Below are 49,752 nucleotides of genomic sequence, written 5' to 3'. Positions count from 1 at the left end.
CGATACAACAGCGTAAGGCGCCACAGCTACAACGGTTATCACTCACCGATAGCGGCGGAAAAGCTAGCAGCGTGAGAACCGAAAAGAATGTCCGAAATTACTGGACCAGTTCAAGCCAGCTCCCACAGTCGACCGTGTTCCTTCAGGTTAAACGCGGTCGACTGTGGGAGCTGGCTTGCCTGCGATAGCGATAGTCCAGACAACACTGCTCACAAAGTGAACGCCCAAGCCAAAAGCGCCACCTTTTAGCGCGTCGCAAACAGATAAGTAGCTCCCAAACGATTTCCTGCCTAACCATCCGTCACCCGTGCCAGCGGTGACAGACTTGTCCCACGCCCGCAAAGCGCCTTCCCACAAGTGCTACCGATCTGCTCACACCCCTTGAGCGGGCACGTTCCTACGTCGTTTTCCGGTTATACCCGCACTTGCGACACGGGCTTATATAGACGCGTCAAAACGTCGTTTTTAGGAGTTATTGGACGGCCATTCAATTTTAGGCATGGCAATTGCTCTACCAATTCAAAGCCTCTCGCCTCGCCGGTTGAAGAGCGCAATAACAAGAGCCTCGCCTGAGGCCATCACCCGCTTTGTGTGAGGAGATACTGTGATGACGTCGTTCAACTCCGGGGCTCAACCCCAGAACCGTGCGCCTCAATCCATCGGCTTTTTGCTGCTGGACAATTTCACGCTGATTTCCCTGGCGTCCGCAGTCGAACCCCTGCGCATGGCCAACCAGCTGTCCGGCCGCGAGCTGTATCGCTGGACAACCTTGAGTGTCGATGGCAACCAGGTGTGGGCCAGCGACGGCCTGCAAATCACCCCCGATGCCTCCATGCACAAAGCCCCGGCCCTGGACACCGTGATCGTCTGCGGCGGCGTGGGGATCCAGCGCACCGTTACCCGGGAACACGTGTCGTGGCTGCAAAGCCAGGCCCGCCAATCGCGCCGCTTGGGCGCGGTGTGCACCGGCAGTTGGGCCCTGGCGTGCGCCGGTCTGCTCGACGGCTTTGATTGCAGCGTGCACTGGGAATGCCTGGCGTCGATGCAGGAAGCCTTCCCCCGCGTGGCCATGAGCACACGCCTGTTCACCCTCGACCGCAACCGTTTCACCAGTTCCGGCGGCACCGCGCCGCTGGACATGATGCTGCACCTGATCAGCCGCGATCACGGGCGTGAATTGTCCGCCGCGATCTCCGAGATGTTTGTGTACGAACGCATCCGCAACGAACAGGATCACCAGCGTGTGCCGCTCAAGCACATGCTCGGCACCAACCAGCCGAAGCTGCAGGAAATCGTCGCGCTGATGGAAGCCAACCTGGAAGAACCGATCGACCTCGACGAACTGGCGGTGTACGTCGCCGTGTCGCGGCGCCAGCTGGAGCGGCTGTTCCAGAAATACCTGCACTGCTCGCCGTCGCGTTATTACCTGAAGCTGCGCCTGATCCGTGCGCGGCAGTTGCTCAAGCAAACGCCGATGTCGATCATCGAAGTGGCGTCGGTGTGCGGGTTTGTCTCCACGCCGCACTTCTCCAAGTGCTACCGCGAATACTTCGGCATTCCGCCGCGGGATGAGCGCGTGGGCTCCAACACCACCCAGCAGGTGGCGATGATGCCGATTCCGCAGGCACTGGTGTTGTCACCGTTGTCGGGGCCGTTGTCGGCGTTGAGCCAGGCCAGGAACGAATCGACATTTGCCAGCGTTCGGCTCTAGACCGAGTTGCTTTCATCGCAGGCAAGCCAGCTCCCACAGGGGAATGCATTCCAAATATGAATACATTCCAACTGTGGGAGCTGGCTTGCCTGCGATAGCGGTGTATCAGGCCCCAGAGTTCTGCTTGAACTGCACAAGCGCCGGCAACAACTGCTTATCAATCGCCTGCCTCACCGCCGGCAAGATCGTCGCACTGCCGGTGTACATCTGCTCAACCATGCCCTTGAGCGCCTTGGCCCGCGCTTCGCTCAAACCGCGTACCGCACACTCGCAGGCCTGCTCGGCGGTAGAGCCGCTGGAAACCTCAAAACCCAGTGAGCGCAACTGGCCCAGCAGGTCATCCTGATCAATCAAATCCGCATGCATCATGACGTTTTATCCTGGTGAAGGGAGCGGGGTTTGACCTGGATTCTGGTAGCCGCTCAACCGGTCGGCAAGGGCAGATTGCGCGAATGCCTCAGATGGCTATGGGCATGTCGTTTTCGGGCCATTTACCGACACAAGTAATAGGCACACTGAGCTCAAGCAAGCAGCTTGAAGGTTTGGTCACCCTCGGGATGTACCGCTCACACAAAACATTCTGCCTCGATCTTGTCACGGCTTGATCGGGGCTTTTTTTATGCCGATGACCCGGCCGAGCAGCGCAGGGCGCGGCAGGTCGGCTTGCTCTTGGCTGAGCGTCGACAGGCGTTGCAATGACGCCTCGGTAAACGGCGCCGCATGTGGCCCGGCGAGGTCGACGTGGAGCAGCATTTGCTCGTTGCCGGCCAGCTCCTTTTCATCCCCCACCAGATGCAGGCTGTGATAGAGGTGCAGGCGCTTGGCGTCATGGTCGATCAGTTGGGTATGCACCTCGACCTCGGCACCGAGTTTCACTTCGTGCAGGTAGTTCAGGTGCAGTTCCAGGGTGAACAGCGAATGGCCGCTGGCTTCGCGGTTTTCGCTGTCGAGGCCGAGGGTGTCCATAAGGGCGTCGGTGGCGTAGCTGAAGATCAGCAGGTAGAACGCGTCGCGCAGATGGCCGTTGTAGTCGACCCAGTCGGGGTGGATGGCGGTGGTGTAAGTTGTCAGTGCAGGCATGGCATTAATCCTGGATCAGAAACGCGGTCAAAAATGTGGGAGCTGGCTTGCCTGCGATAGCGGTGGTGAATCTTGCACCGCTATCGCAGGCAAGCCAGCTCCCACATTAGTCATTCGGCGAAGCTCATGCCGTGTCTGGCCTTGGTGGTTTTTACTGCTTCCAGCACCGCCAACAGGCAATCATCACGATAGCGCTCCAGCGCGGAAATGCTGTGTTTGCCTAGCTGATCGCTGGTGCCGTCGACCACATCGTCAATCAACTTGTCGGTCAATTCCGGCGCTGGCAAATACGTCCACGGCAACTGCAACGCCGGGCCGAACTGCGCCATGAAGTGGCGCATGCCGGCATCGCCACCCGCGAGAGTGTAGGTGAGGAACGTGCCCATGAACGACCAGCGCAGCCCGGCGCCAAATCGGATCGCGTCGTCGATTTCGCCGGTGGTCGCCACGCCGTCGTTCACCAGGTGCAGCGCCTCGCGCCAGAGGGCTTCGAGCAGGCGGTCGGCGATAAACCCCGGGACTTCCTTGCGCACATGCAGCGGGCGCATGCCGAGGGATTCGTACACCTTGATCGCCGCTTGAACGGCTGCTGGCGCCGTGTTTTTACCGCCCACCACTTCCACCAGCGGCAGCAGGTAGACCGGGTTGAACGGGTGGCCGACCACGCAGCGTTCCGGGTGGGTCGAGCCCTCGTAGAATTCACTCGGCAGCAGGCCGGAGGTGCTGGAGCCGATCAACGCGTTCGGCTTGGCGGCGGCGCTGATCTTGCTGTGCAATTCCAGCTTCAACTCCAGGCGTTCCGGGGCGCTTTCCTGGATGAAGTCAGCGTCTTTTACGCACGCCTCGATGGTGGCGACGAAGCGCAGGCGGTCCTGCGATGCACCGGGTGCCAGGCCTTGTTTTTCCAGGGCGCCCCAGGCGTTGGCGACGCGTTTGCGCAGGGCGGCTTCGGCGCCGGGCGCGGGGTCCCAGGCGACCACATCCAGGCCGTGGGCGAGGGCGCGGGAGACCCAGCCGCTGCCGATGACACCGCTGCCGAGGGCGGCGAAGGTTTTGATTTCGGTGATAAAGCTCATGACGACATTCCTAAAGAGTTCGGTGATCCCTTGTGGGAGCGGGCTTGCTCGCGAATGCGGTGTGTCAGTTGATGCATTCGGTACTGACCCACCGCATTCGCGAGCAAGCCCGCTCCCACATTTTTAATCCGGTTTCTGCAAGGGGTTAGCCGCGTTGGGTCAGGCCCATCTTGATTCGGCCTTCGGCTGGGGTGAGGACTCGCGCACCCAGGCGGCTAAGGATTTCACTGGCGCGTTCCACCAGTTGCCCGTTGGTCGCCAGCACACCCTTGTCCAACCACAGGTTGTCTTCCAACCCGACCCGCACGTTGCCGCCCAGCAGCACCGCTTGCGCGGCCATCGGCATTTGCATGCGGCCGATGCCGAAGCCGGCCCACACGGCGTCGGCGGGCAGGTTGTCGACCATGGCTTTCATGGTGGTGGTGTCGGCCGGCGCGCCCCACGGGATGCCCAGGCACAGTTGGAACAGCGGGTTGTCGAGCAGGCCTTCCTTGATCAGCTGCTTGGCAAACCACAGGTGGCCGGTGTCGAAGATTTCCAGCTCGGGCTTCACGCCCAATTCCTGGATACGTTTGGCGCCGGCCCGCAGTTGGGCCGGGGTGGACACGTAGATGGTGTCGCCATCACCGAAGTTGAGGGTGCCGCAGTCCAGGGTGCAGATTTCCGGCAGCAGCTCCTCGACGTGGGCCAGGCGCGTCAACGGGCCGACCAGGTCGGTGTTGGGGCCGAACTCCATCGGGTTTTCACCGGCGCCGATCTCCAGGTCGCCGCCCATGCCCGCCGTGAGGTTGACGATGATGTCGATGTCGGCCTCGCGGATGCGCTCCATCACTTCGCGGTACAGGGCGACGTCGCGGCTGAACTTGCCGGTTTCGGGGTCGCGCACGTGGCAATGCACAACCGTGGCGCCGGCCTTGGCGGCTTCCACCGCAGCAGCGGCGATTTGTTTGGGAGTGACCGGCACGTGGGGGCTGCGGCTGGTCGTGTCGCCAGCACCGGTGAGTGCGCAGGTGATGATGACGTCGTGATTCATTTGGCGGTTCCTTACAGGCGTGGTGATGCCGTTCGCGGTCGACAGTGACCGCGAAACGGTGATTGAAATGGGTTTACTTGCTGGTCAGTTGCAGGTTGGCCGCAGCGGGCTTGCCGTCAAAGGTGGTCACGCCTTCCAGCCAGCGCTGCTGGTCTTGCGGGTGATCCTTGAGCCACTGCTTGGCGGACTCGATCGCGTCTTTGTGATCCAGCAACGGCTGCATCATCCGGCTCTCGTCGGCGGCGGTGAACGTCAGGTTGGTCAGCAATTTGTGCACGTTGGGGCACTGCTCGGCGTAGGTCGGCGACGTGACGCTCCATACGGTGGCCATGCCTTCGTTCGGGCCCAGGGCGTCGTCGCTGCCGCTGAGGTAGGTCATGGCGACGTTGACGTTCATCGGGTGCGGCGCCCAGCCGAAGAACACCACGGCTTCCTTGCGCCGCACCGCGCGGTCCACGGCGGCGAGCATGCCGGCCTCGCTGGACTCCACCAGTTGGAATTTGCCCAGGCCGAACTGGTTCTTGGCGATCATCGCCTTGATCTGCGTATTGGCGCCCGAGCCGGGCTCGATGCCGTAGATCTTGCCGCCCAGCTCTTTGTCGAATTTGGCGATATCGGCGAAGGTTTTCAGGCCCTTGTCCGCCAGATACGTCGGCACGGCGAGGGTGGCGCGCGCGTCTTCCAGGCTCGGTTTGTCGAGGACCTTGACCTGCTTGGCGTCGACGAACGGCGTGATGGTCTGGGTCATCAGCGGGTTCCAGTAGCCAAGGAACAGGTCCAGGCGCTGGTCGCGGATGCCGGCGAAGATGATTTGCTGGGAGGCGCTGGTCTGTTTGGTCTTGTAGCCGAGGCCGTCGAGCAGCACTTGGGTCATGGCGCTGGTGGCGATCACGTCGGTCCAGTTCACCACGCCCATGCGCACGTTCTGGCAGGATGCCGCGTCGGCCGCCATGACGTTGGTACTGAAAATGGCGCTGGCGCTGAGTGCGAGTAACAGTCGGTTCATGGTGGGTCCCTCGGCAGGTCGTTATTGTGGGGGCCGGTGTCTTTGTGCACCGTGACGCCACGTTACGCAGCTTGGCGGGCGGCAAAACGCACGGCGGCGACCGACTCTTGCACTGCAGCGACCTGTCCTCTTGAAACCCGCCGCGAACGGGAGTATCACAGTGCCACGCTGCCCGCCCGACGAGAGCGCCACCATGTCCCAGGACTTCTACTTTCTGCTGATGCCGGGCTTCTCGGCCATCGGCTTTATCTCCGCCCTTGAGCCGCTAAGGGTGGCCAATCGCTTTCGTGGCGAGCTGTACCGCTGGCACGTGCTGAGCGCCGATGGCGGCGCGGTATTGGCGAGCAATGGCATGTCGGTCAACGCCGAAGCGGCGCTGGAGCCGCTGAAAAAGGGCGCGACCTTACTCGTGGTCGCCGGTTTTGAACCGTTGAAGTTCGCCACGCCGGCACTGGAACACTGGCTGCGCCGCCTCGACCACGACGGCGTGACCCTCGGCGCCATCGACACCGGCGCCTGCGTCCTCGCCGAAGCGGGCCTGCTTGACGGCTACCGCCTGACCCTGCACTGGGAAGCCATCGACGCCTTCAAGGAATCCTACCCGCACCTCAGCGTGACCCAGGAACTGTTCGAGATCGACCGCCGCCGCATCACCTGCGCCGGCGGCACCGCGTCCATCGACCTGCTGCTCGACCTGATCGCCCAGGCCCACGGCCCGGAGCTGGCGATCCAGGTGTCGGAACAATTCGTACTCGGGCGCATCCGCCCACGCAAAGACCACCAGCGCATGCAGATCGCCACGCGCTACGGCATCAACAACAAGAAACTGGTGCAGGTGATCGGCGAGATGGAACAACACACCGAACCGCCGCTGACCACCCTGGCGTTGGCCGAAGCGATCAAGGTCACGCGGCGCCAGTTGGAGCGCCTGTTTCGCCTGCACCTGAACGACACCCCAAGCAACTTCTACCTCGGCCTGCGCCTGGAAAAAGCCCGGCAGCTGTTGCGCCAGAGCGACATGAGCGTGCTGGAGGTGAGCATTGCCTGCGGGTTTGAATCGCCGTCGTATTTCACCCGCAGTTATCGGGCGCGGTTTGCGAAATGTCCGAGGGAGGATCGGCGACGGGAGGTGGTTTGACGAGCAATTATAGTCAATTATACTCGCGACTATAATTTATAGTCCTTCCAATAATTGGGTATAAAAACATGTCCAAGAACAACGGCTTCGTGTTCCGCCGTCCCACCCTGGCCAGCAGCATTGCCGACGGCTTGGTGGGGGCTGGTATTCAGGATTTCACGTCTGGCCTGTTTCTCGCGGCGCCGCGTCGTACCGGTAAAAGCACCTTTTTGCGCGAAGACCTGATCCCGGAGTGCCAGCTCCGGGGCTGGATGACCGTGTATGTCGATCTGTGGGCTGATAAAGAAAAAGACCCTGCAGAGTTGATTGCCAGCGCGATTGCCGCAGCACTGGTTCCCTATGAAAAGGGTATTCGCAAGCTGGCGAAGAACATGGGAATCGAGAAGCTAAGCTTTCTGCGTACCTTGTCCTGGGACTTTACCAAGCCACAGTTGCCGGTCGGTGCAACGCTGACCCAGGCTTTGGAACTGCTTCACAGCGCGGCAGAAAAAACCGTCGTGCTGGTGATAGATGAAGCACAGCATGCACTCACCAGCGAGTCTGGTATCAACGCGATGTTTGCGCTGAAGGCTGCCCGGGACCAGCTCAACCAAGGCCGCGACGAGGAAGGCAGCGGCTTGTATCTGGTGTTCACCGGCTCCAATCGCGACAAGCTGGCCCATTTGGTATTAGGCAAAAGCCAGCCATTCTTTGGCTCCAGCATCACGCCGTTTCCGCTGTTGGGCAGAGAGTTTACTGAGGCGTACACGGTGTATATCAACGCGCTGTTGGCCGAGACCAACCAGTTCAACGCGGCTGACATTGATGAAGTCTTTGAGCTAGTGGGCCGTCGTCCGGAGATGTTGCGCACCATCCTGGGTGAAGTGGCACTTGAATTGGGTGAGGCGAGTAACCTGGGTCAATTGCTGCACAGTCGCGCCGAATCGCTGCGTGCTGGCGTGTGGACCGAATTCGAAAGTGCCTGGAATGCCCTGACCATCCCTCAGCGTGCGGTGCTGGAAGTGATGGTGGAGCGTTCGCAAAGCAACGAACCCTTCGCACCGTTTACCGACAGTACTGTCACGGCGGTGAGCAAGGCGCTGGAAGACATGGGCAGTGACGTGGTGCCGGGCACCCAGACTATTCAGGCTTGTATCGATGCCTTGCGCGACAAGGAGCTGGTCTGGAAGTCGAGTCGGGGAGGCTATGCCCTGGAAGACAAGTCGTTCGGCGAGTGGCTGCTGCACAAGCGCCAGACATCCCTCTAAAAGACAACGCAGGACAAATGTGGGAGCTGGCTTGCCTGCGATGGCGGTGGGTCAGCACCACAAATGCCATTTGATACATCGCTATCGCAGGCAAGCCAGCTCCCACATGGATACTCGGTGTGGCTTATTTCTTCAGCAGCGCCGAGCAGGCGGCTTTGTAGGCCTCATGCTGGTATTTGTTCAGGCTCGCTGGCAGCTCAAAGTTGTGCTTCTTGTTCTGCGCGTTGATGGTCTGCGGCGACAACAACGTCACCTCCACACCGTCCAGCAATTGAAATACACCCTCGATCTTGAACGTAGTCGGCCCACCGGCAAACTCACCCTTCTTGCTGCGCTTCTTGATCGCAATCCGCTCGATGCCGTTGGCCTGCACAAACGCCTTCACCTGGGCGGCAAAGGCTTTGACGTTGGCCGCTTCATCATCGTCTTCGAGGGCGATTTTCTTGGTGGCCAGGGCGACATGGGTCAGCGCCTGGTTGTCCAGGGAGGCGACGGCGATGATGGCTTCGCTGCCTTTGATTTCGATGCCGCAGATAGTCATGAGTAGCCTTGGTTCAGAAAGAAAGTGCCGGGGATTGTCGCTTATTCCTGCCCGATCGACTCCAAAAACTCCGACCGCTCATCACTCATCCGCGCCAGGCAATCATTTACCGCAATCGCGTAGGCCTTGGTGCCGTTGACTGCCGGGAAGGTGTCCACGGCGCAATCGGCATCCCGCAGTTTTTCCCACTTCTGCTGGGCATCCTTCAGACGAGCGGTAATGTCCGCCAGCTTGGTCTTGTCGCTGCCGTAGGTCGACGCCATGCGTTCCAACAGGCCCTGATAGTTATCCTTGAGCAGTTGTTCGGCGGTGGTTTTGTTGTAGGTGGCGCATTCCAGGGTTTGCTTGTCGTTTTCGATGCCGTCGCAGGGCGTGCTGTCGGTGTCTTCGGCCGCGTGGGCGGTGGTTGCGATGAGTGCCAAAGCCAGGAAAATCGATTTCATTGCGCCGTCTCATATCAGTTGATGCGGGAATTCTGGCCCAAGAGTAGGACAAAGAACAGCCGCCAGTCAGAGCTGTCATAGCAGCCTTTGTCGTGGATTGACGCTTTCGGCAATTCCCCTGTCGTTTTTGCACCCGGCTCGGGTTGCCCCTGGGCATATGCTGGCCCCAAAGCGCCGGCAGACGATTCGGCGCATGAATCGCCAATAAGGGGACGCCTGATGAGCCCAGCCGAATTGCACGCCGACAGCATCGTTATCGACGGGCTGATTATTGCCAAGTGGAACCGCGACCTGTTCGAGGACATGCGCAAAGGTGGCCTCACCGCCGCCAACTGCACCGTGTCGGTGTGGGAAGGGTTCCAGGCCACCATCAATAACATCGTGGCCAGCCAGACCCTGATCCGTGAAAACAGCGACCTGGTGATCCCGGTGAAAACCACCGCCGACATCCGCCGCGCCAAGGAACTGGGCAAGACCGGCATCATCTTCGGCTTCCAGAATGCCCATGCGTTCGAAGACCAACTCGGCTACGTCGAGATCTTCAAGCAGCTCGGCGTTGGCGTGGTGCAGATGTGCTACAACACCCAGAACCTGGTGGGCACCGGTTGCTACGAGCGCGATGGCGGCCTGTCGGGTTTTGGTCGTGAGATCGTCGCCGAGATGAACCGCGTTGGCATCATGTGCGACCTGTCCCACGTCGGCTCCAAAACCAGCGAAGAAGTCATCCTCGAATCGAAAAAACCGGTGTGCTACTCCCACTGCCTGCCGTCCGGGCTCAAGGAGCACCCGCGCAACAAGTCCGATGAAGAGCTTAAGTTTATTGCGGACCACGGCGGTTTTGTCGGCGTGACCATGTTCGCGCCGTTCCTGGCCAAGGGCATCGATTCGACCATCGACGACTACGCCGAAGCCATCGAATACACCATGAACATCGTCGGCGAAGACGCCATCGGCATCGGCACCGACTTTACCCAGGGCCATGGCCAGGATTTCTTTGAAATGCTGACCCATGACAAGGGCTATGCCCGCCGCCTGACCAGCTTCGGCAAGATCATCAACCCACTGGGCATCCGCACCGTGGGCGAGTTCCCCAACCTCACCGAGACCCTGCTCAAGCGCGGCCACAGCGAACGCGTGGTGCGCAAGATCATGGGCGAGAACTGGGTCAACGTCCTCAAGGACGTCTGGGGCGAATAAGCCAGCGCATCACTGCGCAACACCACACTAAAAAATTTTCTGGAGTTAAGTTTCCATGGCCAAGATCGCCCCGCAATTACCTATCGAAGTCGACAGCGAGACCGGTGTCTGGACCTCCGACGCACTGCCCATGCTGTACGTACCTCGCCACTTTTTCGTCAACAACCACATCGGTATTGAAGAAGTCCTGGGCGCCGATGCCTACGCCGAGATCCTCTACAAGGCCGGCTACAAATCCGCCTGGCACTGGTGTGAAAAAGAAGCCGAATGCCACGGCCTGGAAGGCGTCGCCGTATTCGAGCACTACATGAAACGCCTGTCGCAACGCGGCTGGGGCCTGTTCAAGATCCAGGACATCGACCTCGACAAGGGCACCTGCAGCGTCAAGCTGGAACACTCCGCCTTTGTCTACGTGTACGGCAAGGTCGGACGCAAGGTGGACTACATGTTCACCGGCTGGTTTGCCGGCGCCATGGACCAGATTCTGCAAGCGCGCGGCAGCCAGATCCGCACCGTCGCCGAACAAGTCTACGGAGGCTCCGAAGAGGGCCACGATGACGGCCTGTTCACCGTCAAGCCGTTGTAAGCCGAGGACCGTGCCATGGCTTTCGAAGCAATGTTTGCGCCGATCCAGATCGGCAAACTGACCATCCGCAACCGCGTGCTCAGTACCGCGCACGCCGAGGTGTATGCCACCGACGGCGGCATGACCACCGAGCGCTACATCCGTTATTACGAAGAGAAAGCCAAGGGCGGCATCGGCCTGGCGATCTGTGGCGGTTCGTCCGTCGTGGCCATCGACAGCCCGCAGGAATGGTGGAGTTCGGTGAACCTGTCCACCGACCGCATCATCCCGCACTTCCAGAACCTGGCCGACGCCATGCACAAGCATGGCGCCAAGATCATGATCCAGATTACCCACATGGGCCGTCGCTCGCGCTGGGATGGCTTCAACTGGCCGACCCTGATGTCGCCGTCCGGCGTGCGTGAGCCGGTACACCGTGCCACCTGCAAGACCATCGAGCCGGAAGAAATCTGGCGGGTGATCGGCAACTACGCCGCCGCCGCTGGCCGCGCGAAAGCCGGTGGCCTCGACGGCGTGGAACTGTCGGCCGTGCACCAGCACATGATCGACCAGTTCTGGAGCCCACGGGTCAACAAGCGCACCGACGAATGGGGCGGCAGCTTCGAAAACCGCATGCGTTTCGGCCTGGAAGTGCTGAAGGCCGTGCGCAAGGAAGTCGGCCCGGATTTCTGCGTGGGCATCCGCCTGTGCGGTGACGAATTCCACCCGGACGGCTTGTCCCACGAGGACATGAAACAGATCGCCAAGTACTACGACGACACCGGCATGCTCGATTTCATCGGCGTCGTGGGCTCGGGTTGCGACACCCACAACACCCTGGCCAACGTTATCCCCAACATGAGTTATCCACCGGAGCCATTCTTGCACTTGGCCGCCGGGATCAAGGAAGTGGTCAAGGCGCCGGTGCTGCACGCGCAGAACATCAAGGACCCGAACCAGGCCACGCGTATTCTGGAAGGTGGCTACGTGGACATGGTCGGCATGACCCGTGCGCACATGGCCGACCCGCACCTGATCGCCAAGATCAAGATGGGCCAGATCGACCAGATCAAACAGTGCGTCGGCGCCAACTACTGCATCGACCGCCAATACCAGGGCCTGGATGTGCTGTGCATCCAGAACGCCGCGACGTCCCGTGAATACATGGGCGTGCCGCACATCATCGAGAAAACCACCGGGATCAAGCGCAAGGTCGTGGTGGTCGGTGCCGGCCCGGCCGGGATGGAAGCTGCACGCGTCGCCGCCGAGCGTGGCCATGACGTGACGCTGTTCGAGAAGAAAGAATTTATCGGTGGGCAAATCACCACCGCGTCCAAGGCGCCGCAGCGTGACCAGATTGCCGGGATCACCCGCTGGTTCCAGTTGGAGCTGGCGCGCTTGAATGTCGACCTGCGCCTGGGCGTGGCCGCTGATGCGGCGACCATCCTCGACCTGCGCCCGGACGTGGTGGTGCTGGCGGTGGGTGGGCATCCGTTCCTGGAGCAGAACGAACACTGGGGCGCCGCTGAAGGCCTGGTGGTCAGCAGTTGGGACGTGCTCGACGGCAAAGTCGCGCCGGGCAAAAACGTACTGGTCTACGACACCATCTGCGAATTCACCGGCATGTCGGTGGCGGATTTCCTTGCGGACAAAGGCAGCCAGGTCGAGATCGTCACCGACGACATCAAGCCCGGCGTGGCCATCGGCGGTACGTCGTTCCCGACTTACTACCGCAGCATGTACCCCAAGGAAGTGATCATGACCGGCGACATGATGCTGGAAAAGGTCTACCGCGAAGGCGACAAGCTGGTGGCGGTGCTGGAGAACGAATACACCGGCGCCAAAGAGGAGCGGGTGGTGGACCAGGTGGTCGTCGAAAACGGCGTGCGCCCGGACGAAGCGATCTACTACGCCCTCAAGGAAGGCTCGCGCAACAAGGGCCAGATGGACGTCGAGGCGCTGTTCGCGATCAAGCCGCAGCCGTGCCTGAGCGAAGCGGGTGACGGCTACTTGCTGTTCCGCATCGGCGACTGCGTGGCGCAGCGCAACACCCACGCTGCGATCTATGACGCCCTGCGCCTTTGCAAGGATTTCTGACGGCTTGTGGAGAACCCTGTGGGAGCGGGCTTGCCCGCGATAGCGGTGGTTCAGTAAACATCTTTGTTGACTGACACACTGCAATCGCGGGCAAGCCCGCTCCCACAGGAATTGAGCAAGGCATCTCGACCTGCAAGACCCCGAGGTCTTTGGGAGCTTCACCATGTTGAACACCCTGCTTCCCATTTTATTGTTCGCCGCCCTGGGCCTTGCCGTCCTCGGCGCCCTGCGCCGGGTAAACATGTGGCGCCGTGGCCGTGCGTCCAAAGTCGACCTGCTGGGCGGCCTGCTGGCCATGCCCAAGCGCTACATGGTCGACCTGCACCACGTGGTCGCCCGCGACAAATACATCGCCAACACCCACGTCGCCACGGCGCTGGGCTTTGTGCTGTCGGCCTTGCTCGCCATCCTGGTGCACGGCTTCGGCTTACATAACCGCATCCTCGGCTACGCCTTGTTGCTGGCCTCGGTGCTGATGTTTGTCGGCGCGACCTTCGTTTACCTGCGTCGGCGCAACCCGCCGTCACGCCTGTCCAAAGGCCCGTGGATGCGCCTGCCGAAAAGCCTGATGGCGTTCTCGGTGAGCTTCTTCCTGCTGACCTTGCCGGTGGCCGGGATTCTGCCGGCGGACTTCGGCGGCTGGCTGCTTGCGGCGTTGTTGAGCGTGGGTGTGTTGTGGGGCGTCAGCGAGATGTTCTTCGGCATGACCTGGGGCGGCCCGATGAAACACGCCTTCGCCGGTGCCCTGCACCTGGCCTGGCACCGCCGTGCCGAGCGCTTTGGCGGCGGCCGTTCTACCGGTTTGAAACCGCTGGACCTGAGCGACAAGAGCGCGCCCCTGGGCGTGGAAAAACCCAAGGATTTCACCTGGAACCAACTGCTGGGTTTCGACGCCTGCGTGCAATGCGGCAAGTGCGAAGCCGCGTGCCCGGCCTTTGCTGCCGGCCAGCCGCTGAACCCGAAAAAACTGATCCAGGACATGGTCGTCGGCCTGGCCGGTGGCACCGATGCCAAGTTTGCCGGCAGCCCGTATCCGGGCAAAGCCATTGGCGAGCACGGTGGCAACCCGCATCAGCCGATCGTCAACGGTCTGGTGGACGCCGAGACCCTGTGGTCCTGCACCACCTGCCGCGCCTGTGTGGAAGAGTGCCCGATGATGATCGAGCACGTGGACGCCATCGTCGACATGCGCCGCCACCTCACCCTGGAAAAAGGCGCTACGCCGAACAAAGGCGCTGAAGTCCTCGAAAACCTTATCGCCACTGACAACCCCGGCGGCTTCGCACCGGGCGGTCGCTTGAACTGGGCGGCGGATTTGAACTTGCCGTTGCTCAGCGAAAAGGGCAGCTGCGAGGTGCTGTTCTGGGTCGGCGACGGTGCCTTCGACATGCGCAACCAACGTACCCTGCGCGCCTTTGTCAAAGTGCTCAAGGCGGCGAATGTCGACTTCGCCGTGCTCGGCCTGGAAGAACGCGACAGCGGTGACGTGGCCCGTCGCTTGGGCGACGAAGCGACCTTCCAGTTGCTGGCTTCGCGCAATATCCAGACCCTGGCCAAGTACAGTTTCAAGCGCATCGTCACCTGCGATCCCCACAGTTTCCATGTGCTGAAAAACGAGTACGGCGCCTTCAACGGCAACTACGTGGTGCAGCACCACAGCACCTTCATGGCCGAGCTGATCGGCGAGGGCGCATTGAACCTGGGGCAGCACAAAGCCAATAGCGTGACCTATCACGACCCGTGCTACCTGGGCCGCTACAACGGCGAATACGAGGCGCCGCGCCAGGTGCTGCGCGCGCTGGGCATCGAGGTCAAGGAGATGCAACGCTCGGGCTTCCGTTCACGCTGCTGCGGCGGTGGTGGCGGTGCGCCGATTACCGACATTCCCGGCAAGCAACGCATCCCCGATATGCGCATGGAAGACATCCGCGAAACCGGTGCCGAACTGGTGGCCGTGGGTTGTCCACAGTGCACGGCGATGCTTGAGGGTGTCGTTGAGCCAAGACCTTTGATTAAAGACATTGCCGAACTGGTCGCTGATGCCTTGCTGGAAGACGCCGCGCCTGCCAAAGCCCCCATAAAGCGTGAACCTGCGGAGGTGCATTGATGAGCGACATTATCCGCCGCGACCCCCGGGCCGAATGGATCGCCCGCAACCGCCTGCACCCGCTGCATGCGGCGATGCAACCGGTGCAACACAGCTGGATGGGGCCTAACGGCGTCATCCGCAAGAACGTGCATGGCGTCGGCTTTATCGGCCCCAACGGCATCAAGCGCATCGACCGCAGCGGCGCCCAGCAGGGCGGCGCGGCCAAGCGCACGGCGGCGGTGGAAGTGCAGTTGCCGTTGCATCAGATTGCCGCGCCGGCGTTCTACATCAACGTGGTGCCGGACATGGTCGGCGGCCGCTTGAGCAGCCACGACCGCGACTTGCTCGGCCTCGCCCGACAACTCGCGGGCAGCGATGGCGCGGTGCTCGCCGTGGTGTTTGGCGAGCATAAGGAAAGCGCGTTTGCCACGGCCGGTGTCGATCGCCTGCTGGTGCTGGAAGGCCATGAGTTCGACGGTTATGCACCGGAACAACGGGTGCAAGGTTTGCGCGCTGTGGATAACCAGTTCAATCCACGTCACTGGTTGCTGCCGGATAGCCGCAGCGGTGGCGGCGAATTGGGTCGGCGCTTTGCCGCCAGCCTTAAGGAGCGCCCGGCGACGCGGGTGTGGCAGATCAAGGGCGACGAGTGCATCGGCCGTGCCGGCGCAGGCCAGGAAGACTTGGCCCGCCCGCTGCCACGCCTGATCCTCGCCGCGGTGGAATGCGCGGAACCGGTCAGCGAAACCCGCCACGAAGTGTTGCCCGTGGAGTTATCCACACCCCTGGCACGCAGCCTGCCGCGCATCGAAGACCTCGGTGCGGTGGCGGTGGACCCGGCGGCGATCCCCATGGCCGAAGCCGAGTTCATTTTCTCCGGCGGCAACGGCGTGAAGGACTGGGCGCTGTTCCACCAGACCGCCGCCGCCCTAGGTGCCACCGAAGGCGCGTCACGGGTGGCCGTGGACGACGGCTTTATGGCCCGCGACCGCCAGGTGGGCGCCAGCGGTATCTGGGTCACCGCGCGGGTCTACGTGGCGGTGGGTATTTCCGGGGCGATCCAGCACCTGCAAGGCATTGGTGCCTGTGACAAGGTGGTGGCGATCAACCTCGACCCGAGTTGCGACATGATCAAGCGTGCCGACCTGTCGGTGATCGGCGACAGCGCCGCAATCCTGCACGCCTTGATCGCTGCGGTAGAGACCTACCGCAACGGCGCCAAGCGCGATGCGGCTTAAGGAGTTGGCCATGACCACGAATGTAATCAGTCTGGTGTCCATCGGCGCCCACCCGACTTCCGGGCGCCCGCGCCGTGCCGAGCAAGACGCACGCGCGGTCGAGCTGGGTTTGCAGATGGCTGGGGATAAGTTGCAGGTGCTGCACGCCGGCAATATCAACGAGCCGACCCTGCGCAGTTACCTGGGCATGGGCCTGCCGCAGTTGCATGTGCTGGAACAACCGGCCGGCAGCGATGCGTTACCGGTGCTCAGCGACTATCTGAGCGATGCCGGTGCCCATGTGGTGCTTGCCGGCAGCCAGGCGGAAACCGGCGAAGGCTCGGGCATGTTGCCGTTTTTGCTCGCGGAACAATTGGGCTGGCCGTTGATTGTCGGGCTGGCGCAGGTGGAGTCCATCGACGGCGGTGTGGCGCATGTGCTGCAAGCGTTGCCGCGCGGTCAGCGGCGGCGGTTGAAGGTGCGCTTGCCGTTCCTCGCAACGGTGGATAACGCCGCACCGAAGCCTCGGCAGAGCGCGTATGGTCCGGCGCAACGCGGTGAACTGGCGGCCCATGAGGTCGAGGTTGAAGAGGATGATTTGTTCACCGACGCCGTGCTGCAACCGGCTAAGCCTAGGCCCAAGCGCTTGAAGGTGATCAAGGCCAAGAGCGGTGCGGACCGGATGAAGGCGGCGACGGCCAAGGCCAGCGGTGGTGGCGGGCAAGTGCTCAAGGGCGTGAGTCCGGAAGAGGGCGCCCAGGCGATTCTCAAGTTGTTGGTGGAAGAAGGCGTCGTGCGCTAACCTCAAAACACCACAAAATCCTGTGGGAGCTGGCTTGTGTGGGAGCTGGCTTGCCTGCGATAGCATCGCCTCGGTCTGGCTGATAGACCGAGGTGCCTGCATCGCAGGCAAGCCAGCTCCCACAGTTGATCTTCATTGTGCCTGAGGCTCCGGTATTGGCTTGGGCACCAGGTCCGGCAACGGCGGCGGCAACGGCTCCCAAGGGCCCGTTGTGTTCATCGGCGGTGGCATCGGCGGCGTCGGATCGCCCCCCGTCGGCTTGAGCAGCATCTTCTCGGTGGTATCGCGCAAGATCATCCCCTCCGTCGAACTGCGCGCCTCGGTGCCGCTGTGAAAGGTGCTGATCTGCGAGATCGGCAAATCCAGGTTGCGTTCGATCCGGGGCGTCAGCAGCAGGATGATCTCGGTTTTCTGCTGGGTGCTTTGATTGGTGCCAAACAGTTTTTTGCCGATCCACGGAATCTGGCTCAACCACGGCAACCCCGACCCTTCGTCAACGTCCGCCGTGCGGATCAGCCCCGAGACGATCTGGGTTTCATTGTTGCGCGCAGTGAGCAGCGTCTTGGTGGAGCGTGAGCCCAGCTCAAACGTGGCAGGTACGTTTTCCGAGCCGGGGATGCGCTTGGTGATATGGCTCATTTCCACATTCAGCTCCAGGTTCACCTCATCGCTCAGGCTGATATTGGGCTTGACCGTGATTTGTAGCCCCACGTCCTGGTAAGACACGGACGAGGTGGTGATCTGATTGGCCGTGGTGGTGGTCCCCACCGGGATCTTGTCGCCGATATTCACCGCCGCTTCCTCGCGATTGCGTACCCGCACCCGTGGGTTGGCCAGGGTCACGGTGTTACCACTGCGTTGCAGCATATTGATGCGTGCCGAGGTGCTGCCCGAGTCCAGCAGGATGTTGTCGCCATTGATGCCGCGCAATGCGCTGAGGGGAATACCTGCGAGCCCGGCAGGTACATTGGCCAGGTTGCCCACCGAGACGCCAACGCTTTCCGGGTACTTGATGCCCAGGTTCAACTCGTCCGCCAGGCTGACCTCCAGCACTTGGATATCGATGGTCACTTCCGACTGCGCAATATCAATGGCCTCGACCATTTTCTCCACCGCGCTCAACGTATCCAGGCCATCGCGCACGATCACCGCATTCAGACGCTCGTCCACCAGCACTTCCTTGGGTTTGAGCACCTGCTTGATCTCGGCGGCGACGATCTTGGCGTCGCCGTGGCTGAGGTAAAACGTGCGCACCGCCAACTCGCGGTATTCGCGTTCTTTGTCGGGGCGGCGGGGGTAGATCAGGAGGGTGTTGCGGTTGAGGATTTTCTTGTCCAACCCTTGGGTCGTCAGTAGCAAGTTGAGCGCGTCTTCGGCAGTCGTGCGGCTGGCCGTCATGCTCGCCGAGGCGCTGGGGTTGACGTCTTTGTCGATGACAAAGTTGACCCCCGACAGACGCGCGATGGTTTCGAAAATCGTGCTCAGGCTCTGGGAACTGAACTCCAGGCTCAGGGGTTTGCGCATGGCGTCTGAGAGGTCTGCACTGAGGTAGTCGGCGCTGACCAGTTCGCGGGTCAGGGCGTTGCGAAAGTCCAGGGCTTCTCGGTAGTTGGGCTTTTGCGCGATGATCTGGCGCACCAGGTTAAGCGCCTCAACTGGATTGGCGCGTTTCATTTCATAGGCCCGCGCCAGTTGTGGGCGCAGTTGCTTCATGGCCTGGATGCTTTGGATTTCCTGGCGTGCGCCGAGGTTGCTGGGGTCGTACTTGAGGATGGTGTCCAGGGCCCGGATGGCCGCTGCGTCGTCGCCACGCATCAGTGCGGTGCTGGCCTCGCGGCTGTATTGGGCAACCAGCAGCTCCAGCTTGCCGAATTGCGCGGTGCGCAGTTGCACATCATCAGGGGCTTCCTTGACTTCGGCTTGCAGCACTTCGACTGACTTGACGATGTCACCTTGTTGGCGCAATTCGTCGCTGTGCTTGATCGCCCGTTCGGTCTCGCAGCCGGTGAGCAGCATCAGCGCCAGGCTCAGGGGAATCGACGTACGCATCAACATGATCTTGCCCCTTCGTCAGTGAGTATCCAGGCGCAGGGTACTGACGTGCTTGAGCGGCAGGTAGGTCAGCACCACGGCGGTGTCGGTGAGTTTGTCCAGCCGATAGTGCGCGTCGAGCATCTTGCCGGGCACGATGCGCCCGGGCACCGAGCACCGGTTGCACAGGGTGTACTGGGTGCCGTTGCCGTGCAGCACGACGATTTTTGCCTGGTTTTCGTAACGCCATTGCGCGGCGACGGTGAAGGGCAATGGCGGTGGTTTGGGCGGTGAGTTGTCCACCGGTGTCGGCGGCGGCAGTGGCACCCAGGTTTGGGCCGGGAACAGGTCGATCACGGGGCTCGCCGCTGGTTCGGGCGTTGGGTCCGGCGCAGCCTCGAAGGGCTTGGCAGCCTGCGCCACAGGCGCGTTGACCAGGCTTTGCGGCGGGTCTTGCCAGAACAGCCAGCCGCAGCCGATCAAGGTCAGCAGCAACAGCACGCGCAAATACAGCGGCAACTTCATTCGACCACCCCCAGGACGCTGACTTTGAGGCTGATGGTCAGCAAGCCGCTGAGGATCTCCTTGCGTTCCAGGGTCACGCTTTCGATGCGCACTGCCGGTTGCTGCGCCACGTCGGTCAAGGCTTCGCGCAACATAACGTAAGGGCCGCTGAGGGGGATCTCGACGTCCAGGCGTTGCATCCCGGTGTCGCCTGGCGCGGAGTAGGCCAGGGTGGTTTGTTCAATGATGAAACCGCGCTGGGTGAGGGTGCCCAGCAACGTTTCCAGGCGCGGGGCGAAGTCATGGGCGCTGGGCATTTTCTCCACCACCGCAGGCTCCGTGACTTGCACATCTTGCGGCTGTTCGGCGATACCGGCCTCCAGTTCCTGGCGGCGCTGCTGGTCGGCGATGCCCGCCGGGTGAATCACCGCCACTTCGATCAACAGCGTTGCCGCCATCAACCCCAGCGCCAACATGCCCCAGAAGCCCAGGCTCTGTTGCCAGTGCATCAGCTGCCAGCGCAGGCGTGGCAGGTGGCGAGTGAGGCTGTCCATGGGCAGTTACCCCGCGCCAACGATGAGTTTGACTTGCACTGGGTGTTGCGGGTCGTTGGGCTTGCGCGCGCTTTGTTGCAGGCTCACGCGCACGCCCGGCTGGGCCTTGAGCCGCTCGACAAAACGGAACGCTTCGGCCAATGCCTGGGCTTCCAGATCCAGGTGCAGCAATTGGTTCTGGGTGTTGACCTCGACCCGCGTCAGGGCGATGTCCTTGGACCAGGCCCGGGCCACGGCGTCGATCAGTGCGAAGGGCGTCTGCGACTGTTTGGAGAACGCCGCCACTTGTTGTTTTTGCTGGGGTGACAGGCGAATGGCGGCTTGGATCAACTGCTCCTGGCGACGTGTCAATTGGATGAACTGCTGTTCCAAGTCATCGGTGCGCAGTTGCTGTTGCTCCATGCGCTGCCAGTGCTGCCAGGTGTTGAACAGCAGCGCCAGCGCCAGCAGCCACAGCACCGCCAGCAGCGGTCGGTGGGCGGCGTTGGGGTGTTGGAAGTCCACCCCGGGCGCAGGGGGCGCGCGCAACTGTTGCCTGAGGGCCGCGAGCCTGGCGTTCATGCCGGCGCTTCCTCCAGCCAGGGATGCAGCGGCCCCAGCCATGGCGCGACGGGGCGGTTGGCGACGATCAGCGTGGCCAGCGCTGAACGTTGCGTGAGCAGTTCGGCGGTGAACAGGTTGTCGCTCAACTCGCTGTCGGGCCGGGTGGGCAATACGCACACCTGGGACGGCGCGCCCTGTTGTCGGTACAGGCAACTGAGGCCGCTGGCTTCGGGCACCGCGAGCACGCAATCTTCGGGCAGGTAGCGCCAGTAGCGTTGGGCCACGGCCGTGAGCAGTGGCGTGCAGGTCAGCAAGGGCAAGCGGGCCAGCTTGAACAGGTCGCGCAGGTCTTGCAGCAACTCCCGTGGGATCGCCACCGCGAGGCGGTCATGGCCGAACGCACTGCTGGCGACCTGTACCTGCCACTGGCTGGTGTCGATACTGGCCTGTTGGGCGAACGCGGCTTCGGCGAAGCCTTGCCAGTCGGCCTGCCGGTACAGGCCGGTTTGCCATGGCAGCATCAGGTAATGCACATGGGGAAACCCCAGCAACACGTTGGCCCGGTCCAGGAATCGCACGCGGCCCCGGGGCGCTTGCTCCAACAGGGCGGCGCAGGCGGCCAACGGCTCGCCGGCCTGTTCCACGCGCCACACGGTTGCACCCCGCCAGCGCGGGCACGCGGCCCACGTGGCGCCGCTGCTGTTAAGCCACACGACGTGCTCAATAAAGGGAAATGACACGGTGGATCTCCTTGAGCGTGGTATCGCCCTGGGCCGCATGGGCCAGGGCGATATCGCGGATGAACACGTGGCCGGCTTCGCGCGCCAGCTCGCGCAAGGTGGCGGCCGAACTGCGGTCGAGCAGCCCTTGTTTGATGCTGTCGGTCATGCCGAGGACTTCTGCCAGGGCGATCCGCCCGCGATAGCCGGTGTGGCGGCAGGCCTCGCAGCCTTTGCCGATGCGGTAGTGGCCTTGCTTGAGCTGGGCACTGGTCAAGTGGGCGAGCCGAGCGATTTCTGCGTCGGGTTTGGTACTGACCCCACAGTCCGCGCAGATGCGTCGCACCAGGCGTTGGGCAACCACACCGTTGAGGGCTTCCACCACGCTGTGGGCATCGACGTCCATGTAGCTGAAGCGCTCAAGGACGCTGAAGGCGCCGTTGGCGTGCAACGAGGTCAGCACGCGGTGCCCGGTCAGGGCGGCTTGCACGGCGATACCGGCGGTTTCGCCATCACGGATTTCCCCCACCAGAATCGTGTCGGGATCGTGGCGCAGGATCGAGCGCAGGCCACGGGCGAACGTCAGGCCCTTCTTGTCGTTGACCGGGATCTGCGTCACACCGGCCAAGTGATACTCCACCGGGTCCTCGATGGTGATGATTTTCTGCTCGCCCGTGTTGATCTCCGTGAGTGCGGCATACAGGGTGGTGGACTTGCCACTGCCAGTGGGCCCGGTGACGATCAACATGCCGTAGGGCTGGCTGGCCAACTCACGAATACGCGCAATGGTATCGGTGGCCAGGCCGAGGCTTTCCAGGCTCAGGGACTCGCCACGCTGCGACTTGTCGAGGATGCGCAGCACCGCGTCTTCACCGTGGATGCTGGGCATGATCGACACGCGGAAATCCACCTCGCGGCCCTGGATTTTCATTTTGAAACGCCCGTCCTGAGGCACCCGGCGTTCGCCGATATCCAGCTCCGACAGCACTTTGATCCGCGACAGCGCCTGTTCGGCCATGTCCAGGCCGCTGGCTTTGCCCATCTTTTGCAACACGCCGTCGATGCGGTACTTGATCTCCAGGCCTTCGGGGTTGGTTTCCACATGGATATCGCTGGCGCGGCTTTGCAAGGCGTCGAACAACATCGAGTTGACCAGGCGCACCACCGGGTTGTCATCGCGGGCGAGGCTGCTCAGTGAGATCTCTTCGGCGGCCTGGCCGACGCGGACGTTTTCGTCGCCTTCGCCGAAGGGTTGCATCACGCGCTGGCTGGCTTCGGCCAGTTTCAGTTGGGCCTTGACCGCACCGGGCAGGCTCATGGCCAGGGGCAGTTGGCGCAGGCTGGGGGTGGACTGGAGCCAGTGCCGGTTGGCCAGGGTAAACGGCTCGCCCAGCGCCAGGCAGGTTTGGCCTTGGTAGTCCAGGGGGAGCACGTTGTGGACCAGCGACTGAGGCAGCGACAACACGTCGAAACGCCAATGGTGTTCCAGCTGACCGGGCTCGATGGCGATCAAGCCCAGTGGCGCGGCAATGCTGCTCAATTGATCGGGCGACTCATGCAGCACTTCCACCAAGTAGTTGGCCACTGACATCGAGCGCTGTTCCGCTAGCGCTTGCCACTCCCGCGTCTGCTCGCTCATGGCATTACTTACCCCTGTATGGAACCTGCCAGTTCAAAAATCGGCATGTACAACATGAATACGATCAGGCCGATCAGCCCGCCCACCACCAGCATCAGCAAGGGTTCGAAGACCTTGCTGAACAGCTCGATGGCGCGCTCTAGCGCTTCGTCGTGAAACTGCGCAATGCGCTCGCACATGGCCGCCAATTCACCGCTTTGCTCGCCCACCCGCAGCAGGCGTTCGGCGACGGCGGTGGTCAGTTGATGGCGCGCCAGGGACGTGGACAACGGCTGGCCGGCCTGGATATCGGTCATGGCGTGGCGCAGGTCGCCTTGGCGTTCCATGGGCAACAGCGCGCCGGACATCTGCACTGCCGTGACCACCGGCATCCCGCCCATCAGCAACATGCCGGCGGTGCGATAAAAGCGCGCGAGGATAAACAGCGTGCGCTGAGCGCCGAGGCTGGGGATTTTCCAGAACAGGTTGGCGACCCGCTGCTTGAATGCCGCGCTGCGAAACAGCAGTACCAGTGCGACAATCGCCAGTACCACGCCAACCAGCAACTCGGTGCCACGGGTGTCTACCAGCGCGCCCCACCCCACCATAAAGCGCGCGGTGGCGGGCAGGTCGGCGACGGCGTCAAACACCGAGGCGAAGCGCGGGATCACGAAAAACAGCAGGAACAGCAGGATCAGTGCGCCGACGCTGAGCACCACCAACGGGTACATCAATGCGCCGCTGACGCGTTTTTTTACCGTCTCCAAATGCGCTTCAAAGTGGTGATAGCGACGCAGAGCCACGGCCAACTGGCCGCTGTGCTCGGAAGACGCCACGGTGGCGATCAACAACTCGGGGAAGGTCTGCGGCTTGAGTTGCATCGCCTTGGACAGTGAGTTGCCCTCGTACATCGACGCAAGCAAATCACTCATGACCTGGCGGTTGATGCCGGCTGGCGCCTTGTCGCGCAGGGTCTCCACGGCTTCCACCAGCACCAGGCCAGCGTCGAGCAACACCACCAGTTCCTGGATAAACAGGCCGAGGGCAAATTTGGCGCGACGGCTGGGCAGCCTGAGCTGGCGCCGCGCCTTGAGCGAGATGACCTGGGCGCCGTCGGCTTGCAGCTGTTGGCGCGCCTGGGCTACGTCGAGGGCTTGCAGGCGCAGGGTCTGCAAATGGCCGTCGCGGATGATGCGGGCGTCGATGTCGATCATGGCGTTTGCCTGGCCAGTTGTTGGCGTTGTTGCACCAGTTCGTCGTAGTAGCGCCATACCGCCAAGGCATAGCGCGTGCGGCGCTCATCCCGGCCAGGTTTGGCTCCGGCGTTATAGGCGCCGACCGCCTGCCAACCGTAGCCTTTCTGTTGAATGAATCCGGCCAAAATCCACGCGCCGACCATCACACTGGTGCACGGCTGGGTGATCAGGTGTTGCTCGGTGATGCCGACCTGCGCGAGCGCGGGCAAGTGGCGGCTGTTGATCTGCATCAGGCCGATATCTTGGCTGCCGTCGTCGTTGATATTGCGCGCGCGGGGGTTGAGGTTGGATTCGACCTTGGCGATGGCGTACAGCAACAGCGGGTCGACGTGATAACGGGTTGCCGCCAACTGCCAACAGTTGGCCTGGGCGGTGCCGGTGAGGCACAACAGGGTCAGGGCCATCCGCAGCGTGTGCATGTCACAGGCCGTAGACGATGTCGGCGTAGGTGTTTACACCACCGGCTTTGCCATCACGGCCCAATGAGATGATTTCTGCATCATTGGGCGGTGTGCCGGGGTTCTTGTAGAGATACGGGTTGCCCCAGGGGTCGGGCGGCAAGGTCTTCAAATACGGGCCCTGCCAGTTGTTGGCGTTGGCAGGTCGGGTGGTGAGCGCGTTCAGGCCGAGGGTTTCGTCGGGGTAGTTGCCGTTGTCCAGGCGGTACTGGTTCAAGGCGTCGGCGAGGGACTTCATCTGGCCTTGGGCGGTTTGCACTTTGGCCAGTTCCAGGCGATCGAACATCTTCGGGCCGACGTAGCCGGCGAGGAGGGCGATGATCAGCAGGACGACCAGCAGCTCCAGCAGGGTGAAGCCGCGTTGGGGGCTGTGGATAAGCGTGCGTGTGCGCATGGAAATACCCTGTTGGGAGGCCAAGGTATGGCGGTTGTGTGTAACTCTCCCGGCCCGCTGTTTCGACGGGCACCGCCGGTAGAACTGCGTTGGATCACGTACTTCTTCAACTCTAGCGCTGCTCGATATAAGGCGCCGTGAGGCGCCCTATAACGTTTGGCTCTTGGGTATAGCGTTGTATCGAATATTTAAGTCAAGCAGCGCCGTAAGGTAAGCGCAGCGCTTGGCTTACTTCCTGATCCATGCATCTTGCCAATGGGAGCCTGTGCCGGGCTCATATGAGGTTGCGGTGGGTGCCCACTGAGTGCAGTAACCCGAGTAGGGGAACGGTTTGCACTCATAGACGTTGCCGTCCGTAGCCAGAACGCGTGTCCCTGCCTGGTACGACTTCAGTTGGTCTGGGAATTTATAGTCATAGGTCGGCGCACCGCCCGTACCGGTGACATTGGCACTCTGCTCGTCTTGGCGAGAGGTCCTGCCATCCTCCGTGGTGCCGGTCATGACCAACTTATGCGGGCCTGGATTGGTAGTTATATCCAATTCCAACCATGAGCTACCACTAGGGACTTTAGTTGTAATGGTGCCGACGGAATTGTTGCTCGCGTCATACAGCGTCAGTTGGACGGCCATGGGGTGGGTGGTAAGTACTGGAATGCGCATTTTTGCTTTGCCAGCCGTCAACGGGGTATCCGCTGGCATTGCGGAGATAGCCATGCGTACGCTTGGATCATCTTGAATTTTTACTTGAATTTCAAAATGCGTAACGGCGCTCGCTGGTTTTGCATATATCTCATTCGGCCCGCGCACGGGTGTAATGACATCGTTAGCATCGCGAATGCCCGCCGCAACCAGGGTTTGCGTGTTATTGATCTTTTGGGCAAGCACGTAAGGCCACTCTGTCTGCTGGCCTTCGGCCTGGCTGGCAATGGTGATTTCGGTGCTGTAGTTAAAAGCTTCACCGTTACTGTTGAATGCACGAGCTTTGACGGTGTCACCGGGCAGTAGGGAGACAGATGGCCTGATACTACCTACGTTTTTCCAACCACTTGGCGATCCCGGCTGGGTGTTGATATCGACGTCGACGGGGTCATGAAACGCCATTTTCGTGTCGCGAACTCCCCAAATTCCCAAAATCACGTGGTGCCCCTTCTTTCCCGGTGGAATCACACACGCATGCTTGGTGTCGGGTATTGGCATGACACCGGAGCCTGGGAATTGGCAGAACGGCGTACTTTCAAACGATGCGCGTGTCAGGGGCTTGTTGTGATCCCAGCCGTCTTTTGTGATGAAGTATTGGTGAAAGTCCACCGGGTGCGGCGCCAGGTATTTCCAGACAAAAACAATGTTTGGATCGGTTATTTCTGTCTTATGCCAGCGTGTTTCTGTTTGGGCATCCAAGGCCGAAAAAAGACTGTTGCCACCGCTGGCTATCTGGCCGTCCTTTGGCCCTTGGCCGGCTGACCCTCCAGAACCTGCAGGAAAGCCTTGGAACGTTTCACCGGTACTTTGCGGCTCATACTGCGCGCCGCCGCAGTTAGTGTTGACGCCGGTTTGGCACAGACGCGCACGTGAAGACAAATCGCCGTCCAAGTACCCGTGTGCAAGCGCGTGCTGTGTCGATAATAGAAGCATCGCCGGCAGCACCAGCTTGATTAAGTTCTTCGTTAATCGCTGTGAGTTTTTCATGCTCTAGTCCACCTTCAATTCAGATAAACAAGTTCCGAACTGCTGGAACGATCAGTGTGCTAATTCAATTGCCATCATGGGTCAGCTGATCTCCCATGGGAGTGGTGCGGGTTGCAGGATTACTCTGCACAGAGCCATACAGAAACACCCACCCTTGATAACTACCTTGCCCTGTAAAACGTTGATTGGCGGCTATGAAGTTGCCCTGTTTAAACGGCGTGCCCTTGGCCTGGCTGAACACGCCCATGATGGTTTCACCCGGCCCTTCAATCACGCCCCACTCTGCGCTGCCGGTCAGCGGGTCGTCGTAGACCCGGCGCAGGTAGCGTTTGACGGTGGGCTGGCGACGGTCGAGCACCAGGTCTTCAAGGGACTTGGGAAAACTGTTGCCCTCCCGGTAATACAACCCAATCGCCCGGCGGATCTCATTGCCCCGCGCCAGCAATTCCAACTCGCGCTCGCGCTGCAACACGCTGGACCACAGCGTGCCCACTTCCATCAGCATCACGGCGACCACGGCCACCGTCACCAACATGCCCATGAACACCGAGCCGTGTTGGTGCTGTTTACCAGTCGGCATAGGCCGTCCCGTCCTTGGCCGTGCCGGGCGCGCCGCTGCGCACGTCGCCCAGGCCTTGTTCGTCCGAGGGTTGCAGTTGCCAGGTGTCGCGGCTGCCGGTCACCGGGTCTTTGGGCACCTCGCGCAGGTAGCGTTTATCCACCAGGGCTTGCAGGGATTCGGGGTTGGCGCCGTGGTCTTCGCGGTATTGGTCCAGGGCCTGGCGGATGGACGACAGGTTGTGGCGCAGCACGGTTTCCTGGGCCTTGGCGTGCTGGCGGAAATATTGGGGTGTGACCAGGGTCATGAGGGTGGCGATGATGGCCATGACCACCAGCAACTCGATCAGGGTAAAGCCCCGCTCACCACTGGCTGTATAACGTTCCATTCAAGCTCTCCCGGGGGCTGCGGGATGAAACGTCGAAGACATCTTCTCCTTCTTGTGGGTTGTCGGCGGTGCTTTTGTAGCTGCGCAGTTGCCAGGTTTTTTCAGGCGCAAGTTCGGGGCACTCGCACACAGGGTCGCGCGGAATGCGACGCAGGAAATAGAGTTTGTTGCCTTGTAGGTTGGTTTTGTCTGTGACGCCTTCGACCAGTGCTTGCAGGGTCGGTGGATAACCACTGGCACTGACGCTCTTTTCAATGCGCCCGTCGTCGCTGGCTTCTTTGTAGGAATCGATGGCGCGACGGATCTCCCGCAACGAGCGTTGCAAGTCCAGTTCGCGGTCGCGTTTACCCATCAGTGCCGTCAGCGGATAAGCCACTGTCGCGAGCGTGGCCAGCAGGGCCAGCGTCAGTAGCAATTCAATCAGCGTAAAACCTGTGGCGCAGTGATGGCTGGTTTTACCCTGCCGCATCACCGTTGTGTCTCCTGTAATCCCGCCAAGGACTTCCGCGTTAACCCAGGCTTGTGAAATGAACTGCAAAGGGAAGTGTAGATGCCGTATGTTTTTTGTACAGTTGCTGCGGTTACCCACAATCGCTGTGTGCGTGGCTGTGGATAAGGTGTTCGTGGCTGTCCACAGGCCACGTGAATCAACGGTTACAGGCGCTTGTACGAAAAATGACCAGGCTAAGTGACGGTTTTTAGGGAAGTTTTCGTGTGGATAACGACGTCGAGCGATCAGGACTTGCCCCCAAAGTCTGTTGGCGCTTCTGTGGATAAGATGTTTGCTATCGTCTACAGGCCTTATGGATAAAGGCTTTCATCAACATGATTAAAAAGTGATCAATTTTCCTGTAAATGCGAACGAAAGCTCTGAAAGCCTTGGTTTGTGAAGCTTTGGAGTGGTTTTCCACAGCGCAGCCAAAGTTACACCCAAAGTCTGTTGGCGGTTCTGTGGATAAGGTGTTTGCGTACCGCTACAGGCCACGGTTTACGCTGCTTGCAGAGTTGTGGTTAAAAAATGATCAGTGTCTGCTTGAAACCGTCTACTTGAATAAGTCACGGATTTTCTTCAGTTAATTGGGGGACGCAAGCACAGTTGCCCACAATTGCTGTGGGTGTCTTTGTGGATAAGTTGTTGGGTAAAGGCTGGAGGGCAGGGCAGGAGTGGGCTGCAAGGGTGTTGCTCAAATCTTGAACACTGAGAGGGGAAATGTGGGAGCGAGCAAGCCCGCTCCCACAGTTTTTATTCGTGTACGGCAACACCCTTGAGGTAGGGCGCTGGTGCCGCGCCCAGGTTGCTGAGCATGCGCTCGCTGTACCAATCCACAAAGTTCACCACGCCAAACTCATACGTCTTGGAGTACGGGCCAGGCTGGTAGGCCGTGGAGTTGATGCCGCGCTGGTTTTCTTCGGCCAGGCGACGGTCCTGGTCGTTGGTCGCGTCCCACACCTGGCGCATGCGCTCCACGTCGTAGTCCACGCCTTCGACGGCGTCCTTGTGCACGATCCACTTGGTGGTGACCATGGTTTCCTGGGCGCTGATCGGCCACACGGTGAACACGATGATGTGGTCGCCCATGCAGTGGTTCCACGAGTGAGGCAGGTGCAGGATGCGCATCGAGCCCAGGTCCGGGTTCTGGATGCGGCCCATCAGTTTGGCGCAGCCCTGCTTGCCGTCGAGGGTCATCGATACAGTGCCCTTGAGCAGCGGCATGCGCACGATACGGTTACGCAGGCCGAAGCTGGCGTGGGCGTAAGGGATTTTCTCGGCGTCCCAGGCAGCAGCGGAGGCGGCGACGTGATCCTTGAAGGCCTGGTCGGCGCGCGGGTCGGTGACGTCGTCCCATTCCAACAGGGTTTTCAGCAATTCGGGGTGCGACGCGTTGCAGTGGTAGCACTCGCGGTTGTTTTCCAGCACCAGCTTCCAGTTGGCTTTTTCGAACAAGGTGGTCTGGATCGCCACCTTGGTGTTCTCCATGTCGTACGGTTCCATGTAATGGTTCAGCGTCGACAGGAAGTCATCGATGGCCGGTGGGTTCTCGGCCAGGCTGATGAAGATGTAGCCGCCGGCAGTCTTCACGTTCACGGGTTTGAGGCCGTATTGCTTCATGTCGAAGTCGGCGCCCATCTCGGTGCCGGCGAACAGCAGGCGGCCGTCCAGTTCGTAGGTCCACTGGTGGTAGTGGCAAACCAGCTTGGCGACCTTGCCCTTGTCGCTGGTGCACAGACGCGAACCGCGGTGGCGGCACACGTTGTGAAACGCATGGACCACGCCTTCGGCGCCACGGATCACGATGATCGGGTTCTTGCCCACTTGCAGGGTCAGGTAGTTGCCCTTGGTGGGGATCTCGCAGGTCATGCCGGCGATCAACCACTCTTTCTGGAAGATTTCCTGCATGTCGATATCGAACAGCCGCTCATCAGAGTAAAACGGCTGTGGCAGCGAGAAGGTGCGCTCGCGCTCTTGCAGCATGTGCGCGGTGGCCTTGCGTGCGGGTTCCAGCGGATCGCCCAAGCTTAAGGTTGCGGTGACGTCCATCGTGTGTGTCCTCATGGCCATTCTGTGTGGCCGGCGAATAGTGGCTACGGTTGGTGCAGTGCAAGGCGTAAAGAAAGCGTCGTTGTTGGCTGCGAGTGTGGGGCCGCCGATGCGACGAACCTTATCCATGGGCGACATGGCCCAATCTGATCCCGACGCGCAACCCTAGGTAGTTGGGGCCTGGTCGCGATAAGTATGTGAATGTCGCAGATAGGTAAATGGGCGAATCCGGCGTTACGCAGAATCGCCACCATAAGGCCGACGTCGGCGGTGGAGAACAACATGTCTAACAATTTCCTGAATCCGGTAACCACCCAGACCTGGGCCAATGGTCGGCACATTGTCCGTTGCGTCAAAGTCATCCAGGAAACCTGGGACGTGCGCACCTTCTGTTTTATGGCTGATCAGCCGATCCTGTTCTTTTTCAAACCGGGGCAGTTCGTCACCCTGGAGCTGGAAATCGAAGGCCAGCCGATCATGCGGTCGTACACTATTTCCAGCTCGCCGTCGGTGCCCTACAGCTTCTCGGTGACGATCAAGCGTGTGCCGGGCGGCAAGGTGTCCAACTGGTTGCATGACACGTTGCACGAAGGCCAGGAGCTGGCGGTGCACGGGCCGGTGGGGTTGTTCAACGCCATCGACTTCCCAAGCCCGAAAGTGCTGTACCTCAGCGGCGGCGTGGGGATCACCCCGGTGATGTCCATGGCGCGCTGGTTCTACGACACCAACGCCAACGTCGACATGACGTTTATCCACAGCGCCCGCTCGCCCAAGGACATCATCTACCACCGCGAGCTGGAGCACATGGCGTCGCGCATCGACAACTTCAGCCTGCACCTGATCTGTGAAAAACACGGCCTGGGTGAACCTTGGGCGGGTTATCGCGGCTACCTGAACCACAAGATGCTGGAATTGATGGTGCCGGACTTCCTGGAGCGCGAAGTGTTCTGCTGCGGGCCGACGCCGTACATGAATGCGGTGAAGCGCTTGCTGGAAGTTGCCGGTTTCGACATGGCGCGTTATCACGAGGAATCCTTCGGCGCGACGCCACCGGAAGCCCGTGCCGATGCGGTGGAACAAGCCGAACAGGCCGCCGATGCGCCGGAAGTCGATCTGGCGGATCTGCACCAGGTGGAATTCATTGCCTCGGGCAAAAGCATTCGCGTCGCCCCCGGCGAAACCGTGCACGCGGCGGCGGCCAAGCTTGGCCTGTTGATCCCGAAAGCCTGCGGCATGGGGATCTGCGGGACGTGCAAGGTGATGAAGCTGGGCGGCGAAGTCGAGATGGAACACAACGGCGGGATCACCGAGGAAGACGAAGCCGAGGGTTACATCCTGTCGTGCTGCAGCGTGCCCAAAGGCGACGTACGCATCGAGTTCTAACCGCGAGCGCAGTCCAATGTGGGAGCTGGCTTGCCTGCGATAGCGGTGTGTCAGCTACCTATAAGGTTCTGATGCTCCGCTATCGCAGGCAAGCCAGCTCCCACATGCGTGGGGTGGTTACTGGGCGTAGATGTGCACGACGAAATGCTGGCCTGATGCTGTCAATTCATAGACTTTATCGTAGATCCGCAGTGTCCTGGATGGCTCGCGGATGGTGTCGCCGACTTTGGCGGATTTCCTGAACTCATCCCAGTCGATGACGGTGGTGCTGACAGTGTCGTCGTTTTGCAGGGTATTGCCGTTGCTTTGATATTCCATGGTTTCGCTCTCTGCTGGATTTCCGTTTCCGGCCGATGGTTCGGCAGGCAGTTGGGCCCGAAAGGTGGCCGCTGCAGCGGCCTTTTCCTTCCGGGTTCCAAGAGGCTAGTCAATGAAAATGCAGTGCGCTGCTGTCAGAAATATCAAATAACAGACTCGGCATTGCGCCAGTATCAGGCGCCCATCACTTTCCGAATATCCGCCGCCAGTTCTCTTACGCGCTCTTCCTCGGTATCCCACGCACACATGAAGCGCGCGCCGCCTTTGCCGATGAAGGTGTAGAAGCGCCAGCCCTTGGCCGTCAGCGCGGCAATCGCCGGTTCCGAGAGTTGCAGGAACACGCCGTTGGCTTGCACCGGGAACATCAGCTCTACGCCCGGAATGTCGGCTACCAGGCTGCTCAGCAGTTGCGCGCAATGGTTGGCGTGGCGTGCGTGTTTGAGCCAGGCGTCGTTTTCCAGCAGGCCCACCCACGGGGCAGACAGGAAGCGCATTTTCGACGCCAGTTGGCCGGCCTGTTTGCAGCGGTAGTCGAAGTCTTCGGCCAGTTTGTGGTTGAAGAACAGGATCGCCTCACCCACGGCCATGCCGTTCTTGGTGCCGCCAAAGCACAGCACGTCGACGCCGGCTTTCCAGGTCAGGTCGGCCGGCGAGCAGCCAAGGAACGCGCAGGCGTTGGAGAAGCGCGCGCCGTCCATGTGCAGGTTCAGCCCCAGCTCTTTGCAGGTGGCGCTGATGGCGCGGATTTCGTCGGGGGTGTACACGCTGCCGACTTCCGTGGCCTGGGTCAGGGTGACCACGCGGGGTTTGGGGTAGTGGATGTCCTGGCGCTTGAGGGCGATCTCGCGGATCGACTCCGGGGTCAGCTTGCCGTTTTCAGTGCGGGCGGTGAGCAGCTTGGAACCGTTGGAGAAAAACTCCGGCGCGCCGCATTCGTCGGTCTCGACGTGGGCCGTTTCCGAGCAAATCACGCTATGGTAGCTCTGGCACAGCGAGGACAGCGCCAGGGAGTTGGCGGCGGTGCCGTTGAAGGCGAAGAACACTTCGCAGTCGGTTTCAAACAGGTTGCGGAAACCGTCGGCGGCGCGGTGGGTCCATTCATCGTCACCGTAGGCACGTTGATGGCCCTGGTTGGCTTGTTCCATGGCGGCCCAGGCTTCCGGGCAGATGCCGGAATAGTTGTCGCTGGCGAATTGTTGGCTCTTGTCGGTCATGGCCCATTCCTGTGGTCGATGTTGGTGCGCACTGTAACCAAGATTGTCGGGGGTGCGCACGCACTGTAAATGTAAAGTCGTTGGGGAATTATGCACGCTACTCACACCTTGCCTGTCGGACCTGTCCGAGATGGCGCTTTGGACTTGCTCAAATGGCTGGCGCTGCTGTGCATGGTGCTCGATCACCTGCGCTATGTCGGGTTGAGCCTGGATGGCCTGTATGTACCGGGGCGCCTGGCGTTTCCGTGGTTTTGCCTGGCGATTGCGGCGAACCTGCACCGGGTGAAAAACGCTGCGGTCAGTTGGCGTTACCTGGGTTGGCTGCTGCTGTTCAGCATGATCAGTGAGGTGCCGTATCGGATGTTTATCGACGATGCCGATACGTTGAACGTATTGCCGACCTTGGCGCTGGGCCTGCTGGTTGCACGAGGATGGCAGCAGAAGACGCTTTTTGATCGAGGATTGGCGCTGATTTCCGTCGCGATAGCCGGGGTGTTTTCCGCTCAGTTGATGTTCGGTTTTTTCGGCGTATTACTGCCGCTGGCACTGTTGCTGGTGTTCAGCCGTCCCTGGTATTTCAGCGTATTGCCGGGGTTGGTGTGTGTGGCGGCCAATCAATGGCAGGTTCTGCTCAATAGCGACACGCTGGTGGCGAAGTTGGGGTTGGCCGCATGCCTGATTGCGCCATTGGCGGGGGTGTTCTTGTTGCGACATGCCCAAAGTGTGTCTCCACCCGCTATGCGGCGCTGGGCGTATAGCCTGTATCCACTGCATTTCCTATTGCTGCTACTCATCCGCAAGATCATCGCCTAACCCCTGTGGGAGCTGGCTTGCCTGCGATGCAGGCACCTCGGTGTGTCAGTTGCACCGAGGCGATGCCATCGCAGGCAAGCCAGCTCCCACAGGGGGCGGTGCACAATATTCCGGCAATGTCGTAAACGCACCTTTGCGTGGCGTGCGTAGGCATTTGATCTACCAGCGCCAGCCCTACCATCGCATCAAAGGGCCCTGCACCGGGCCTCAACAATACGAAAGGCTGGGAGAGACGCGATGTTCAGCAAACAAGACCAGATCCAGGGATATGACGACGCACTGCTGGCGGCCATGAACGCCGAGGAGCAGCGCCAGGAAGATCATATCGAGCTGATCGCGTCAGAGAACTACACCAGCAAACGTGTGATGGAAGCGCAAGGCAGCGGCCTCACCAACAAATACGCCGAAGGCTACCCGGGCAAGCGCTACTACGGTGGTTGCGAGCATGTGGATAAAGTCGAGGCCCTGGCCATCGAGCGCGCCAAGCAGCTGTTCGGCGCCGACTACGCCAACGTGCAGCCGCACTCCGGTTCCTCGGCCAACAGCGCGGTGTACCTGGCGCTGATCAATGCCGGCGACACCATCCTCGGCATGAGCCTGGCCCACGGCGGTCACCTGACCCACGGCGCCAAAGTGTCGTCCTCGGGCAAGCTGTACAACGCGGTGCAATACGGCATCAACACCGACACCGGCCTGATCGACTACGACGAAGTCGAGCGCCTGGCCGTCGAGCACAAGCCGAAAATGGTCGTGGCCGGTTTCTCTGCCTACTCCAAGACCCTGGACTTCCCACGCTTCCGCGCCATCGCCGACAAGGTAGGCGCGCTGCTGTTCGTCGACATGGCCCACGTCGCCGGCCTGGTTGCCGCTGGCCTGTACCCGAACCCGCTGCCGTATGCCGACGTGGTCACCACCACCACCCACAAGACCCTGCGCGGTCCACGGGGCGGCTTGATCCTGGCCAAGGCCAACGAAGAGATCGAAAAGAAACTCAACGCTGCCGTGTTCCCCGGTGCCCAGGGCGGCCCGCTGATGCACGTCATCGCCGGCAAGGCCGTGTGCTTCAAGGAAGCGCTGGAGCCAGGCTTCAAGGCGTACCAGCAGCAAGTGATCGACAACGCCCAGGCCATGGCCGAGGTGTTCATCAAGCGCGGGTATGACGTGGTGTCCGGCGGTACCGATAACCACCTGTTCCTGGTCAGCCTGATCCGTCAGGGCCTCACCGGCAAAGAGGCGGACGCCGCCCTCGGCCGCGCCCACATCACCGTCAACAAGAACGCCGTGCCGAATGACCCGCAGTCGCCGTTCGTGACCTCGGGCCTGCGCATCGGCACCCCGGCGGTGACCACGCGTGGTTTCAAAGTGCCGCAGTGCATCGAACTGGCTGGCTGGATCTGCGACATCCTCGACAACCTCGGCGACGCCGATGTCGAGGCCAACGTGGCAGAGCACGTGTCTGCCCTGTGCGCTGATTTCCCGGTTTATCGCTGAGCGCGGTTTTGGAGTAATGACTATGCAACGCTACTCGGGCTTCGGCCTCTTCAAGCACTCCCTCAGCCACCACGAAAACTGGCAGAAGATGTGGCGCACGCCGACCCCCAAGAAGGTCTACGACGTGGTCATCGTCGGCGGCGGCGGGCATGGTCTGGCGACCGCCTACTACCTGGCCAAGGAGCACGGCATCACCAACGTGGCCGTGGTCGAGAAAGGCTGGCTGGGCGGCGGTAACACCGCGCGCAACACCACCATCGTACGTTCCAACTACCTGTGGGACGAGTCGGCGCACCTGTACGAACACGCGATGAAACTGTGGGAAGGCCTGTCCCAGGACCTGAACTACAACGTGATGTTCTCCCAGCGTGGCGTCTACAACCTGTGCCACACCCTGCAAGACATCCGTGATTCCGAGCGCCGCGTGAGTGCCAACCGCCTCAACGGCGTCGACGGCGAGCTGCTCAACGCCAAGCAGGTTGCGGACGAGATCCCGTACCTCGATTGCTCGAAGAACACCCGCTACCCGGTCCTTGGCGCCACCGTGCAACGGCGCGGCGGCGTGGCCCGTCACGATGCCGTGGCGTGGGGCTTTGCCCGTGCTGCCGACGCCCTTGGCGTGGACTTGATCCAGCAGACCGAAGTGATCGGCTTCCGCAAGGAAAACGGTGTATGCATCGGCGTGGAAACCAACAAGGGCTTTATCGGCGCCAAGCGCGTCGGTGTGGTCACGGCCGGTAACTCCGGGCACATGGCCTCGCTCGCGGGCTTCCGCCTGCCGATCGAATCCCACCCGCTGCAAGCGTTGGTGTCGGAGCCGATCAAGCCGATTATCGACAGCGTGATCATGTCCAACGCCGTGCACGGTTACATCAGCCAGTCCGACAAGGGCGACCTGGTGATCGGCGCCGGTATCGATGGCTACAACGGCTACGGCCAGCGTGGTTCGTACCCGGTGATCGAACACACCATCCAGGCTATCGTCGAAATGTTCCCGGTGCTGTCGCGCGTGCGCATGAACCGTCAGTGGGGCGGCATCGTCGACACCACGCCGGATGCGTGCCCGATCATCTCCAAGACCCCGGTACCGAACATGTTCTTCAACTGCGGTTGGGGCACCGGTGGCTTCAAGGCCACACCGGGCTCAGGCAACGTGTTTGCCGCCAGCCTGGCCAAGGGTGAAATGCACCCGTTGGCGGCACCTTTCTCCATCGACCGTTTCCACAACGGTGCGTTGATCGACGAACACGGCGCTGCGGCCGTCGCCCACTAACAGGAGAAATTTCCTATGTTGCATATCTTCTGTCCTCACTGTGGCGAACTGCGCTCCGAAGAGGAATTCCACGCGTCCGGCCAAGCGCACATCCCGCGCCCGCTGGACCCGAATACCTGCACCGATGAGCAGTGGGGCGACTACATGTTCTTCCGCGACAACCCGCGCGGCCTGCACCACGAACTGTGGATTCACGCCGCCGGTTGCCGCCAGTACTTCAACGCGACCCGCGACACCCTGACCTACGAAATTCTTGAAACCTACAAGATCGGTGAGAAGCCACAATTCACCGCCAAGGCCTCTGGAGAGAAGGTATGAGCCAGACCAATCGCCTGTCCAACGGTGGCCGGATCGACCGTAACAAAGTCCTGACGTTTACCTTCAACGGCCAGACCTACAAGGGCTTTGAAGGCGACACCCTCGCCGCAGCCCTGTTGGCCAACGGCGTCGATATCATCGGCCGCAGCTTCAAGTATTCGCGTCCTCGCGGCATCTTTGCCGCCGGCGCCGAAGAACCGAACGCCGTGTTGCAGATCGGCGCTACCGAAGCCACCCAGATCCCCAACGTGCGCGCCACGCAACAGGCGCTGTACCAAGGCCTGGTCGCCACCAGCACCAACGGCTGGCCGAACGTCAACACCGACGTGATGGGCATCCTTGGCAAAGTCGGCGGCAAGCTGATGCCGCCGGGTTTCTATTACAAAACCTTTATGTACCCGCAGTCGTTCTGGATGACGTACGAGAAGTACATTCGTAAAGCAGCCGGCCTTGGCCGCTCGCCGACCGAGAACGACCCGGACACCTACGATAACTTCAACCGTCACTGCGACGTGCTGGTGGTCGGCGCAGGCCCCGCCGGTCTCGCTGCCGCATTGGCTGCCGCCCGCAGCGGTGCCCGCGTGATCATCGCCGACGAGCAGGAAGAGTTCGGCGGCTCGCTGCTCGATTCCCGTGAAAGCCTCGACGGCAAGCCGGCGGCGGAATGGGTCGCCAGCGTCATTGCTGAACTGAAAGCCCTGCCCGACGTGGTGCTGCTGCCCCGCGCCACCGTCAACGGCTACCACGACCATAACTTCCTGACCATTCACGAACGCCTCACCGACCACCTCGGTGACCGTGCGCCGATTGGCGTGGTGCGCCAGCGTATCCACCGCGTGCGCGCCAAGCGTGTGGTACTGGCGACCGGTGCGTGTGAACGCCCGCTGGTTTACGGCAACAACGATGTGCCGGGCAACATGCTCGCCGGTGCAGTGTCGACCTACGTGCGTCGCTACGGCGTGGCACCGGGCAAGAAGCTGGTGCTGTCGACCAACAACGACCATGCCTACCGTGTTGCGCTGGATTGGTTGGATGCGGGCCTGCAAGTGGTCGCCGTCGCTGACGTACGCCACAGCCCACGCGGCGCATTGGTTGAAGAAGCCCGCGCCAAAGGCATTCGTATCCTCACCGGCAGCGCCGTGGTCGAAGCCCGTGGCACCAAGCGTGTGACCGCTGCTCGCGTTGCTGCGATTGACGTCAAGGCACACAAAGTCACCAGCCCCGGCGAGTGGCTGGACTGCGACCTGGTGGCCAGCTCCGGCGGCTACAGCCCGGTGGTCCACTTGGCCTCGCACCTGGGCGGCAAGCCGACCTGGCGTGAAGAGATCCTCGGTTTTGTACCGGGTGAAGCACCGCAGAAACGTGTGTGCGTGGGTGGCATCAATGGCGTCTACGGCCTCGGTGACTCCCTCGCCGATGGTTTTGAAGGCGGCGTGCGCGCGGCCAGTGAAGCCGGTTTTGCCCCAGTGGAAGGCACTCTGCCAAAAGCCTTGAGCCGTCTGGAAGAGCCGACGCTGGCGATCTACCAAGTCCCGCACGACAAGCCAACCGCACGCGCACCGAAGCAATTCGTCGACCTGCAAAACGACGTGACCGCCGCTGCCATCGAACTGGCGACCCGCGAAGGTTTCGAGTCGGTCGAGCACGTCAAGCGCTACACCGCGCTGGGCTTTGGTACCGACCAGGGCAAGCTGGGTAACGTCAACGGCCTGGCGATTGCCGCCCGTTCGTTGAACGTGACCATCCCGCAGATGGGCACCACCATGTTCCGCCCGAACTACACGCCGGTGACCTTTGGCGCCGTAGCCGGTCGTCACTGTGGGCACATCTTCGAACCCGTCCGTTACACCGCGCTGCAAGCCTGGCACGTGAAGAACGGCGCCGAGTTTGAAGACGTCGGCCAGTGGAAACGCCCGTGGTACTTCCCGCGCAACGGTGAAGACCTGCACGCCGCGGTGAAACGCGAATGCCTGGCCGTGCGCGACAGCGTCGGCCTGCTGGATGCGTCCACCCTCGGCAAGATCGACATCCAGGGCCCGGATGCCCGCGAGTTCCTCAACCGCATCTACACCAACGCCTGGACCAAGCTCGACGTGGGCAAGGCGCGCTACGGTTTGATGTGCAAGGAAGACGGCATGGTCTTCGACGACGGCGTGACCGCCTGCCTCGCCGACAACCACTTCCTGATGACCACCACCACCGGCGGCGCAGCCCGCGTACTCCAGTGGCTGGAAATCTACCAACAGACCGAGTGGCCAGACCTCAAGGTGTACTTCACCTCGGTCACCGACCACTGGGCCACCATGACCCTGTCTGGCCCCAACAGCCGCAAGCTGCTGGCGGAAGTCACCGACATCGACCTGGACAAGGACGGCTTCCCGTTCATGACCTGGAAAGAAGGCTTGGTCGGCGGCGTACCGGCGCGGGTGTTCCGGATTTCGTTTACCGGTGAGCTGTCGTACGAAGTCAACGTGCAGGCCGACTACGCCATGGGCGTGCTGGAAAAAATCGTCGACGCCGGCAAGAAGTACAACCTGACCCCGTACGGCACCGAAACCATGCACGTGCTGCGGGCCGAGAAGGGCTTCATCATCGTCGGCCAGGACACCGACGGCTCGATGACCCCGGACGACCTGAACATGGGTTGGTGCGTCGGCCGCACTAAACCGTTCTCGTGGATCGGCTGGCGCGGCATGAACCGTGAAGACTGCGTGCGTGAAGAGCGTAAGCAACTGGTGGGCTTGAAGCCGGTCGATCCGAAAGTGTGGCTGCCGGAAGGCGCGCAGTTGGTGTTCGATCCGAAGCAGTCGATCCCGATGAAGATGGTTGGTCACGTCACTTCCAGCTATGCGCACAACTCCCTCGGTTATTCGTTTGCGATGGGCGTGGTGAAGGGCGGCTTGAAGCGCATTGGCGAGCGGGTGTTCTCACCGCAGGCGGATGGCAGCGTGATCGAGGCGGAGATTGTGTCTTCGGTGTTCTTTGACCCGAAAGGCGATCGCCAGAACATCTGATGGACCGCGTCGCCTGCATCGCAGGCAAGCCAGCTCCCACATTTGGAATGCATTCCCCTGTGGGAGCCGGGCTTGCCCGCGATGAGGCCAGAACAGACACCACAGCATTCAGAACAGGTGCTTTATGACAGCAGCCAATGTGTACCAACAACGCCCAACCACCGGGGCCAAGGCCGAGTCGTCGCTGCACCATGCCGACCTCGCCAGCCTGGTCGGCAAGGGCCGCAAGAACGCCGGCGTGACCGTGCGCGAAAAGAAACTCCTGGGCCACCTGACCATCCGTGGCGACGGCCATGATGCAGCCTTCGCCGCCGGCGTACACAAGGCCCTCGGCATCGAACTGCCAAGCGCCCTGACCGTGATCGTCAAAGGCGACACCAGCCTGCAATGGCTCGGCCCGGATGAGTGGTTGCTCATCGTGCCCAGCGGTGAAGAATTCGCCGCCGAACAAAAGCTGCGTGACGCCCTGGGTGAGTTGCATATCCAGATCGTCAACGTCAGCGGCGGCCAGCAGATCCTTGAACTGAGCGGGCCGAACGTACGCGATGTGCTGATGAAGTCCACCAGCTACGACGTGCACCCCGACAACTTCCCGGTGGGCAAGGCGGTGGGCACGGTGTTCGCCAAGTCGCAACTGGTGATCCGCCACACGGCTGAAGACACGTGGGAGCTGCTGATTCGTCGCAGCTTCTCGGACTACTGGTGGTTGTGGTTGCAGGATGCCTCTGCCGAATTCGGCCTGAGTGTCCAAGCCTGAGGAATGACCCATGAGCCGCGCACCTGATACATGGATTTTGACCGCCGACTGCCCCAGCGTGCTCGGCACGGTGGACGCGGTCACCCGCTACCTGTTCGAGCAGGGCTGCTACGTTACCGAGCACCACTCGTTTGATGACCGGCTTTCCGGCCGGTTCTTCATCCGCGTGGAGTTCCGCCAGCCCGACGGTTTTGACGAGCAGGGTTTCCGCGACGGCCTGGCCACGCGGGGTGAAGCCTTCGGCATGATCTTCGAGCTAACGGCGCCGAACTACCGGCCAAAAGTGGTGATCATGGTCTCCAAGGCCGATCACTGCCTCAACGACCTGCTGTATCGCCAGCGCATCGGCCAACTGTCGATGGACGTGGTCGCGGTGGTGTCCAACCACCCCGATCTGAAACCGTTGGCCGACTGGCACCAGATTCCCTACTACCATTTCCCCCTCGACCCCAACGACAAACCTTCACAGGAACGTCAGGTGTGGCAGGTGGTGGAAGACACCGGCGCCGAACTGGTGATCCTTGCGCGCTACATGCAAGTGCTGTCGCCGGAGCTGTGCCGCAAACTTGATGGAAAGGCCATCAACATTCACCACTCGTTGTTGCCTGGGTTCAAGGGCGCGAAGCCGTATCATCAGGCGTACAACAAGGGTGTGAAATTGGTCGGCGCCACGGCGCATTACATCAACAACGATCTGGATGAAGGCCCGATCATCGCCCAGGGCGTGGAGGTGGTGGATCACAGCCACTATCCCGAAGATTTGATTGCCAAGGGGCGGGATATTGAAGGGCTGACGTTGGCCCGGGCCGTTGGGTATCACATTGAGCGGCGGGTGTTTCTCAACGCCAATCGCACGGTCGTTCTTTAGATCGCTATCGCGGGCAAGCCCGCTCCCACATGTTTGGCCGTGTGAACCCGATCAAATGTGGGAGCTGGCTTGCCTGCGATGAGGCCCTGACAAACAACGCAAAAACAGCATCTGTAACCCGAGCACTTAAACGCGCTGCCCAACCAACGGGCAACGCGGTTCCATAAAAACAACAGCGAGGTGAAAGCATGTCTGGTAATCGTGGTGTCGTGTATCTCGGCAACGGCAAGGTCGAAGTACAGAAAATCGACTATCCCAAAATGCAGGACCCCCGTGGCAGGAAGATTGAGCACGGCGTCATCCTGCGCGTGGTCTCCACCAATATCTGCGGCTCCGACCAACACATGGTGCGCGGCCGCACCACTGCCCAGGTCGGCCTGGTGCTCGGTCATGAGATCACCGGCGAAGTGATCGAGATGGGCAGCGGCGTCGAAAACCTGAAAATCGGCGACCTGGTCTCGGTGCCGTTCAACGTCGCCTGCGGTCTGTGCCGCTCCTGCAAAGAACAACACACCGGCGTGTGCTTGAGCGTCAACCCGGCCCGCCCGGGCGGTGCCTACGGCTACGTCGACATGGGCGACTGGACCGGCGGCCAAGCCGAGTACGTGCTGGTGCCATACGCTGACTTCAACCTGCTGAAACTGCCGGACCGCGACAAGGCCATGGAAAAAATCCGTGACCTGACGTGCCTCTCCGACATTCTGCCCACCGGTTACCACGGCGCCGTGACTGCGGGCGTTGGCCCTGGCAGCACCGTCTACATCGCCGGTGCCGGCCCGGTCGGCCTGGCCGCTGCCGCGTCTGCTCGCCTGTTGGGTGCGGCCGTGGTGATTATCGGCGACGTCAACCCGATCCGCCTGGCTCACGCCAAGGCCCAGGGTTTTGAAATTGCCGACCTGTCCCAGGACACGCCGCTGCACGAGCAGATCGCTGCTTTGCTGGGCGAGCCGGAAGTGGACTGCGCAGTGGACTGCGTAGGCTTCGAAGCCCGCGGCCACGGGCATGACGGCGTCAAGGCCGAAGCGCCGGCCACCGTGCTCAACTCGTTGATGGGTGTGGTGCGCGTGGCGGGCAAGATTGGTATCCCTGGCCTGTACGTGACCGAAGATCCAGGTGCTGTGGATGCCGCCGCGAAGATGGGCAGCCTGAGCATTCGCTTTGGCCTGGGCTGGGCCAAGTCCCACAGCTTCCACACCGGCCAGACGCCGGTGATGAAGTACAACCGCCAGCTGATGCAGGCGATCATGTGGGATCGTATCAACATCGCTGACATCGTTGGCGTGGAGGTGATCAGCCTGGATCAAGCGCCAAAAGGCTACGGCGAATTTGATGCCGGTGTGCCGAAGAAGTTTGTGATTGATCCGCACAGGCTGTTCAGCGCGGCGTAACCCTTAGCGTCTGAAAAAAAAGCGACCGAAAGGTCGCTTTTTTTTGCCGGTCATTTCGGTGTTGAGAGCCGCAGATAGGGGGTTGAGGTCACGCCGTTTTTGTTCACGGCCTTACCGCCGTAGTCGCAATAAATCCTGCCGTCCCGTTCGTGGATCTGTTCGGGCTGGAGTTCGTACTCCTTGCCCAGGTAGTCGTCGTCAGTCCCGGCAGTTTGCCCCACCCATGTCTTGCCGTTGGCGGTGACGGTGTATTGGTAACCGTCGCCGAAGGGGGAAGGGATATCCGGGTCGGTATAGGGCACTGAGCGAATACTGCCAGTGGCCGGGCATTGGCTGGTCGTGATGCTTTGGGAGGCAGGCGCGGGTGATTGCTGGCTGCCGAGGGCGCCGAGCACCGCAAAAAAGTTGGGTATTAATCCGATCATAAACCTCACAGCTCCTTGTTTTATGGCTGAGCCTCCACGCTACGGGTTAGCGAAGAGGCTGCCTTGGGTGGGCTGTGAGGCGGGTTCAGTTCCGTATGCACTGAACGTCAATTATCGGAATAACCTGCGACGCACGCGTTGTGTATCAGCGAATGGCCAATGCGCCTTGGTACACCGTCGGCCCCGTCGGCTGTTTGCTCACCGAGCCGCCTTTGGTTTCCGAACTCACCATCAGCGCTACCGGCTTTTTGATGGTTTCCTGTTGGCGCGGGTTGAGGCCGATGATGCCTTTGCCATCTTCTGGCAACAGGCCAAGGGACACCGGCACGCCGTCCTCGGGGATCGCCCACAGTTCCAGGCTCTGGTCTGGCGCAACGGCGCTGGCGGCAATCGGTTGCACTTCCAGGTAGTCCTTGTGGGCCATGATCTGCGCCGCAGGCTGCTGGGCCGTGGTCACCAGGGTGGCGGCGGATTTGACCGAGTCCTGGGTGTACAGGGCGCCGCCGACACCGGCGAGTACCACAAGACAAGCACCCACGAAAAGACGTGGGCGGTTCCAGAACGAGGGCTTGTACTCAATCACTTGGGGGTCGATCGTAGTCATAGGTCTCTTCCTGACAAATTTTGTAGTTGATTTATGGACCTTGTGCGAGGCGATGGGTTCCTGAGCCCATCGGCCGTGATCTTCGTTAAAGTGATGCCAATTGGCCTTGATATAGCACAGGGCCAGTAGGTTGGCCGGTCGGCGAACCGCCCCGTGGTTCCAGGCTGACGGCCAGGGTCAGCGGCTTGATGAGCAAGGCTTGCTGGGCCGTGCTCAGTTGAATCCGGCCTTTTCCACTGGCCGGTACAAGGCCCAGGGAAATCGGTTTGCCATCGCTGGGAACTGCCCACAGCTCCAGGTCACGCGCGGGCTCCACAGCGGTCAATGCCAGCGCCTCGATTTGCAGGTGATCGCCCACCGCCTGCACCCGCAACGCCGGCTGCTGGCTGGCGTTGAGCAGGGTGGCGTTGTACGTCACGCCGGGATCGCGCGGGTACAACACGCCCACCAATAGCGCCACGCCCACCGCGCAGGCGGCCGCCAGCAGGCGCACATTGCGCCACACCGGTTTCTTCACCGGCAGATGCAGCACTTGCGGCTCGATGCGTGCCTGGATGCCTGCCCACACGTGGTCTGGCACCGGGTGTTGCGGTAGCCCGCCGGACAGGCTGGCGAGGGCGTCCTGCCAGTGGCCGAGTTCGACGCGTAGCGCCGCATCCTCCAGCAGCAGGCTGTCAAAACGCCGACGGGCGGTAGCTGGCATCAGCCCAATGGCATAGTCGGCGGCGAGGGCGCGGCGCAGGGGGGTGGTCTGATAGTTCATGATTCAAGGCACCTGCGCAGGCGCTCCATGCCGCGACGGATCCAGGATTTGACCGAGCCCAACGGCGCTGCCATGTGTTCAGCCAGCTCCGTGCATGACAGGCCCTTGAAGTACGCCACACTGATCGATTGGCGTTGCACGGCGTCAAGGCTGTCGAGGCAGCGGTTCAGCGCATGGGCGCCACGTTCGCGGTCGAGCTGTTCGTGGGCGCTGGGGCCATCGTCGAGCAGGGCGTCCTGTTGGCCGTCGGCCAGCGGTTGTTCGCGGCGTTTGCGCAATTGGTCGATGGCCAGGTTGCGGGTGATGTTGACCATCCACGTCATCGGTGCCGCCAGGTGGGCCTCGTAGCGCGAGGCGTTGTACCAGATGCGCACAAAGGCTTCCTGCAACACCTCTTCGGCGAGGTCCGGGCGCCCCATGAACCGCAGGGTGACGCCGTGCAAGCGCGGCGAAACACTGCGGTAGAGCGCCTCGAACGCCTGGCGATTGCCAGAGGCAGTTTGGGCCAGCAGGTCGCGCAACGGGTCTGCATCGTGAGTCGAAATAGGGCTTCTCCAGGCCCTCGAATGAGGGCGGCAGGACTGCGCACGGTAGGCAAAGGGTAGTTCAACTTGTGCGTTCATTCCATGCGACTCCCGGCGGTTCTGCAGGGATATACGCGGTGGTGGACGATTCGGATGCAGCCTTTTCTGAACCCATCTCAATGTGGGAACAATCCTCCGGGATTGCCAGTCAAACGCCCGCTCTTAGTTCCTACATCCAGAGGTTGTTCCAATGAAGATTTCACGCGGTTTCGCCCTTTCCTGCCTGATGACCCTAGCAGCCGGCCCGGTGTTCGCCGCAGGGTTCAGCCTGGGTGATGTTGCCAATGCCGTTTCCGGCGCCCAAGGTAACAACAAGGCGGCGGCTGCAGCCCCGAGTTCCCAGACCGCTGGCCTGCTGAGCGCCTTGACCTCCCAACTCAACATCACCCCCGAACAAGCCGTCGGCGGCACTGGCGCGATGCTGGGGCTGGCCAAGAACAAACTCAGTGGCTCTGACTACTCGCAATTGGGCGGCAGCGTGCCGGGCCTGGACCAACTGGCGGGCAACAATGCCTTGGGTAGCCTCGGGGCCTTGAGCGGGATGCTCGGCCAAGCGGGCGGCAGCAAGACCAGTGGTCTGGACGGTCTGCTGGGCAATGTGAAAAGCACCAATGACCTGAACACCGCATTCAGCGCCCTGGGCATGGACAGCGGCATGATCGGCCAGTTTGCGCCGGTGATCCTGCAATACCTGGGTGGTCAGGGGGCGAGCGAGTCGGTACTGGGCAAGCTGGCCCAGGCGTGGGGTGCTGGCAGTTGACTGTGCTTACCTGAAGTATGCAACGCCTACAGTGATAGCGGCGGTGTCTTCAGGGGGGGGCGCCGCAGCGCAATAAGGAGCAATAAGTTATGGCGAACCGCGGGGAACTGTAGGAGTTAAGAGGGCCACGCAGTAGTACCTTTTACAGCATCACGATCGGTGATCGTTAAAGGTTAAATCAACTAACGCAGTGGTGAACCTAATGACATCTCTTAACCCCCAGAACGCTGTTCACATGACGATGCAGAATCTTTACAACCAGCTCAGTAACCTGGCGCAGAGCAATAAGCCTGGCCAGCCTGACGCAAATGTAACGCAACGCTTGGGGCTGCCAGAGGGGTTGCTGCAGGACTTGCGTCATGACTTGAAGGCCGTACTTGATGGCAGGAATCCTGATAAGGCAGTTGATAACCTGCTGAAAGGGCTACAAAAATTCCAGGAGTTTGTCCGTCCTGAAGATTCTGGCAGCAATAAGGTTGCGAAAGAATGGCCGGCCGACAAAGAGTTTCCCAGCGACGGTATTGCTTTTGTGATGGGTAAGAACGGCCAGCCAGAGCAGGTCAAAATGCCGAAAGAATGGCCAGCCGACAAAGAGTTGCCCAGCAACGCTATGCACTTGGTGAAGGGAAAAAACGGCCAGACAGAACAGGTCAACATGCCGAAAGAGTGGCCGGCCGGCAAAGAGTTGCCCAGCGACGCTATGCATTTGGTGAAGGGAAAGAACGGCCAGACAGAGCAGGTCAAAATGGCAAAAGAACGGCCCGCTGGCCTAGGGCCGTCGCGCGACGGTATTGATTTTGTGATGGGCAAGGACGGTAAACCCAAACAGGTCTCACCCACTGAATCACAGTACCTGAAGTCGCAAGCGTCAGGTTCACTGGAAGCCAAATCTGACAATGTAATTGCGAATCTTAAAAAGTTCCTGGACGCCAGCGCTAACGGAGAAAATGCCGGGCAGACCCTGGAGGCTGTTCGAGGGGCGATAAAAGACCTTGTGGGCAGTGGTGCTTTGGCCAACAACCCTGAACAGGTACGAAAAGCTCTGATGGAGAGCATACGTGCCAACGCTTGAGCGTTGGTTTCAAAGCGCTAAGGCTCTTGGGATTGATGACTGATCCCGACGCTTTTATTTGAAAGCTCTTGAATACGCAGGTCCTTCACTTTCCAGAGCTGGTTCACCCAGCTCTGGACGGTCTGGCGAAACGCCGGATCGTTCTCGTAATCCCCTTGCCACAACGCCGGTTCCAGTTCGCGGGTGCGGATATCAATGATCACTTTCGGCACTGCGCCGCTGATCAAGTCCCAGAACCCTGGCGTCTTCTCCTGTGGATAAACCACGGTGACATCGAGGACCGCGTCCAGTTGTTCACCCATCGCCGCCAACACAAACGCCACGCCGCCCGCCTTGGGCTTGAGCAAGTGGGTAAAGGGTGATGCCTGCTGCGCCCGTTTTGCCTCTGTAAATCGCGTCCCTTCCAGATAATTGACCACCGTCACCGGCTGGCGCTTGAACAGCTCGCACGCCTGTTTGGTGATCTGCAAATCCTGCCCCGCCAGCTCCGGGTGCTTGGCCAGGAACGCCTTGCTGTAGCGTTTCATAAACGGGTAATCCAGCGCCCACCACGCCAAGCCGAGGAAGGGCACCCAGATCAGTTCTTTTTTCAGGAAGAACTTGAAGAACGGCGTGCGCCGGTTCAGGGCCTGGATCAGCGCGGGGATATCGACCCAGGATTGGTGATTGCTGATGACCAGGTAGGACGTGTCGGTGCGCAAGTCGCCGCCACCGCGAATGTCCCATTGGGTGGGGATGCACCGCGCGAAAATCAGCTTGTCGATCTCGGCCCAGGTCTCTGCAATCCACATCACCGCCCACGACATGGTGTCGCGCGAGCGGCCGGGAGCGACCAGTTTGAGCAGGGCAAACACCATCAACGGACCGATCAGGACCAGGGTGTTGAGCAACAGCAGCAGGGTGACAAAACAGCCGGTGAGCAGGCGGCGCATAAGCAACTCTTGGATTCTTGTGGGCGGGCCATGATAAGCAAGGTGAGTCTAGAGGCCAAATCGCAAAGCGCTGGACGAATGTGGGCGTGACGCAGAGCGTCACAGGAGGCATTCCCACGCGGAGCGTAGGAACGAGCTAACTAACCCGCGCTTTTGCGGTCTAGAATCCGCCTACTTCTTTCCGAGGACATGCCTTCGTGAAACTGTTACTTGCTGCGTTCGCCCTGGTTGCCGTGCCCGTCATGGCCGCCGAACCGACCCTCTACGGTCGCTACGAATACATCCAATTGCCGGAGATCGGCGAAACCTTCAAGGCCAAGATGGACACCGGCGCCCTGACGGCCTCGCTCTCTGCGCGCAACATCGAAACCTTCCAGCGTGACGGCGACGACTGGGTGCGCTTCCGCCTCGGCGGCAAGGACGCGTCCGACAAGGTCTACGAGCACAAAGTCTCGCGCATCAGCAAGATCAAGAGCCGCGCCGACGAAGACGACGACAAGGACGAGGCCACCGTGGCCAAGCGCCCGGTGATCGACCTGGAAATGTGCCTGGGCAACGTCAAGCGCACCGTCGAGGTCAACCTCACCGACCGCAGCAGCTTCAACTACCCGCTGCTGATCGGCGCCAAGGCCCTGCGTGAATTTGGCGCAGCGGTGAACCCAGCGCGTCGTTACACTGCGGACAAACCGGACTGCTGACAGACCCCCATGCCCAACATCCTGATTGTCGAAGACGAAGCGGCGATAGCCGACACGCTGATATTCGCCCTGCAAGGCGAGGGGTTCACCACCACCTGGCTGAGCCTCGGCCAGGAGGCGCTGGCCCATCAGCGCCAGGCCCCGGCCGACCTGATCATCCTCGACATCGGCCTGCCCGACATCACCGGCTTTGAAACCTGTAAGCAACTGCGCCGTTTCAGCGAAGTGCCGGTGATGTTTCTCAGCGCCCGCGACGGTGAGATTGACCGCGTGGTGGGCCTGGAGATTGGCGCCGACGATTATGTGGTCAAGCCGTTCAGCCCCCGGGAAGTGGCGGCACGGGTCAAGGCGATCCTCAAGCGCGTCGGCCCCGGTGTGGCGCCGGCGGTGTTCCAGGTCGACCTGGAACACCGCCGGCGCCACACCGGGGGCCCGGCCCCGCGCCCCACCCCCCACCAATTCCCCCCCCCGCACAGCCCGCCGGCCCACCCCGCCCCCCCGGTCCGCCCCCCGCCACTGCCGGACGCGGGCGGCGGGGGGGGGGGGGCCCCGCGGGGGCGGCGCAACGCCGCCCCATCTCACAGGC

50 protein-coding genes are annotated in these 49,752 nt (G+C 61.2%); 22 read left to right on the top strand and 28 right to left on the bottom strand.

Annotated elements, in window-relative coordinates:
* Positions 1-607: 607 nt before the first annotated feature.
* The gene (locus J1G37_RS25815) at positions 608-1,711 is read left to right on the top strand and encodes a GlxA family transcriptional regulator (RefSeq protein ID WP_003216915.1); all 1,104 of its coding nucleotides are present in this window, start codon (positions 608-610) and stop codon (positions 1,709-1,711) included.
* 105 nt (positions 1,712-1,816) lie between these two features.
* Here the strand turns inward: J1G37_RS25815 and J1G37_RS25810 are convergent, their stop codons facing one another.
* From J1G37_RS25810 to J1G37_RS25790, 5 genes are all read right to left on the bottom strand, one after another.
* Entirely contained in the window at positions 1,817-2,080 is a 264-nt protein-coding gene (locus J1G37_RS25810; RefSeq protein WP_017735989.1) for a hypothetical protein, read from the bottom strand.
* 225 nt (positions 2,081-2,305) lie between these two features.
* Complete coding sequence (locus J1G37_RS25805; RefSeq protein WP_207046304.1) at positions 2,306-2,791, bottom strand: thioesterase family protein; 486 nt, start codon at positions 2,789-2,791, stop codon at positions 2,306-2,308.
* Between the two features lie 110 nt (positions 2,792-2,901).
* Complete coding sequence (locus J1G37_RS25800; protein WP_207046302.1) at positions 2,902-3,867, bottom strand: L-carnitine dehydrogenase; 966 nt, start codon at positions 3,865-3,867, stop codon at positions 2,902-2,904.
* 145 nt (positions 3,868-4,012) lie between these two features.
* Positions 4,013-4,900 carry a 3-keto-5-aminohexanoate cleavage protein gene (locus J1G37_RS25795; protein WP_207046300.1) on the bottom strand — a complete coding sequence of 296 codons (888 nt, stop codon included), beginning with the start codon at positions 4,898-4,900 and terminating at the stop codon, positions 4,013-4,015.
* Between the two features lie 73 nt (positions 4,901-4,973).
* Entirely contained in the window at positions 4,974-5,906 is a 933-nt protein-coding gene (locus J1G37_RS25790; protein WP_124527211.1) for a choline ABC transporter substrate-binding protein, read from the bottom strand.
* A gap of 193 nt (positions 5,907-6,099) precedes the next feature.
* Between J1G37_RS25790 and J1G37_RS25785 the strand changes: the two genes are divergently transcribed.
* Together J1G37_RS25785 and J1G37_RS25780 are read left to right on the top strand one after the other, a co-directional pair.
* On the top strand, positions 6,100-7,044 hold the full coding sequence (locus J1G37_RS25785; protein WP_207046308.1) for a GlxA family transcriptional regulator: 945 nt from the start codon (positions 6,100-6,102) through the stop codon (positions 7,042-7,044).
* Positions 7,045-7,112: 68 nt separating this feature from the next.
* Complete coding sequence (locus J1G37_RS25780; RefSeq protein ID WP_207046297.1) at positions 7,113-8,291, top strand: AAA family ATPase; 1,179 nt, start codon at positions 7,113-7,115, stop codon at positions 8,289-8,291.
* 124 nt (positions 8,292-8,415) lie between these two features.
* On the opposite strand, the gene J1G37_RS25775 is transcribed toward J1G37_RS25780, so the two are convergent.
* Both J1G37_RS25775 and J1G37_RS25770 read right to left on the bottom strand, forming a co-directional pair.
* Positions 8,416-8,832: a DUF3010 family protein gene (locus J1G37_RS25775; RefSeq protein ID WP_207046295.1), complete on the bottom strand. Its 417-nt coding sequence runs from the start codon at positions 8,830-8,832 to the stop codon at positions 8,416-8,418.
* Positions 8,833-8,873: 41 nt separating this feature from the next.
* Complete coding sequence (locus J1G37_RS25770; protein ID WP_207046294.1) at positions 8,874-9,275, bottom strand: lysozyme inhibitor LprI family protein; 402 nt, start codon at positions 9,273-9,275, stop codon at positions 8,874-8,876.
* Positions 9,276-9,494: 219 nt separating this feature from the next.
* On the opposite strand from J1G37_RS25770, the gene J1G37_RS25765 reads away from it, so the two are divergent.
* From J1G37_RS25765 to J1G37_RS25740, 6 genes are all read left to right on the top strand, one after another.
* The gene (locus J1G37_RS25765; RefSeq protein ID WP_207046292.1) at positions 9,495-10,472 is read left to right on the top strand and encodes a dipeptidase; all 978 of its coding nucleotides are present in this window, start codon (positions 9,495-9,497) and stop codon (positions 10,470-10,472) included.
* A gap of 55 nt (positions 10,473-10,527) precedes the next feature.
* A complete protein-coding gene (locus J1G37_RS25760; RefSeq protein WP_033898043.1) occupies positions 10,528-11,058 on the top strand; it encodes a DUF5943 domain-containing protein in 531 nt (176 codons plus the stop codon).
* Between the two features lie 15 nt (positions 11,059-11,073).
* Entirely contained in the window at positions 11,074-13,134 is a 2,061-nt protein-coding gene (dgcA, locus tag J1G37_RS25755) for a dimethylglycine demethylation protein DgcA (protein WP_207046290.1), read from the top strand.
* Positions 13,135-13,297: 163 nt separating this feature from the next.
* Entirely contained in the window at positions 13,298-15,241 is a 1,944-nt protein-coding gene (dgcB, locus tag J1G37_RS25750) for a dimethylglycine demethylation protein DgcB (RefSeq protein ID WP_207046288.1), read from the top strand.
* The gene (locus J1G37_RS25745) at positions 15,241-16,461 is read left to right on the top strand and encodes an electron transfer flavoprotein subunit alpha/FixB family protein (RefSeq protein WP_207046286.1); all 1,221 of its coding nucleotides are present in this window, start codon (positions 15,241-15,243) and stop codon (positions 16,459-16,461) included. The genes dgcB and J1G37_RS25745 overlap by 1 nt, the downstream gene beginning before the upstream one ends.
* 10 nt (positions 16,462-16,471) lie before the next feature.
* On the top strand, positions 16,472-17,242 hold the full coding sequence (locus J1G37_RS25740; RefSeq protein ID WP_207046284.1) for an electron transfer flavoprotein subunit beta: 771 nt from the start codon (positions 16,472-16,474) through the stop codon (positions 17,240-17,242).
* 132 nt (positions 17,243-17,374) lie between these two features.
* Here J1G37_RS25740 and J1G37_RS25735 read toward each other — a convergent pair whose 3' ends face one another.
* From J1G37_RS25735 to gbcA, 14 genes are all read right to left on the bottom strand, one after another.
* Entirely contained in the window at positions 17,375-19,297 is a 1,923-nt protein-coding gene (locus tag J1G37_RS25735) for a secretin N-terminal domain-containing protein (RefSeq protein ID WP_207046282.1), read from the bottom strand.
* Positions 19,298-19,312: 15 nt separating this feature from the next.
* The gene (locus J1G37_RS25730) at positions 19,313-19,798 is read right to left on the bottom strand and encodes a hypothetical protein (protein ID WP_207046280.1); all 486 of its coding nucleotides are present in this window, start codon (positions 19,796-19,798) and stop codon (positions 19,313-19,315) included.
* On the bottom strand, positions 19,795-20,331 hold the full coding sequence (locus J1G37_RS25725) for a hypothetical protein (RefSeq protein ID WP_207046278.1): 537 nt from the start codon (positions 20,329-20,331) through the stop codon (positions 19,795-19,797). The genes J1G37_RS25730 and J1G37_RS25725 overlap by 4 nt, the downstream gene beginning before the upstream one ends.
* 6 nt (positions 20,332-20,337) lie before the next feature.
* Positions 20,338-20,892, bottom strand: a complete 555-nt coding sequence (locus J1G37_RS25720) for a hypothetical protein (RefSeq protein WP_207046276.1) — start codon at positions 20,890-20,892, stop codon at positions 20,338-20,340.
* The gene (locus tag J1G37_RS25715) at positions 20,889-21,614 is read right to left on the bottom strand and encodes a hypothetical protein (protein ID WP_207046274.1); all 726 of its coding nucleotides are present in this window, start codon (positions 21,612-21,614) and stop codon (positions 20,889-20,891) included. The genes J1G37_RS25720 and J1G37_RS25715 overlap by 4 nt, the downstream gene beginning before the upstream one ends.
* Complete coding sequence (locus tag J1G37_RS25710) at positions 21,595-23,232, bottom strand: GspE/PulE family protein (RefSeq protein ID WP_207046272.1); 1,638 nt, start codon at positions 23,230-23,232, stop codon at positions 21,595-21,597. Before J1G37_RS25710 ends, J1G37_RS25715 begins: the two co-directional genes overlap by 20 nt.
* An 8-nt stretch (positions 23,233-23,240) precedes the next feature.
* Positions 23,241-24,425 carry a type II secretion system F family protein gene (locus J1G37_RS25705; protein ID WP_207046270.1) on the bottom strand — a complete coding sequence of 395 codons (1,185 nt, stop codon included), beginning with the start codon at positions 24,423-24,425 and terminating at the stop codon, positions 23,241-23,243.
* On the bottom strand, positions 24,422-24,886 hold the full coding sequence (locus J1G37_RS25700) for a transglycosylase SLT domain-containing protein (protein ID WP_207046268.1): 465 nt from the start codon (positions 24,884-24,886) through the stop codon (positions 24,422-24,424). Before J1G37_RS25700 ends, J1G37_RS25705 begins: the two co-directional genes overlap by 4 nt.
* A 1-nt stretch (position 24,887) precedes the next feature.
* Positions 24,888-25,319 (bottom strand): type II secretion system major pseudopilin GspG, encoded by a 432-nt coding sequence (gene gspG / locus J1G37_RS25695; protein ID WP_207046266.1) that lies wholly within the window; start codon positions 25,317-25,319, stop codon positions 24,888-24,890.
* A 228-nt stretch (positions 25,320-25,547) separates the two neighbouring features.
* Complete coding sequence (gbpA, locus tag J1G37_RS25690) at positions 25,548-27,005, bottom strand: N-acetylglucosamine-binding protein GbpA (protein ID WP_207046264.1); 1,458 nt, start codon at positions 27,003-27,005, stop codon at positions 25,548-25,550.
* Positions 27,006-27,069: 64 nt separating this feature from the next.
* Positions 27,070-27,585 carry a type II secretion system protein gene (locus J1G37_RS25685; RefSeq protein ID WP_207046262.1) on the bottom strand — a complete coding sequence of 172 codons (516 nt, stop codon included), beginning with the start codon at positions 27,583-27,585 and terminating at the stop codon, positions 27,070-27,072.
* Positions 27,572-27,952: a prepilin-type N-terminal cleavage/methylation domain-containing protein gene (locus tag J1G37_RS25680; RefSeq protein ID WP_207046260.1), complete on the bottom strand. Its 381-nt coding sequence runs from the start codon at positions 27,950-27,952 to the stop codon at positions 27,572-27,574. The genes J1G37_RS25685 and J1G37_RS25680 overlap by 14 nt, the downstream gene beginning before the upstream one ends.
* Complete coding sequence (locus J1G37_RS25675) at positions 27,927-28,421, bottom strand: type II secretion system protein (protein ID WP_207046258.1); 495 nt, start codon at positions 28,419-28,421, stop codon at positions 27,927-27,929. Before J1G37_RS25675 ends, J1G37_RS25680 begins: the two co-directional genes overlap by 26 nt.
* A 774-nt stretch (positions 28,422-29,195) precedes the next feature.
* Positions 29,196-30,491, bottom strand: coding sequence for a glycine-betaine demethylase subunit GbcA (gene gbcA, locus J1G37_RS25670; protein WP_207046256.1), 1,296 nt, complete (start codon positions 30,489-30,491; stop codon positions 29,196-29,198).
* Between the two features lie 282 nt (positions 30,492-30,773).
* Between gbcA and gbcB the strand changes: the two genes are divergently transcribed.
* Positions 30,774-31,874 (top strand): glycine-betaine demethylase subunit GbcB, encoded by a 1,101-nt coding sequence (gbcB, locus tag J1G37_RS25665; RefSeq protein WP_124527192.1) that lies wholly within the window; start codon positions 30,774-30,776, stop codon positions 31,872-31,874.
* 117 nt (positions 31,875-31,991) lie between these two features.
* Here gbcB and J1G37_RS25660 read toward each other — a convergent pair whose 3' ends face one another.
* Together J1G37_RS25660 and J1G37_RS25655 are read right to left on the bottom strand one after the other, a co-directional pair.
* The gene (locus tag J1G37_RS25660; RefSeq protein WP_207046254.1) at positions 31,992-32,192 is read right to left on the bottom strand and encodes a hypothetical protein; all 201 of its coding nucleotides are present in this window, start codon (positions 32,190-32,192) and stop codon (positions 31,992-31,994) included.
* 173 nt (positions 32,193-32,365) lie between these two features.
* Entirely contained in the window at positions 32,366-33,406 is a 1,041-nt protein-coding gene (locus tag J1G37_RS25655; RefSeq protein ID WP_207046252.1) for a low specificity L-threonine aldolase, read from the bottom strand.
* Positions 33,407-33,496: 90 nt separating this feature from the next.
* Between J1G37_RS25655 and J1G37_RS25650 the strand changes: the two genes are divergently transcribed.
* The 8 genes from J1G37_RS25650 (at position 33,497) to fdhA (ending at position 43,328) form a co-directional block, all read left to right on the top strand.
* Complete coding sequence (locus J1G37_RS25650) at positions 33,497-34,219, top strand: TraX family protein (RefSeq protein WP_207046250.1); 723 nt, start codon at positions 33,497-33,499, stop codon at positions 34,217-34,219.
* Positions 34,220-34,456: 237 nt separating this feature from the next.
* Positions 34,457-35,710 carry a serine hydroxymethyltransferase gene (glyA, locus tag J1G37_RS25645; RefSeq protein WP_207046248.1) on the top strand — a complete coding sequence of 418 codons (1,254 nt, stop codon included), beginning with the start codon at positions 34,457-34,459 and terminating at the stop codon, positions 35,708-35,710.
* Between the two features lie 22 nt (positions 35,711-35,732).
* On the top strand, positions 35,733-36,983 hold the full coding sequence (locus J1G37_RS25640; protein ID WP_010207084.1) for a sarcosine oxidase subunit beta: 1,251 nt from the start codon (positions 35,733-35,735) through the stop codon (positions 36,981-36,983).
* Between the two features lie 15 nt (positions 36,984-36,998).
* The gene (locus J1G37_RS25635; protein ID WP_017738445.1) at positions 36,999-37,301 is read left to right on the top strand and encodes a sarcosine oxidase subunit delta; all 303 of its coding nucleotides are present in this window, start codon (positions 36,999-37,001) and stop codon (positions 37,299-37,301) included.
* The gene (locus J1G37_RS25630) at positions 37,298-40,315 is read left to right on the top strand and encodes a sarcosine oxidase subunit alpha (protein WP_207046246.1); all 3,018 of its coding nucleotides are present in this window, start codon (positions 37,298-37,300) and stop codon (positions 40,313-40,315) included. Before J1G37_RS25635 ends, J1G37_RS25630 begins: the two co-directional genes overlap by 4 nt.
* 124 nt (positions 40,316-40,439) lie before the next feature.
* Positions 40,440-41,072, top strand: a complete 633-nt coding sequence (gene soxG / locus J1G37_RS25625) for a sarcosine oxidase subunit gamma family protein (protein WP_017738447.1) — start codon at positions 40,440-40,442, stop codon at positions 41,070-41,072.
* A gap of 10 nt (positions 41,073-41,082) precedes the next feature.
* Positions 41,083-41,940: a formyltetrahydrofolate deformylase gene (gene purU / locus J1G37_RS25620; RefSeq protein ID WP_016977808.1), complete on the top strand. Its 858-nt coding sequence runs from the start codon at positions 41,083-41,085 to the stop codon at positions 41,938-41,940.
* A 188-nt stretch (positions 41,941-42,128) separates the two neighbouring features.
* Entirely contained in the window at positions 42,129-43,328 is a 1,200-nt protein-coding gene (fdhA, locus tag J1G37_RS25615) for a formaldehyde dehydrogenase, glutathione-independent (protein WP_207046244.1), read from the top strand.
* A 50-nt stretch (positions 43,329-43,378) separates the two neighbouring features.
* Here the strand turns inward: fdhA and J1G37_RS25610 are convergent, their stop codons facing one another.
* The 4 genes from J1G37_RS25610 to J1G37_RS25595 form a co-directional block, all read right to left on the bottom strand.
* The gene (locus tag J1G37_RS25610) at positions 43,379-43,753 is read right to left on the bottom strand and encodes a hypothetical protein (protein WP_207046241.1); all 375 of its coding nucleotides are present in this window, start codon (positions 43,751-43,753) and stop codon (positions 43,379-43,381) included.
* A gap of 145 nt (positions 43,754-43,898) precedes the next feature.
* Positions 43,899-44,357, bottom strand: a complete 459-nt coding sequence (locus J1G37_RS25605; protein ID WP_207046239.1) for an anti-sigma factor — start codon at positions 44,355-44,357, stop codon at positions 43,899-43,901.
* Between the two features lie 85 nt (positions 44,358-44,442).
* The gene (locus J1G37_RS25600; RefSeq protein ID WP_207046237.1) at positions 44,443-45,120 is read right to left on the bottom strand and encodes an anti-sigma factor; all 678 of its coding nucleotides are present in this window, start codon (positions 45,118-45,120) and stop codon (positions 44,443-44,445) included.
* On the bottom strand, positions 45,117-45,743 hold the full coding sequence (locus tag J1G37_RS25595; protein WP_242551735.1) for a sigma-70 family RNA polymerase sigma factor: 627 nt from the start codon (positions 45,741-45,743) through the stop codon (positions 45,117-45,119). The genes J1G37_RS25600 and J1G37_RS25595 overlap by 4 nt, the downstream gene beginning before the upstream one ends.
* Positions 45,744-45,894: 151 nt before the next feature.
* Between J1G37_RS25595 and J1G37_RS25590 the strand changes: the two genes are divergently transcribed.
* Both J1G37_RS25590 and J1G37_RS25585 read left to right on the top strand, forming a co-directional pair.
* The gene (locus J1G37_RS25590) at positions 45,895-46,464 is read left to right on the top strand and encodes a DUF2780 domain-containing protein (protein ID WP_207046235.1); all 570 of its coding nucleotides are present in this window, start codon (positions 45,895-45,897) and stop codon (positions 46,462-46,464) included.
* 235 nt (positions 46,465-46,699) lie between these two features.
* Positions 46,700-47,536 (top strand): hypothetical protein, encoded by an 837-nt coding sequence (locus J1G37_RS25585; RefSeq protein WP_207046233.1) that lies wholly within the window; start codon positions 46,700-46,702, stop codon positions 47,534-47,536.
* A 17-nt stretch (positions 47,537-47,553) separates the two neighbouring features.
* Here J1G37_RS25585 and J1G37_RS25580 read toward each other — a convergent pair whose 3' ends face one another.
* Positions 47,554-48,468, bottom strand: a complete 915-nt coding sequence (locus tag J1G37_RS25580; RefSeq protein ID WP_207046231.1) for an acyltransferase — start codon at positions 48,466-48,468, stop codon at positions 47,554-47,556.
* A gap of 197 nt (positions 48,469-48,665) precedes the next feature.
* Between J1G37_RS25580 and J1G37_RS25575 the strand changes: the two genes are divergently transcribed.
* The gene (locus J1G37_RS25575; protein WP_124527179.1) at positions 48,666-49,166 is read left to right on the top strand and encodes an ATP-dependent zinc protease; all 501 of its coding nucleotides are present in this window, start codon (positions 48,666-48,668) and stop codon (positions 49,164-49,166) included.
* 9 nt (positions 49,167-49,175) lie between these two features.
* Positions 49,176-49,752, top strand: a 577-nt coding sequence (locus J1G37_RS25570; RefSeq protein ID WP_242551734.1) for a response regulator, incomplete at its 3' end; no start/stop codon positions are given.

Origin of the sequence: Pseudomonas sp. Marseille-Q1929, assembly GCF_017316265.1 — a bacterium.
Lineage (GTDB): Bacteria > Pseudomonadota > Gammaproteobacteria > Pseudomonadales > Pseudomonadaceae > Aquipseudomonas.
The sequence above is the reverse complement of the archived record's forward strand: the minus strand, read 5'-3'. Positions and strand labels throughout refer to the sequence as shown.

Bases quoted from the DNA above. Each gene is read 5' to 3' on its own strand.
- J1G37_RS25815 (WP_003216915.1), top strand. From the start codon at position 608: ATGACGTCGTTCAACTCCGGGGCTCAACCCCAGAACCGTGCGCCTCAA.
- J1G37_RS25810 (WP_017735989.1), bottom strand. From the start codon at position 2,080: ATGATGCATGCGGATTTGATTGATCAGGATGACCTGCTGGGCCAGTTG.
- J1G37_RS25805 (WP_207046304.1), bottom strand. From the start codon at position 2,791: ATGCCTGCACTGACAACTTACACCACCGCCATCCACCCCGACTGGGTC.
- J1G37_RS25800 (WP_207046302.1), bottom strand. From the start codon at position 3,867: ATGAGCTTTATCACCGAAATCAAAACCTTCGCCGCCCTCGGCAGCGGT.
- J1G37_RS25795 (WP_207046300.1), bottom strand. From the start codon at position 4,900: ATGAATCACGACGTCATCATCACCTGCGCACTCACCGGTGCTGGCGAC.
- J1G37_RS25790 (WP_124527211.1), bottom strand. From the start codon at position 5,906: ATGAACCGACTGTTACTCGCACTCAGCGCCAGCGCCATTTTCAGTACC.
- J1G37_RS25785 (WP_207046308.1), top strand. From the start codon at position 6,100: ATGTCCCAGGACTTCTACTTTCTGCTGATGCCGGGCTTCTCGGCCATC.
- J1G37_RS25780 (WP_207046297.1), top strand. From the start codon at position 7,113: ATGTCCAAGAACAACGGCTTCGTGTTCCGCCGTCCCACCCTGGCCAGC.
- J1G37_RS25775 (WP_207046295.1), bottom strand. From the start codon at position 8,832: ATGACTATCTGCGGCATCGAAATCAAAGGCAGCGAAGCCATCATCGCC.
- J1G37_RS25770 (WP_207046294.1), bottom strand. From the start codon at position 9,275: ATGAAATCGATTTTCCTGGCTTTGGCACTCATCGCAACCACCGCCCAC.
- J1G37_RS25765 (WP_207046292.1), top strand. From the start codon at position 9,495: ATGAGCCCAGCCGAATTGCACGCCGACAGCATCGTTATCGACGGGCTG.
- J1G37_RS25760 (WP_033898043.1), top strand. From the start codon at position 10,528: ATGGCCAAGATCGCCCCGCAATTACCTATCGAAGTCGACAGCGAGACC.
- dgcA (WP_207046290.1), top strand. From the start codon at position 11,074: ATGGCTTTCGAAGCAATGTTTGCGCCGATCCAGATCGGCAAACTGACC.
- dgcB (WP_207046288.1), top strand. From the start codon at position 13,298: ATGTTGAACACCCTGCTTCCCATTTTATTGTTCGCCGCCCTGGGCCTT.
- J1G37_RS25745 (WP_207046286.1), top strand. From the start codon at position 15,241: ATGAGCGACATTATCCGCCGCGACCCCCGGGCCGAATGGATCGCCCGC.
- J1G37_RS25740 (WP_207046284.1), top strand. From the start codon at position 16,472: ATGACCACGAATGTAATCAGTCTGGTGTCCATCGGCGCCCACCCGACT.
- J1G37_RS25735 (WP_207046282.1), bottom strand. From the start codon at position 19,297: ATGTTGATGCGTACGTCGATTCCCCTGAGCCTGGCGCTGATGCTGCTC.
- J1G37_RS25730 (WP_207046280.1), bottom strand. From the start codon at position 19,798: ATGAAGTTGCCGCTGTATTTGCGCGTGCTGTTGCTGCTGACCTTGATC.
- J1G37_RS25725 (WP_207046278.1), bottom strand. From the start codon at position 20,331: ATGGACAGCCTCACTCGCCACCTGCCACGCCTGCGCTGGCAGCTGATG.
- J1G37_RS25720 (WP_207046276.1), bottom strand. From the start codon at position 20,892: ATGAACGCCAGGCTCGCGGCCCTCAGGCAACAGTTGCGCGCGCCCCCT.
- J1G37_RS25710 (WP_207046272.1), bottom strand. From the start codon at position 23,232: ATGAGCGAGCAGACGCGGGAGTGGCAAGCGCTAGCGGAACAGCGCTCG.
- J1G37_RS25705 (WP_207046270.1), bottom strand. From the start codon at position 24,425: ATGATCGACATCGACGCCCGCATCATCCGCGACGGCCATTTGCAGACC.
- J1G37_RS25700 (WP_207046268.1), bottom strand. From the start codon at position 24,886: ATGCACACGCTGCGGATGGCCCTGACCCTGTTGTGCCTCACCGGCACC.
- gspG (WP_207046266.1), bottom strand. From the start codon at position 25,319: ATGCGCACACGCACGCTTATCCACAGCCCCCAACGCGGCTTCACCCTG.
- gbpA (WP_207046264.1), bottom strand. From the start codon at position 27,005: ATGAAAAACTCACAGCGATTAACGAAGAACTTAATCAAGCTGGTGCTG.
- J1G37_RS25685 (WP_207046262.1), bottom strand. From the start codon at position 27,585: ATGCCGACTGGTAAACAGCACCAACACGGCTCGGTGTTCATGGGCATG.
- J1G37_RS25680 (WP_207046260.1), bottom strand. From the start codon at position 27,952: ATGGAACGTTATACAGCCAGTGGTGAGCGGGGCTTTACCCTGATCGAG.
- J1G37_RS25675 (WP_207046258.1), bottom strand. From the start codon at position 28,421: ATGCGGCAGGGTAAAACCAGCCATCACTGCGCCACAGGTTTTACGCTG.
- gbcA (WP_207046256.1), bottom strand. From the start codon at position 30,491: ATGGACGTCACCGCAACCTTAAGCTTGGGCGATCCGCTGGAACCCGCA.
- gbcB (WP_124527192.1), top strand. From the start codon at position 30,774: ATGTCTAACAATTTCCTGAATCCGGTAACCACCCAGACCTGGGCCAAT.
- J1G37_RS25660 (WP_207046254.1), bottom strand. From the start codon at position 32,192: ATGGAATATCAAAGCAACGGCAATACCCTGCAAAACGACGACACTGTC.
- J1G37_RS25655 (WP_207046252.1), bottom strand. From the start codon at position 33,406: ATGACCGACAAGAGCCAACAATTCGCCAGCGACAACTATTCCGGCATC.
- J1G37_RS25650 (WP_207046250.1), top strand. From the start codon at position 33,497: ATGCACGCTACTCACACCTTGCCTGTCGGACCTGTCCGAGATGGCGCT.
- glyA (WP_207046248.1), top strand. From the start codon at position 34,457: ATGTTCAGCAAACAAGACCAGATCCAGGGATATGACGACGCACTGCTG.
- J1G37_RS25640 (WP_010207084.1), top strand. From the start codon at position 35,733: ATGCAACGCTACTCGGGCTTCGGCCTCTTCAAGCACTCCCTCAGCCAC.
- J1G37_RS25635 (WP_017738445.1), top strand. From the start codon at position 36,999: ATGTTGCATATCTTCTGTCCTCACTGTGGCGAACTGCGCTCCGAAGAG.
- J1G37_RS25630 (WP_207046246.1), top strand. From the start codon at position 37,298: ATGAGCCAGACCAATCGCCTGTCCAACGGTGGCCGGATCGACCGTAAC.
- soxG (WP_017738447.1), top strand. From the start codon at position 40,440: ATGACAGCAGCCAATGTGTACCAACAACGCCCAACCACCGGGGCCAAG.
- purU (WP_016977808.1), top strand. From the start codon at position 41,083: ATGAGCCGCGCACCTGATACATGGATTTTGACCGCCGACTGCCCCAGC.
- fdhA (WP_207046244.1), top strand. From the start codon at position 42,129: ATGTCTGGTAATCGTGGTGTCGTGTATCTCGGCAACGGCAAGGTCGAA.
- J1G37_RS25610 (WP_207046241.1), bottom strand. From the start codon at position 43,753: ATGATCGGATTAATACCCAACTTTTTTGCGGTGCTCGGCGCCCTCGGC.
- J1G37_RS25605 (WP_207046239.1), bottom strand. From the start codon at position 44,357: ATGACTACGATCGACCCCCAAGTGATTGAGTACAAGCCCTCGTTCTGG.
- J1G37_RS25600 (WP_207046237.1), bottom strand. From the start codon at position 45,120: ATGAACTATCAGACCACCCCCCTGCGCCGCGCCCTCGCCGCCGACTAT.
- J1G37_RS25595 (WP_242551735.1), bottom strand. From the start codon at position 45,743: ATGAACGCACAAGTTGAACTACCCTTTGCCTACCGTGCGCAGTCCTGC.
- J1G37_RS25590 (WP_207046235.1), top strand. From the start codon at position 45,895: ATGAAGATTTCACGCGGTTTCGCCCTTTCCTGCCTGATGACCCTAGCA.
- J1G37_RS25585 (WP_207046233.1), top strand. From the start codon at position 46,700: ATGACGATGCAGAATCTTTACAACCAGCTCAGTAACCTGGCGCAGAGC.
- J1G37_RS25580 (WP_207046231.1), bottom strand. From the start codon at position 48,468: ATGCGCCGCCTGCTCACCGGCTGTTTTGTCACCCTGCTGCTGTTGCTC.